Raw genomic sequence first — 54,258 nt, forward strand, 5'->3', positions numbered from 1 at the left:
GCTGGCCTGCCCATCTTCGCTAAGGGCGGCGCCGGTTTGGGTACGCTCGCCTCCCCGAGTGCCGGCTACCTGCTCGGCTTCCTGCCCTTCGCCGCTATTGCCGGTACCCTCGCCTACCTGTTCACCCGCAACACCCGTTCGATTGGTGCGACCTTCCTCATGGCTCTGGTCGCGAACTTCTGCGGTTTTGTGGTTCTGACCGCCTGCGGTATCGCCGGTATGATGGTGAACGCCCACATGACTTTTAACGCCGCATTCAGCGCGGCAATGGTATTCGTTCCCTGGGATCTGGTGAAGTCCACGATCGCGGTTCTGGTTGGTTTGTCGGTACGCCGCGCCTTCCCGTCCCTGGCTTCTGCCCAGCGTTAAAGGCACACGATGTGCCACACGAGAGGATAGCTATGTTTTTTCGCCGCTCCACGCGCCAGCCTGCACCGCAGCAGGTGCAGGGCGAGCAGGCGGTGAGCGCCTCTACCAGCATGCCCGCCCTTGAGCTTGAATCGGTGAGTGTTTTCACTGAGCTGCCCGAAGGCGGGCATCGCCGTATCCTCAAGGATGTGAGCCTGCGGTTCACGGCGAAGCGCACCGCGGTGCTGGGTCTGAACGGTAGCGGCAAGTCCACCCTACTGGGGCTTTTCAATGGGCTCACCCACCCGGATGAAGGTATTGTGCGCGTGAACGGTGTCGACACCCTGGAGGCGCCGCGCCGCGACTCGAAGGGTGCGGGTTCTCGCACTGGTGCGCAAGGCGCTTTTGAGGGTGTGGGCATGCTCTTCGCCCAGCCGGAGGCGCAGCTGATTATGCCCACCGTCGCCGAAGATATTGACCTGAGCCTGCGCCGTGCCGCCGCCGTTGAAGGTAGTGCCCTCAGCGGTGAGCAGCGCCGCGAACGGATTTGTGAACTGCTCCGCGAGCGCGGCCTCGAGCGTCTGGCGGACCAGAGCGTTTTCACCCTCTCGGGAGGCGAAAAGCAGCTGGTTGCCCTCACCAGCGTGCTGGCGGCGCGCCCGCAGATTCTTCTGCTCGATGAGCCGACCACCCTGCTGGATTTGCGCAATCGCGCGCGGCTGCTCAAGCACTTGGAGTCGCTGGATCAGATGCTGGTGCTCAGCACGCACGATCTGGATTTGGCGGCGTCCTGCGATGAAGCCGTCATTATTCACGATGGGCGCCTGCTCGCCCAGGGGGACGCGGCGCCGCTGGTTCAGCAGTACCGCACGTGGTGTGCCGAAGGATTCCCGAACGAGGGCGCCGATATCGAAGACGCAGGCGACAACGCGGATGCAGCAGGAGGCGCGCATGGGCGCTAACACGCCGCGCGTGAATCCTCGCCCCGCCGCCCAAGGCTCGGATTTCAACCCCGGTACTCTGCTGGTGGGTTTCTACCAGCCGTTGAACACGCCGGTGCATCGGGCGCCGCTGTGGTTCAAGAGCACGCTCTTCTTTGGGCTGTTTCTGCTGTTGGCGGTGACCGGTTGGCAGGTGGCGCTGGTGGCTTTGGTGGCGTCCACGTTCTGCGCGTTGTGGGCTGGTGTGCCGGCCTCCCAGCTGTGGCTGGTGGTTTGCACGCTGTCTCTGCTGCTACTGATTATGGTCGGCTATTACGTGTTGACGGGTCAGTACGCCTCCGGCGCGGATGCTATCGCGACCATGCTGACGGCTTTTTATGCGTCCCGCGCTCTGCTGGTGAGCACTCCCCTGCCGGTTCTGATTGATGGCTTTGTGAGGCTGTGTTCGCCGTTGCGTTTCGTGGGTCTTTCCCCCGAGCGTCTGGGTCTGCTGATTGCGTTAATGGTCCGGTCGATTCCGGCGCTCATGGACCGTTGGGGTGCGTTGCGCAGGGCGGCGGTGGCGCGTAACCTGCCCAAGCGCATGTATTGGCGGCTGCTGATTCCGTGGGTGGTGCAGGCGGTTGATTACGCGACGGCGACCGCTCGTGCTTTGCGCGCGCGACACGTGGACGAGCTGAAATAACGCAGATACGCGAGAGGGGCGGGGTGAACCGTGTAGGTTCATCACGCCCCTTCGCTTTAACTCGCCTAGCTAGGCTGGTTTAGGGTGTTTCAATGAGGAGCGCCGCCGGGAGCTGCTCCCACCACAGGTACCAGTCGTGCTGACCGTAGAGCGCCTCCACGAGCTTGTCGAAGCCGCGGTAGACACGCACCGGCATCGCCGAGGAAACCATCGTGTGCTCAACCGCTAGGATTTCGGCGTCGCGGCGGGTTGTGACCGGCACCGGCGTGTAGAACTCGATAAAGTCTGAGGCGATAACAGCCGGGTAGGCGTCATCGCGTTCAAACCAGTAGCGGGCAATGGACAGCATCGCCTCGGGGCTGGGGCTGGAATCCCACCCGCCAAAGGGCAGGTAGGCAAATACCCCGGATACATCCCGCAGCGGCAGGTCCATAATCAGCAGTTCCGCGGCACTGTCAATGTCGGTGGTTTTGACCTTCTCATTGATGATGCCGGCGGTCAGTTCGAAGGGGTACTCCGCTTTCAGGGGCGTACCAATATCGTCTTCGCCGAGTTCGCCGTTTTCCATGAGGCGGCGGTAGGTCTGCAGGTAGGTGCTCTCGTTCAGGTGCCGGAACGCCTCGTGCGCGGCAACTTCTACACCGACTTGATCCAGGTAACGATGTTGGTCGGTGATGAGGTCGTGTGCGTACCGCTTGACGGTGTCGGCGGTGATGTCCTGCACTGGGGTTGAGGTACGTAGGGAGACGTTATTCTCAATGGTTCCGAGCAGGGTCGGGTCGAGGGCAACCACGATGGGGGTTGTTCCCCGGTTCTTGCCCTCGTAGAGGTGTTCGAGGTATCGCCGGTTAAGTTCGGCTCGTGGGGCGCCGTGGCGGATTCGCTCGTGTGGGTAGGGATACAAAGCGACGAAGCGCTCGTAGAGCTCTGCCATGGTGTTCTCCGATGTTTGGTTGCCCCCAGTTTATCGCGTATTTTCGCGCAAAAATACGGGTTTTTGAAGGTTTTAGCAGGGCACGGAGGGCGAGCATTTTTTTCGTTTGATGAGTGTGTATCGGTGTGTGCTAAACACGCTTAAACTGCCTTTGTGTTGGGCGGTTTGCGCACCGATTTTCGCCAGAAAAAGACAGAAATTTTTTGCCACCATATGAGATTTTGGGCGAGTTACACCGGGCGGTGCAAAAGGGTTCGGAGGACACTTTCGTGGAGGTGGCGGGCGCCTCCTGAATGCCTGTTACCAACCGCAGATACACGGCAGAAAGGGCACCAAACCCACAAGTTCAGAAGGAAAAACGCCCTGTGTTCTTCTTCTACGCGTCATATTTGACGTATTAAGGGTGTTTTGGGCGAGTTCCGCCACCGCCGCCCCACAGCTGGCGTAGAGTGTTGGTACCAGCTACCGTTCCGTATCGGCTTAGCGCAACGTACCGGCACGGTCGCGGGTGCCGTCAACTCGCAGGAGTCTAAACCAACGGAGGTTCTCATGTCGAATAACTACTACAAAGAGATGGTTCGCCTGGCAGACAGCATCGCTGACAAGGCGCATGAGGGGCAGACTGATCGTAACGGCTGGCCCTACATCTCCCACCCTCGCCGTGTGGCTCTTGGGGCACGTAAGCTTGTGTCTGAAATGGCTGCCGCCACTCATCCCGATTCGTCTTTGGAGGAACTGAAGACTGAGGCTCAGATTGTGGCGTTGCTGCACGACACGGTGGAGGATACCGGCGTTTCCCTCGCATATCTGGCCCGTTACTTCTCGGCGCGTATTGTGGATGCGATTGATGCCTTGACCCGCCGCCCCGGCGAATCCTACGAGGCGTACCTGGGTAGGGTGCGTGTGAATGATTTGGCTCGCCTGGTGAAGCTTGCCGATGTCGCGGATAATACTGACCCGCGCCGTCTGGCTCTGCTGCCGGAGCCGACCCGCTCGACCCTGATGATCAAGTACGAATACTCGCTGAAGCTGCTGCACCTGGACGACTAGGTAGGCGCAAAACCCATAAGACACAAAATACCCGCCCGGTGCGGAAGGTATATACCTTCGGCACCGGGCGGGTACCTTATCTGCGAGTCAGGAGCTTAGATGTTGAAGCCCAGCGCGCGCATCATATCGCGGCCGTCCTCAGTAATACGCTCCGGACCCCACGGCGGCATCCAAACCCAGTTCACACGCCAAGAATCAACCAGGTTATCCAGGTTGCTCTGAACCTGCTCCTCAATAACCTCCTGCAGCGGGCAGGCTGCGGTGGTCAGAGTCAGGTCCAGAATGAGGGTTCCATCCTCATCCCAGCGCAGACCGTAGAGCAGACCGAGGTCAACAATATTGACGCCGAGCTCCGGGTCAATGACCTCCTTGAGGGCTTCCTCAATCTCTTCCTGAGGAACACGACCCTGCACAGTCTCAGTCATAGTCCTATCTTTCTGTCAGAATCCGGTAGGAGAAGAAGCTTACTTCTTACCCACGTAAGAAACGTAGCCCTCTTCTTCCAGGCGGTCAGCCAGCTCGGGGCCGCCCTGGTCAACCATCTTGCCGTCCACGAACACGTGCACGAACTGCGGCTTGATGTAGCGCAGGATGCGGGTGTAGTGGGTAATCAGCATGACGCCCATGTCGTTAGCCTCGTGCGCACGGTTCACGCCCTCAGACACGATCTTCAGTGCGTCAACGTCCAGACCGGAGTCGGTCTCGTCCAGGATGCCGAACTTGGGCTTGAGCAGCTCCAGCTGAAGGATCTCGTGGCGCTTCTTCTCACCACCGGAGAAGCCCTCGTTCACGTTACGTGCGATGAACGCGGGGTCAATCTCCAGGTTCTTCATGGCTTCCTTAACGTCCTTAGTCCAGGTACGCAGGGAGGGAGCCTTGCCGTCCACAGCGGTCTTAGCGGAACGCAGGAAGTTAGACATGGTCACACCGGGGATCTCAACCGGGTACTGCATAGCCAGGAACAGGCCTGCGCGTGCACGCTCGTCCACGCTCATCTCGGTGATGTCCTCACCATCGAGCAGGATCTGACCGGAATCAACCTGGTACTTGGGGTGGCCAGCAATGGTGGAAGCCAGAGTGGACTTACCGGAACCGTTCGGGCCCATGATTGCGTGAATCTCGCCCGAGTTGATGGTCAGGTTAACGCCCTTCAGGATGGGCTTGGTGGTTTCATCGTCGAGGATAACCGAGACGTGAAGGTCCTTGATTTCAAGAGTAGACATTGATTTCTCCTGGTAAAGCTTAGTTGTTGCTGAGGGCGAGCTCTGCCTCAAGGGCCTCGGTGAGCTGCTCTTCAAGTTCGGGAACACGAATCTGCTGAATGATCTCATTCAGGAAGCCGCGCACGACCAGACGGCGTGCCTCAGCCTCCGGAATACCGCGAGCCTGCAGGTACCACAGGTGCTGCTCATCGAGCTGGCCGGTAGTGGATGCGTGGCCGGCGCCCTCAATCAGGCCGGTCTCAATCTCCAGGTTCGGCACGGAGTCGGCGCGGGGGCCAACTTCCAGCAGCAGGTTACGGTTCAGCTCGTAGGTGTCGGTGCCTTCTGCATCCTTACCAATCAGAACGTCACCAACCCATACGGAGTGCGCACCCTTACCCTGCAGCGCGCCCTTGTAGGTCACGCGGGACTTGCAGTTGGGTACGGAGTGGTCCACGAACAGGCGGGACTCAATGTGCTGACCTGCGTCTACGAAGTACAGGCCGTACATTTCAGTCTCAGCGCCGGGAGCGGTGAACTTGGTGGAGGGGGTCACGCGCACCAGGTCGCCGCCGAGGGACACCACAACGTGCTTGAAGCGTGCGTTGCGGCCCAGCTTAGCGTAGTGTGCGGAAGCGTGGATTGCGTCGTCAGCCCACTGCTGCACGGAAACAACGTTCAGCTCAGCCTCGTCGTTCACCACGAACTCAACGTTCTGTGCCAGGATGGTGGAGCCGGTGTGGCGCAGAACCACGACAGCCTTCGAGAAGGGCTTAGCCTCAATCACGATGTGCTGTGCGGCAGCCTCGTTGCCGGTGCCGGTGATGTCGATTTCCACGTGCTCAGCCAGTTCAGCTTCGGCGGGGATGGTCACCACGGTTGCTTCGGTGAAGCTGGACCACGCGTTCGCTGCCACGCGGTCCTCGGGGATACCTGCGGAGCCGATGCGTGCATCCTCGCGGGAGACGGTCTCAACCTGAACCTGCTCGGGTGCAGTGATCTGCGGTGCCGGTGCGGTGCCGGTCAGCTTCTCCAGGTGCAGGCCACCCAGACGCTTCAGCGGGGTGAAGCGCCAGTCCTCTTCACGACCGGTCAGGGGCGCGAAGTCCTCCACATTGTAGGAGGTCTTACGCTCTGCACGGGATGCTTCGAGTACCTTCTGGACGTTGTTCGGGTTGGAGCCCTGGTGGTGTGCCTCGGTGGCACGGTACAGGGTGTCATCGTGGGCGAACTCGGTGGCGAGCTTCTCGCCCTCCTGGTCCATGCCGGGGATGATCGGGGAGTGGTAACCCAGGGTTTCTTCGTTGGTCGGCATTAGCCCACAGATCCTTCCATCTGAAGTTCGATCAGGCGGTTCAGTTCGAGTGCGTACTCCATCGGCAGCTCGCGGGCGATAGGCTCAACGAAGCCGCGGACGATCATCGCCATTGCTTCTTCTTCGCTCAGGCCGCGCTGCATCAGGTAGAACAGCTGGTCCTCGGAGACGCGGGAAACGGTCGCCTCGTGACCCATGGTCACATCGTCCTCGCGGACATCCACGTAGGGGTAGGTGTCGGAGCGGGAAATGGTGTCCACCAGCAGTGCGTCACAGACCACGGAGGACTTGGAGTGCTTAGCGCCCTCACGAACCTGAACCAGGCCGCGGTATGCGCTACGGCCGCCGTTACGTGCCACGGACTTGGACACAATGGTCGAGGAGGTGTTCGGTGCAATGTGAACCATCTTCGAGCCGGTGTCCTGGTGCTGACCCTCACCCGCGAATGCGATGGACAGGGTCTCACCCTTAGCGTGCTCGCCGACCATGTAAACAGCCGGGTACTTCTGGGTGACCTTCGAACCGATGTTGCCGTCCACCCATTCCATGGTGGCGCCCTCGTGCGCAACCGCACGCTTGGTCACCAGGTTGTAGACGTTGTTCGACCAGTTCTGGATGGTGGTGTAGCGAACGCGTGCGTTCTTCTTCAGCACAATCTCAACCACTGCGGAGTGCAGGGAGTCGGACTTGTAGATGGGGGCGGTGCAACCCTCAATGTAGTGAACGTAGGAGCCCTCGTCAGCGATGATCAGGGTGCGCTCGAACTGACCCATGTTCTCAGTGTTAATACGGAAGTACGCCTGCAGAGGAATCTCCACGTGAACTCCCGGGGGAACATACACGAAGGAGCCACCGGACCACACAGCGGTGTTCAGTGCGGAGAACTTGTTGTCACCAATCGGGATGATGGAGCCGAAGTATTCCTTGAACAGTTCGGGGTATTCGCGCAGACCGGTGTCGGTGTCGACGAAGATCACGCCCTGCTTCTCCAGGTCCTCACGGATCTGGTGGTACACAACCTCGGACTCGTACTGTGCAGCCACACCCGCGACGAGCGAGTTACGCTCCGCCTCGGGAATGCCCAGACGCTCGTAGGTGGTGCGGATGTCCTCGGGCAGTTCATCCCAAGAAGCCGCCTGACCCTCGGTCGAACGCACGAAGTACTTGATGTTGTCGAAGTCGATTTCGGAAAGATCCGCACCCCAGGTGGGCATGGGCTTACGCTCGAAGAACTTCAGCGCCTTCAGACGCATGTCCAGCATCCACTGGGGTTCGTTCTTCTTTGCAGAGATGTCGCGCACGACGTCCTCGTCCAGGCCGCGCTTTGCTACCTGGCCTGCTGCGTCGGAGTCTGCCCAACCGTACTCGTAGTTACCAATGCCCTCGAGTTCGGGGTTCATCTCCAGGATCTCTGAAATGACGGTGTCGTTGGCGTTCTGCCCAACTTTCTCAGTCATTACGGCCTTTCTTCGATGGTTATTACATTTCTCTCCGTCACCTGCCGGTTGCAGGCGCGGTAGTTTAGGGGCTGATGCCGCGCTCAACCACGACGCGTAGCGGTGCGTGGTGTGGGCGGGTTTCAGCGTGCGGGTCGCGCCCCTTACGGGTTCGTCAGGGGCGTGCCGCCGGGTACTGCTGTGAGCGTTACGCGGAAGGTTTCTCTGCGGATTCCTCGGCGTTCTTCTCGCTCTCGGCGGTGACGCGGTTCAGGGGCACGTGCGTGGTACACACGTGAGCGCCCGAAGCCATGGTCGAGAGCCTACGCACATCAACGCCGAGCAGGTCGGAAATAATCCCGGTTTCCTGTTCGCAGAACACCTGGAAGTCGCCGGCGAGGTCGCGTACCGGGCAGTGGCCCTGGCACAGTTGAATGCTCGCGAGAAAGTGTTCGGGAACAGTTCGTCCTGCAGGAGGCGCGGTGACCTGAGCTGTCGCCACGAAGCCGTCCTTGCTCATGGCTTCTGCGAGCGCCTGCGCTCGGGCTGCTACGTCGTCTCCGGCGGCTTCTACGACGGGTCGGTAGCGGGCTTCCATTTCTGCGGCGCGGGCGGAGGCGAAAGCTTCGAGGGCTTCCTGTCCGACCGTGTCGCGGAGCATTTGCAGGGCGTCGCGGGCGATGATGAGGTAGTCGTTGCCGAGGCGTTCGTGGCCCTGGGGGGCGATTACGTAGCGGCGGGCGGGTCGTCCGGCTCCGGCGCCGTGCTTTTTGATGGGCGCGACCTCGATCATGTTGTTGGATTCGAGGGCGTCGAGGTGGCGGCGTACCGCTGCGGGGGTGAGGCTGAGGAGCTCACCGAGGGTTGCTGCGGATACGGGGCCGTTGTTGAGAACTTCGCGGAGAACGCGGTCCCTCGTGCGTTCTTCTGCCTCGGCTTTGCGCTTGGATGTGCGTGCCGCGGAGGACTTTGTGCTGGAAGCACCAGTAGAGCCCGAGGCGGCGGTTCGGGTGCCGTTTCGGGTCTGCGCCTCGTTCGTTGAGGCGCGCTGAGAGGTCTTGTTCACGGAATACACAAATAAAGTATGTCCTAATTACTTTTTCTTTGGCTAGTTAGGTACCCCTACTTGATAACTTTTCAACCTGAAGGTGAACATTTGAGTCGTAACGGGTGTGCCTTAAACGTGAGTTAGGGCATAAGATGAAAGGTGCACACACGCTCATTCATCGAAAAAATCGAAAGTGACTGTCTATGGAGACCACCACCGCGGGCCAGCAGGACCACCCGGGGCGTGCATCCGCCGCACCAACGGCGCGCACTGAGCACCACACGGAGCCCAGCGCCTCCCCCACCGCACGACGACGCATCATCGCAGAAGAACCAGCGCTTAGCATTAAAGACCTCATCAAAGAGTTCAAGCCCTCACGCGCCTTCCGCACCAAATACCCCGAACGGCTCACCGCCAGCGGGCTCTACCGCGCCGTCAACAAGGTCAACCTGCGCGTCTTCCCCGGTGAAGTAGTCGTCCTGCTCGGTGCTAATGGCGCCGGCAAAACCACGACCCTCGCCTGCGCCCAGGGCCTGCTCAAGCCCACCCGCGGTACCGTGCGCCTCCTCGGCGAAAACCCGCTGCAGGCGGACCCGGAGCTACGCGCCAAGGTCGGCATTATGCTCCAGGATGGCGGCCTACCCAACGCTATGCATCCCATTCCGCTGCTCGAGCACATCTCGACCATGTACACCGACCCGTACCCGGTCGAAGAGCTCGCAGAACGCCTCGGCATTGACGCTTTTAACGGCACCACGATTCGCCGTCTCTCGGGTGGTCAGAAGCAGCGAGTCTCCCTTGCCGCCGCCCTCATCGGCCGCCCGGACGTGCTCTTCCTTGACGAGCCCTCCGCGGGCCTCGACCCTCAATCCCGCAACGTTGTCTTCGACATTATTCGTGAACAGCGTGAACTCGGAACCGCCATCGTGCTCACCACGCACCTGATTGACGACGCTCAGAAGCTCGCCGATTACGTCTACATCATTGAAAACGGCACCACGGTTCAGGAAGGCACCGTCTCCGAGCTCATTGCCAGCGACGGCACGAACCGCCTGCGCTACACCCTGGATGCGCCCACCCCCACCCGCGAGCAACTACTGCCCGCGCATCTGCGCGCCGGCGTGAAGCTCATCGAAAAGACGCCCTACACCCCGGCTTGCGACGGCGCGCCCTCCGTGCCCGGCGAGTACGAGCTGGTCGGTACGCTGCGCCCCGAGCACCTGGCGGCGTTCACCTCCGCTCTTGCCGAGCGTTACCTCATGCCCATTTCTCTGACCATGGAACCGAAGACTCTTGAGGATGTCTTCCTCGACATTTCAGGACGTGATATCCGATGAGCAACACCGCACGCAGCAACACCTCACGTGCCGACAACGAGCGAGCAGAACTTCAGGCGGAAGAGAACCGGGCGGAAGAACGCCAAATGGAAGAACGCGCCGTAAACACCCGCCCCAAGGTCTCTTCCATTGACGAAGATGAGGAGTACATTCCCCCGCGCGCAAACTACCCGCTCGTGCGCGTCATCGAGCAGGGCCGCTACGAGACCATGGCGATGCTCCGCAACGGCGAGCAGCTGATGCTGAACATTATTTTTCCCGTCATGGCGCTTATCGCCCTGCGTTTTACCGGCCTGATTGATGAGTACGCAAACTCGGTCGGCGTGTCCCGCATGGATGCGGCGGTCCCCGGCGTTCTGGCGCTCTGCGTGATTTCTACGGCGTTGTCCGGTCAGGGCATTGCCACCGGTTTTGATCGCCGCTACGGTGTGCTGCGATTCCTGGCGACCACTCCCCTGGGCCGCAACGGTCTGATTATGGGCAAGTGCATTGCGGTGCTGGTGGTCGTGGCGATTCAGTTCACGCTGGTTGCGGTGCTCGGCTACGGTCTGGGCTGGCGTCCGGACGCTATCGCCGTCTCGCGCTCCATCATCACGATGCTCATGGGTGCCGGCGCGTTTACGGCGCTGGGTCTGCTCATCGCCGGTACGGTGCGTGCAGAGGCGACCCTCGCCATCGTGAATATCGCCTGGGTGATTCTTGCCGGCGCCGGCGGCGTGGTGTTCCCGCTGAAGTCCTTCCCGGACTGGTACGCCGGGGTTGTGGCGTGGTCCCCCTCAGCGGCTCTGGGCGATGCGTTGCGCGGCAACTTCATTCAGCATCAGTGGCTCGCCGAACCGCACTGGGTAATCATCGTGTGGACCGTGGTCATTGGGTTTATTGCCTCGCGCAAGTTCAAGTGGTCTGACTAGTAGCAACCTGGCAGGTGGTAGCGCTTTTCGCGCATACAGCTAAAGCAACCGAAAGTTAAAAGGCGGGCGCCGGATATGTTTCCGACCATATCCGGCGCCCATTTATTTAACACAAACCTTTAGCCTCAACCACACACAGTGTGCACAGTCAGAGACTAAAAGATAGCACCCTTCTCCAGAACCTTATATCTCGCCACCACAGCAAGATAATCATCAGTTCCCACGCGGAGGAGGGGCTTCAATCACCGAGATGCAGACCGACCCAACCACTGTTTCGGTCCGCAACCTTCCTGCTCAACCTTAACATGAGCTTCACCACTTACACAAAAATTGTTACGTTACTGAACAATATTCAGCGCATAGCTCAGAAACACAGCTCAAACGTTCACCGTGAAATCCGCGGAGCCCGCGTTGTGCCGTCGCTTTTTCTCCATCTCAGCCGCGTATCACCCTGTGAATGTCTGCATTCACACACCGGATACTGCCGCCCAGTGAACTATCCTGTTAAAACGAAAGGGTCGAAACAACTCTCCGGACGCCCCGCACACAGCACCCCGTGTGCCCCGCACCTACCCTGGTACCTACCCCGTCACCTACCGGCGCGGGAATAAGCACCCCGGAAGGCACGTTACACCCGACGGACAGCGCGCTAGCACAAGCCTGCTGGCGCATCCACTCACGTTGTGAAAGGACACCCACGTGGCAGAGAACTTCCAGTGGACAGAAACCGACCAGCGCGCCGTAGATACCGCACGTATCCTCGCCGCTGACGCCGTAGAGAAGGTCGGATCCGGCCACCCCGGTACCGCAATGAGCCTGGCGCCGGTCGCCTACCTGCTCTTCCAGAAGGTCATGAACCAGGATCCCTCCGACGACCGCTGGGAAGGCCGTGACCGCTTCATCCTGTCCCCCGGCCACACCTCCCTCACCCTGTACACTCAGCTGTTCCTCGGTGGCTACGGCTTGGAAATGAAGGACCTGGAAGCCCTGCGCACCTGGGGTGCCCTCACCCCCGGCCACCCCGAATACAAGCACACCAAGGGTGTAGAAATCACCACCGGCCCGCTCGGCCAGGGCCTGGCATCCGCCGTTGGTTTCGCCTACGCACAGCGCCGTATGCGCGGCATGTTCGACCCCGAAGCAGCACCGGGCACCTCCCCCTTCGACCACCACGTCTACGTCATCGCCTCCGAAGGTGACGTGCAGGAAGGCGTCACCGCCGAGGCGTGCGCGCTCGCAGGTCACCAGGAGCTCGGCAATCTGATCGTCGTCTGGGACCGCAACCACATCTCCATTGAGGAAGACACCGACGTTGCCTTCACCGAGGACGTAGCAAAGCGCTACGAGTCCTACGGCTGGGATGTTCAGCGCGTGGACTGGACCCGCACCGGCGACTACGTTGAGGACGTCGCAGAACTGTACGCCGCTATTGAGCGTGCGAAGGCTGTCACCGACAAGCCCTCCTTCATTGAGCTACGCACCATCATCGGCTACCCTGCACCCACCAAGCAGAACACCGGCGCAGTGCACGGCTCCAAGCTCGGTGCTGAAGAGGTCGCCGCAACCAAGGAACTGCTCGGCTTCGACCCCGCCAAGAGCTTCTTCATCGAGGAGAACGTGCTGGCACACACCCGCCAGCTCGTTGAGCGCGGCGCTGCGGCACACAAGGCATGGGACGAGAAGTTCGAGGCATGGGCTAAGGCAAACCCCGAGCGCGCCGAACTGTACAAGCGCCTCGTCGCGGGCGAACTGCCCGCAGACTACAAGGCTGCTTTCCCCGTGTTCGAGGCTGGCACCTCCGTGGCAACCCGCGCGGCATCCGGCACCGTCATTAACGCTATTGCTGACACCTTCCCCGAACTGTGGGGCGGCTCCGCTGACCTCGCCGGCTCGAACCTGACCACCATCAAGGGTGCAGAGTCCTTCAACCCGGCATCGCGCACCACCGAAGACTGGACCGGCAACCCCTACGGCCGCGTTCTGCACTTCGGTATCCGTGAGCAGGCTGCCGCAGCCATCGTGAACGGTATTGTGCTCTCCTCCCCCACCCGTGCGTTCTCGGGCACCTTCTTCGTGTTCTCCGACTACCAGCGCCCGGCTGTCCGCCTCTCCGCACTGATGGGCGTTCCCGCGCTGTACGTGTGGACCCACGACTCCATCGGCGTGGGCGAGGACGGCCCCACCCACCAGCCGATCGAGCACCTCTCCTCGCTGCGCGCTATCCCCGGCTTCGACGTGGTTCGCCCCGCGGACGCAAACGAGACCGCCGTCGCATGGCGCACCATCCTGGAGAAGTCCGACCGCCCCGCAGGCCTCGTGCTCTCCCGCCAGAACCTGCCCGTCTGGGCTCGTGAAGACGTGCACGCGGACGCTGAGGGTGAGAAGTTCGCTTCCGCTGAGGGCACCGCACGCGGCGGCTACATCATGGCTGACACCGAGGGCACCCCGGACGTCATCCTGATCGCTACCGGCTCCGAGGTTGAGCTCGCCGTTCAGGCTCGCGCAACCCTCGCAGAGCAGGGCATCGCGGCTCGCGTGGTCTCCATGCCGTCGCGCGAGTGGTTCGCTGAGCAGGACGCAGAGTACCGCGAGTCGGTCCTGCCCTCCTCGGTTGCAGCCCGCGTCTCCGTCGAGGCTGGCCTGGCAATGAGCTGGTACGACCTGCTCGGCACCGCCGGCCGCGCCGTGTCCATCGAGCACTTCGGTGCATCCGCCGATGCGAAGACCCTGTACCGCGAATTCGGTGTGACCGCGGAGGCTGTCGTGGCTGCCGCTAAGGAATCCATCGACGCCGCTAAGTAAGCAGTAACAACGCCGCGGTAACTGCCGCGCACACTGCGCCCCCTCCTGTGCGGGCTCCTCTGTACGGACGCCTCTGTACGGGTGGGGTGCAGGCGCAACGGGTAGGCTCCGGCTGACCACTCAGCCGGAGCCTACCGCCGCCCAGAAGATTTCACTGATATCTCAATTTTCAATTTCGATATTTCAATCTCGACAAAGAATCGAAGGTTTTCACATGTCTGAGTCCACTCAGAAGCTTTCCGACGCCGGCGTCTCCATCTGGCTTGACGACCTCTCCCGCGAGCGTCTGACCAGCGGCAACCTCGCCGAACTCATCAAGACCCACAACGTTGTCGGCGTGACCACCAACCCCACCATCTTCGCTGGTGCGCTCTCCAAGGGTGCCGCATACGCCGAGCAGATGCGTGAGCTTGCTGTCGCCGGTGCAAGCGTTGAAGAGGCAGTGTTCGCCGCAACCTGCGACGACGTGCGCAACGCCTGCGACGTATTCGCACCCGTCTACAAGGCATCCAACGGTTTTGACGGCCGCGTCTCCATCGAGGTTGACCCCCGCCTGGCACGCGACGCCGAAGGCACCGCCAAGATGGCACGTGAACTCTACGAGCGCGTGGGCCGCGAAAATGTCATGATCAAGATCCCCGCAACCCAGGAAGGTCTGCGCCCCATCGCAGAAACCCTGGCAGCTGGCATCAGCGTGAACGTGACCCTGATCTTCTCCCTGACCCGCTACCGCGAGGTCATCAACGCCTACATGCTCGGCCTGGAGCAGGCACTGGAGAACGGCAAGGACCTGTCCACCATCCACTCGGTCGCATCCTTCTTCGTCTCCCGCGTAGACACCGAAATCGATGCACGCCTCGAAGCTGCCGGTGGCGACGCTGTACAGCTCAAGGGCAAGGCAGGCCTGGCAAACGCACGCCTCGCCTACGAGGTATTCGAGGAAATGTTCTCCTCCGAGCGTTGGGCACGTCTGCAGGCACACGGCGCGAACGTACAGCGCCCACTGTGGGCATCCACCGGCGTGAAGGACCCCGCACTGCCCGACACCCTGTACGTGACCGGCCTGGTTGCACCCAACACCGTGAACACCATGCCTGAGGCAACCCTGAACGCTGTTGCCGACCACGGAGAGGTCACCGGCAACACCATCGTTCCGAACTACTCCGAGTCCAACGAGGTTCTGGACGCTATCTCCGCTCACGTCTCCTACCCGGAGGTCGTGGAGAAGCTCGAGGTTGAGGGCCTGTCCAAGTTCGACGTCTCCTGGGAAGAGCTGCTGCAGACCGTCCGCGAGGCACTCGAGCAGGCCAAGTAGCCGCTAGTAGCCGCCGAACTATAGCGCGGCACTAACCGCTGTCGGTGTGCACCGCCCGATGCGCACCGCGGCACCGCGCCCTAATCCGCCGAGATTTTCGTCAGGGTTCCCGCCCGAGCTTCACCACTCAGGCCACCCCGGGGAATCTCGGCGGGTTAGGTGCCCCTCATATCATTCCGTCAAAAACCGGTACAATACAGGGACACACCTTCCAGAATGCGGCATCGCCTCCGCGCGACAAGGTACGAACCGCGCGCCGCACGAACCAACCAAGGCAATCAAAGGAATATATTGTGACTATCGGTCATGAAGCGAACCCCCTCAGGGACACTCGCGACCGCCGCATTACCCGCATTGCGGGGCCGTCCGCGCTCGTCTTCTTTGGCGTAACCGGTGACCTGGCCCGCAAGAAGCTGCTTCCGGCAGTGTATGACCTCATGAACCGCGGTTTGCTCCCGCCGAGCTTCGGCCTTGTCGGCTTCGGCCGCCGCCCCTGGAGCGATGACGACTTCCGCTCCTACGTGCGTGAATCTGTTGAGGCAAACGCCCGCACCCCCTTCCGCGAGGACGTATGGAACCAGTTCCAGCAGGGCATGCGATTCGTTGAAGGTGCCTTCAACGACGACGCAGCCTTCGAAAAGCTCAAGAACACCCTCGCTGAACTCGACGAGCGTGGCGCTCACGGCAACCACGCCTTCTACCTGTCGATTCCCCCGAAGGCATTCGAGCAGGTCCTCACCAAGCTCGCCGAACACGACCTCGCATCGCGCGATAACGACACCGTCAACCCTGTCGACGGTTGGCGCCGCGTGGTCATTGAGAAGCCCTTCGGCCACAACCTTGAGAGCGCACGCGAGCTGAACTCCATCGTGGAGGCAGTCTTCCCGCCCGACGCCGTGTTCCGCATCGACCACTACCTAGGCAAGGAAACCGTTCAGAACATCCTGGCGATGCGTTTCTCCAACCAGATGTTCGAGCCCCTCTGGAACTCCCACTACGTGGATCACGTCCAGATCACCATGGCTGAAGACATCGGCATCGGCTCCCGCGCAGGCTACTACGACGGCGTGGGAGCGGCCCGCGACGTCATCCAGAACCACCTGCTGCAGCTGCTCGCCCTCACCGCTATGGAAGAGCCCCTCAGCCTCGACGCTAAGCACCTGCGCGCCGAGAAGGCGAAGGTCCTCGAAGCAGTCCGCATCGACGACCTGCCGAACTCCTTCGCGCTCGGTCAGTACGCCGCAGGCTACCAGGGTGGCGAACACGTCAACGGCTTCTTCGACGAGAACGACATCCCCGCAGACTCCCGCACCGAAACCTTCGCAGCGCTGAAGGTTTCCATCGCAAACCGCCGCTGGGAAGGCACCCCCTTCTACCTGCGCGCCGGCAAGCGCCTGGGCCGCCGAGTCACCGAAATCGCCGTGGTCTTCAAGAAGTCCTCCGACCGTCTCTTCGGCGAACGTGAAAACCCGCAGGTCGGTCAGAACGCCATCGTCATCCGCGTGCAGCCCGACGAAGGCATGACCATCCGATTCTCCGCGAAGGTGCCCGGCACCCAGATGGAAATCCGTGACGTCAACATGGACTTCGGCTACGGTCACTCCTTCACCGAAGAGTCCCCCGAAGCCTATGAGCGTCTCATCCTGGACGTTCTGCTCGGCGAGCCGCCGCTGTTCCCCCGCCACGAAGAAGTTGAGCTCTCCTGGAAGATCCTCGACCCCTTCGAAGAGTACTGGGAAGAAAACCGCATTAAGCCTGAACCCTACGAGTCCGGTTCGTGGGGTCCGCGTTCAGCACACGAGATGCTTGAGCGTGACAACCGCGCTTGGAGGCGCCCGTGATCTCGCACCTGCATAACACCACCGTTTCCGCTATCAACAAGGAACTGAGCCACCTGACTGCCGCCAACGGTAGCCTCAGCAGCGGACGAGTTCTCACCCTCGTTGTTCTCGCGGAAAAGGGCCACTCCCGCGAAGCAATGCGCGCCGCAATTCGTGCCTCCCACGAACACCCGAGCCGCATTATTGTGCACATCTCTCACGACCCGCTCGACCCCGACCAGCTGGATGCAGAAATCCACCTCGGCGGCGACACCGGCGCATCCGAGATGATTGTTCTGCGCGGCTGGGGTAGCGCATCCCGCCCGACCGAAGCACTGATCTCCGGTCTGCTGCTGCCGGACTCCCCGATTGTGGTCTGGTGGCCGCACTCGGTACCCGAGAACCCGGCACAGCACTCCATCGGTCGTATCGCGCAGCGTCGCATTACCGACTCTGCACGCGCCGACGACCCGAAGGAAGCGCTGCGTAAGCTCACCGACGTATTCCGTGCAGGCGACACCGACCTGGCATGGACGCGCCTCACCCTGTGGCGCACCCAGCTGGCAGCGCTCATGGAGCAGATGCCTTCCTCCCCCGTGCGCCGCGTGGTTGTGTGGGGTTCGAGCAAGTCCCCGTCCGTGGTGCTGCTCGGTACGTGGCTCGGCTGGAAGCTTGAAGCACCCGTGCACCTCGCCACCATTGGCGCGGCAAACCGCGGCCTGTACCGCGTCAGCATTGAGCGTGAAGACGGTTCCGTGACGATGTTCCGCCCCGGTATTTCCGTGGCGACCATCTCCACCCCGTACGCGCCCGATCAGCAGATTGCGCTGCCGGTGCGTACCCTCGCCGAGTGCATCTCAGAGGAGTTGCGCCGCCTGGACCCGGACGACACCTACGGTGACGTGCTGAAGCAGGCGCTGCGCACCGTAACCCTCGTGGACGATACCTGCCAGCCCGAAGATATGCTGGACCTCGAAGAATACCCGGAGGTTTTCGATGCCTAAGATTCAGAACATGGGCGCATCCACCCCCGTCCTGGTGGCGCACCCGACCCGCGAAGCTCTCGCAGCGGACGCGGTGACCCGCATCCTCGACATCATTGAGCACGTGCTCTCTGAGCGCACTATCGCCCACATTTCGCTGACCGGCGGCACCATGGGTATCGCCACCCTGAAGGCGTGGGCTGAGAACGAGCGCGTGAAGGATATTGACTGGTCGCGCGTGCACTTCTGGTTCTCCGATGAGCGTTACGTGCCCGAGCGTAGCCCCGAACGTAATGACGGTCAGGCTATTGAGGCGCTGCTCGCTCCCCTGCTGTCGCACGGCCTGGTCGTGGGCAATGTGCACCGCATGGGCCCATCCGATATTTTCACCGGCCTTGAGGCTGCCGCCGAGCACTACGCTTTTGAGATGCGCGACTACGCCGGTTCCGCACCGGCTGTGAGCGTGCAGATGCCCGAGGGCGCAACCGAACTGCCGCTGGCTGGCGGTCACGGTGGCGGCGCAGGTCACGAGCACGGCGGTTCCGGCGGCTGTGGTTGCGGTGGCGGTGGTTGCGGTTCTTCCGCACCCGAGCAGTCCATCGAAGAGACTACCCTGGACGAATTTGACGCTGAGGCGGCTGAGGCTTCCGAATCCGCCGGTGGTTGCGGATGCGGCGGCGGAGGCTGCGGTGGTGGCGGCCAGTGGCCCGCCCCGGTCTTTGACATCACCCTGCTGGGCATGGGCCCGGACGGCCACATTGCGTCCCTGTTCCCGGGCCGTAAGCAGGTTCTGCTGGGTACCGGTCTGCCGGAGGATCCGGTTGAGGGCGGTAAGGCTGTGACCGTGATGGTTTCTGATTCGCCGAAGCCTCCGGCTGAGCGTGTGTCGGTGACCCTGCCGATCGTCAATAATTCGCGTCATATTTTCTTCCTCATCACCGGTGAGGATAAGCAGGATGCGACCAGCCGCCTGCTGGCTGGCGCGAAGCTGGACGCTGAGGACCTGAACGCGGAGCTGCTGCTGGAAACCCCGGCGGTGGGTGCGCGCGGTAAGAAGCAGACCCTGATTTTTGCTACTGAGGAGTCGCTGGCTCCTGAGAACCGCCCGTAAGGTTCTGGTTCTGAACTGCATGAGATAAAGGGTGGGGCCCCGGATAGTTGCTATCCGGGGCTCCACCCTTTTGCTATGCCGCGCTACCGCTGACTCTGCGGTTCGTACTCCTCCGAAGATTCATCCGCCTCGAAGCCCACGTACAGTGCCGCCAGCGACGGAACCGTCGCCTCCAGCACCTCCTGCGCCTCCTCAGCGGTCGGGGCGAGCTTCGCACCGGTCAGGTGCAGGTACTCGCGCACCGTCATGGGCCGCGCCCAGTCGAAGTGCTCACGCACAGCGGTGATATTCGCGCCGGACTGCAGCACGTTAATGCCGCGGGCAAGACCAATATCCGTCACCTTCACGATGGCGTCAGTCTCATCGGGAATGTCGTACGGGTCGCGGTTCTGCAGGTCCACGATGAACGGCAGCACGCCGCGGCTCTCAGCGCGCAGGGCGAACTTAGTGTGCACCTGGCTCACCTCATGCACCTCACCCACACCCACAGCGGGCACCGCCATGAAGCCCGCCTGCAGGTCATTCACCGCATCCAGGGTACTTGTCTGCCCGAAGCCGGAGTACAGCTGCACCACCGGCACGAGGTAGCACACCTCCGCCTTGAGCGCCTTGCGCGCCTCAATGTCGATGTACTCCCAGGCGCCGCCGGTACCGTCCGTAATGTCACCGGAGTGGTGCGCGTAAATGGCGCCCTGGCTGTTCTTCGCGGTCTGCGACCAATAGCTGATCTTGTCCATGTAGTTGCCTTCGGCGTCGAACATCATCAGCGACAGGTCAATGTCCACGCCCTCATCCCAGAAGCAGAAGAGGCGAATCACGCCGGTGGGCGGCAGGTGCACCGTGGAGGTGTTGTAGCGGCCCATGCCGTCCAGGGAGGGGCGGGCGCTGCGGGTGTTCAACGGCATGACCATATCGCCCACCTGCTCGGGCAGGTAGATGCTGGTCTCGGCAAGGCGACCGGACAGACCAATCTCAGCCAGGCGCTCCAGCAGGTCCAACACGACCGGGCTGTACTCGCGCGCCGGAATCATGGTGGCGATACCGGTCTTGGACAGGTTCATGCGCTGCGGCGCGGCAGGCTGAGCCTTCTGAGCGGACGCCGCGCGGCGCTCCTCACGCTGGCTCGTAGAGGGGTCGGAACCGACCGGGATAGAACGCATCGGGTTCTCCGGGCCGGAATTATCGCCAAAGAACGACCCCAGCGGGTTCGGGATGCCCGCGTTCTGCATAATGTTCTGAACCCTCGCGACGCCCTCCGGGTTGCGGCGCGCGTAGTCAGCGAGCTCCTGCTCCTCCTGCACCGCCACCGGGTTGGCGGGGCGTTCCTTCGGAGGGTTCGCGAGCGCGTTGCGCTGCAGGGTCACCAGGTTGCGGATCTGCACCAGGATGGGTGCGGACACGCGCGGCGCCACGGCGGCGAACGCGTCAAAGATGACCTGCTGGCCGGGGCTCGGTGCGGTGTCGATGCCGTAGCGCGGCGCCTCAAAAGCGGTCAGGGCGCGCACCAGCTGGCGCGCAAACACGCCGGGGCGGGTGGAGAGCAGACGTGCCACGTTCTGCGCATCCCGGGTGGCGTAAGCGCGGTCCACCAGCGACTCGAAGCTGTACACCTCACCGCGGTACAGGTCGTCAGCCCAGCGGCTCAGCGCGGTCAGCGACGGGTAGTCGCCGGGGTGAATCGCCTTGACGAGGCGCTTATACATTTCAGCGGCGGGCGCGCTGTCGTAGCGGGCACCGACCGGGTCAGCCTCAATGATGCGGTTGAGCAGGTGCGCGATGCGGGTGCGTTCGTTGCGACGCAGCTTCAGGCGCGGCGCGGTGCTCAGGCTCAGGTCGCCCACCGTGCCGTTGAAACGCAGACGCGAGTAGGCGGCGGCGAGGGCGAGCGCCTCCTTCATGGTGCGCAGGCGCTCAGCGTCTTCGGGGTGCAGGCATGCGGCAATGAACACACGGTTCTCGCGGCTGGAGTTCTCCGATCGGGCAGCCGGCAGCGCATCATGCTGGGCGAGGAAACGGCGCAGCGCCACGAGGTCGCGCTGGTCGGTCTGGTTGTACGCCTGCTGCTGACCGAGCAGCTGCTGGTAGAGGGCACCCGCCATAATCAGGGCGTTCTGCACACCGCTGACCATCTGCAGGTGGCGGCGATTGCGTTCCATACCGATGAGGTTGGTGCGGCTCAGCGGCTGCTGCCACTCGTAGGGCACGTAGTTCTCGGGCAGGCCACCAACGATGCGCTCCGTGCCGTCCGGGTTGTAGTACGGGTTGGAGAGGTAGTGCATGATCTGCTCGGTGTAGCGCTGCTCCTCGGTGAGCGTCAGGGCGCGCAGATCAAAGTCGCGGCGGAACACGCGGCCGGGGCGGTACCCGTACTCGTAGGACCAGATGGTCAAGAACAGGGCAAATTCGTTGGTGCTGACCTTCAGCGCCTGGGCGAGAGATTCCTCGCTGAGGGTCAGGCCGCAATTGCTCAGGGCGGATACTCGCCCCAGGTCGGTGTCGAATACGCCGGCCTGGTGCCGCTCGTTAATGCTCGAGTAGTTCGAACGGTAGTAGGGGCCGTACAGGTCGGTGAAGACGTACACGCCGTAGCGGCGCATCAGGATGAGGCGCACGAGGGGGCTAAGGCCTTCGGGCGCTTCGCCGTGAAGGTATGCGGACTCGTTGAGGTAGGGTGATTCCTGCAGGTAGGGGGATGCGTCGTAGGGAGTGGTCACGGGTCGTCCTTTCCGTTGGTCTCACCCGACTGTCACCGTCGGTGGTGTGTTTATGTTCTTATCGTAGCGTCGTGGGCGCGGGCTGTCGTTGCGTTTGGTCATCGGTGACCTGCAGGGTGCGTATTCGCGAGGCAACAGGCGGTTACGTCATTCCGTTCGGGGCTCGCCAGTCATCTGCGCCCCGTCATCGCGGTGGGAACGGCGGTTAAAAGAAAAATGGCGGGAAGCGAAGAATCCGACAAATATAAGAAAAAGATATTTCAGAAAGTAGGACTCTTCATGATCCGCCATTACCTATAGAGTACTCCCGCCCCGCGACGGCGGTCAAGCCGTTTCGTCACCGAAGCATGCTTGGGGTTTTCCACCCGCCGGTGAGGCTCTAGCTAAGGGGCAAGTGGCCTCACCAGCAGGTAGGTTTTTCAGGCTAGGACTCGCCCAATAGTGCGAGCGCGGCCTCTCGGGCGGCAAGCGCCTCCTCGGTCACACGCGGGGCCACCGCAGCCAGGGCGCGCAGGCTTTTCGCCAGCACCGTGGAGCCCTTCATCTTTGGTTCCAGTTCGGCGGGAATCTCAACCGGCGTGCCGTACAGTTCGGCAAGCTCCAGCGCAAGCTTCACAATGGGAGCGCCCTGCCTCACCTGTGGAACTAACGGAAGAATCTGGCGCACCGTCTGGAAGACAGACCACCCCGCCAAAGGGCTCAGCGAAGCGGCATCGTTCAACGTCTGTACCAGACGATTCACCCCAAACCAGCCGTGTTCCAGAAGGTACTCAAGTTCACTGGCGAAAAGGTGCGCATCCCAGTTGCCGCGGTCTATGAGGGTTGCAATCGTCTCCGCCGTCAATGCGCGACGCTCCGGGGCATGCACCACAGAAGCCCACGCCAGGAAGTTATACGACGGCATGCCCAGAGCACGCTCCGCCGCACCGAGCGCCTGCAGAACCTCCTCAAAACCGTGGAGACGAGAGAACTGATACACGCTCAGCAGCGGCTTATACTGCGCCGCCAGAAGGTCCGGGTTGTGGCGCATCGCCCAGGCGTACCAGCCACATACCAGGGCAACAGACGGCACCTCGGCATGTTCCAGGGAACGCCCCGGATACTCCGCACAGGCACCAGCCACCGTGTATGCCGCCGCCGTGAACGTGCTCCGCTCCGTGGCTAGCTCCTCCCCCGGCACCTGCCACAGCTCATAGGTGGAATCATTCACCTCATACTCGCCGTGCAGAACCTTCGGAAACGCCTCACGGTACGACTTGAAACGAATCACCGTGCGCTCAAAAGAACGCTCCACCGCAGGCAGCGGCTCAGCCAGCAGAGGCGCAAAGCCCTGCCCAGCCGCACCCTCACTGCTATAGGGCTGATCCCCGAACGCAACACGAAGCTGCTCGTGGAATAGCGCCGTGGGCGAACGGTACGCCCAATATTCACTACCCTTGCGCGGGTACCCCCTGAAATGAAAATCAGCACCCTGAAAACGGCCCGTGTGCTCGGCAAGTGCCGTCTGCGGGTCAGGGTCTGCGGCGTGTACATGCTGGACCAGCAGCCGGTAGGCGAGGTAGCGCAATTGGTCGCAAACGTCATGCCAGGTACGGCTCAGGTAGCGGCGCAGATGCTTCTGAAAAGCGGGACTGAGCTCAATGATTCGCCCCTCCTGATGCGCCCGATGCAGGTAGCTCAGCAGCGCCGGGATGCGGCGGACAGACTGCTCCCTCTCGTTGAGGTGGTAGAGGGCGAACAGCAGCTCTTCACAGTCTCGGTCGTCGCGAATAGCATCCCGGGTAGCTTCGGAGGCGCGCCCAGCCTGCGGTGTTGCTTTGAGGGCGTTATTCAGCTCAGAGGCTGAGAGTCCAAGGGCAGGGACATCCGGGATCTGCACGCTATGGGGCGGCTGATCTGAGGCGGGCTGAATCGAACTGAGTTGAATCGAACTAGGCTGAATCGAGCCGGGTTGGCTGGACACAGTGCCAGGGCACAGCTTCTGGGCGCGGTCCTTGAGCTCCAGAGGAAGAACCTCCACAGCATCCTGCACGTATGCAGACACCTCCCCGGCACGTTCCGGCACCGCCCGGACACTCAACTCAAGCACCTTCAAACCGGCAGTCATCAGCTTCTTCTCACGCCGGAACAGCAACTGCGCGACGGCAGGTAGAGCCTCCGCCACCAGGGTTTGAAGCTCACCAGCAGTCAGCGGTAGCAAACCGGCAGGGGCAGAACCGCCAGACGGCGCGCAGACCTGCAGAACACTCTGCAGCATCTGCGCACCCACAGCAGCCGTGGTCGCCACCGGCGAAGCCAACAACGCCGGAATCAGCGCACCGTGCCGAGCATAGGATTGCGCCTGGCCCACCAAAGCCTGCTTACGTTCAGCACCGCGCAGCCCCTTCGGAACCGCCGTCAGAGCCTCAAAGGCACGTGAGAAAACGCGGGCGTTCTGCGGCGCATAATCACGCAGCAACGCATGAACACATTCCTCCTCAATCCGGGCGCGATACTGCGGAAAACGCTCCGCCAAATACACCAGCAAATCATGACCGCAGATGGTCAGCTGAGCATCATAAATAAACCAGATCGCAAAACCATTCGAGGGCATGGCGCCCTCCACGGTAAACAGCGCCCAGATTTTTTCCCAGTGTTCCGGATGCTCCCTCAAGAATTCGGCAATCGCCTCATCATCCATAGAACGCATGGAACGACCCGGCACAATACGCCACAGGAACTCCTGCAGGTATTCGGCGCTCCACGCAGGCGCCGCAGGATGCACGCTTTCAGGCACAGTATTAGGCACCGTTCTCACCCAGCAGGGCGAGCGCGGCTTCGCGGGCGGCAAGCGCCTCCTCAGTCACGCGCGGGGTCACCGCAGCCAGGGCGCGCAGGCTCTTCGCCAGCACGGTAGAGCCCTTCATTTTCGGCTCCAGCTCGGCGGGAATCTCAACCGGTGTGCCGTACAGTTCGGCAAGCTCCACCGCCAGGCGCACATAGTCGCCGCCCTTCGTCAGTTCACCAACCATCGGCAGCAGCAGGCGCAGAACCTGCAGCACACGCCAACCCGCCAGAACACCGATACCCGACACCTCACGCAGGGTCGCCACCAGGCGGTTCGCAAGGACCATCCCGTCCTCCAGAGCCCACTTCAGGGTCTCTGCGAAGGTGGATGCATCCAGCAGGCCCGCCTCAAAGAGTGCCGCAATGGCCTCTGCCGCCGCCAGACGGTACTCAGGGTTCTTCGCGCTCGCCACATAACCGAGCAGGGTGCAGGTCGGGGCGCCCACCTGCACGGTGGACTCCCTCAACGCACGCATGAGCACGGGGACGGGGGTTACGGTCTTCTCCTCAATGCACTGCGAAGCGGCGAACAGGAAGTATGCAGAGAGCAGGTCCGGGTTGTTCTGAAGCAGCCAGGAGGACCACTCGGTGAGTGCCGGGAGGAAGTCACCCAGCCAGCTGTCAACCCTGTCGAGATTCAGCAGATATACGAAGGGAATAAACACCGTGTTAAGAGCCTCGTAGGCGATGGACTCCTCGGGGCTCATACCGGCGGTTGCACGGCTCAGCGCCTCGCGCGCCTCATCTGCGGTATCCACGATGTCGCCCTTGACCTGCCACATGGGCTGGTACTTCACGAATTCCTCAACGTTAAAGTTTTCGAAGCCTGCCTCGCGGAGATGACCCGACCTGCTGGCCTCCTGGTATTCCCAGACCCGTTCATTGTCGAGACCACGGTTGAAGCCGCTCCAGGGCATATCCATGCCAGAAACAGTGCGATAAGTCCAGTCGCTGTAGGTCAGCTGACGGGCGGGTAGCGGGGCGCTCAGCAGACGCACCGTGCGTCCTTCCGTGTGGTACTCTCCCCCGGCGGCGACGGCACGCATCTGCTCACGGAAGATCTCATAGAGGTCGCGGTATCCCTTCAACGGCTTGTAGTCAGCATTCCAGAGATGGTGTTTATTCTGAATAGTCAGACGTATCATCTCTTCCTTGCTCAGGAGCGCGTTACTCGGGCGGGCTCGTGCAACCATCTCACTACGGTCGGAATACTGCAGGAGCGGCGTCAGCTCGGGTAGCTCCCACGACTCGTATCCCGCGGCCTCGGCGTTAGCCTCCAACACGGCGCACAGCGCAGGCATGTACGCGACGTTGTTGTAGTAATATTCGCTGGCAATCTTACGCAGGGTACGAAGCTGCTGCTGTTCCACCGGTGCAAGCTGAGCGGTCGCGGCAAAGCAGTAAAGGCGCGCCAGGTTCTCTCCCCGGGTGCTGGGAGATTCGTCCCCGGTAATTCGACCCGAGGTGGTGTTCGATTCCTCAGTAATGAGGGTGCAGAACTCATTCAAGTCCGCGATGGACGCGACGGGTTCTCGGTGCTCAACGCCGGGTAGCAGCACCGGCGGCACCTCTACGGAGGCGCCCGCCGCCTCCGCCTCTTCCGCCTGGGGTAGGCGGTCTTCGGGCAGGCAGGCTTCCGCGGCACCGCGCAGTTCCAGGGGCAGCACCTCGTAAGCTTCGAGGACGCGGTCAGCAACATAGTTGGCGAGCGCCACCTGCTCGGCGGTTTGCGTCTTCTTGCGCTTGGCTTTGCTCAAACCAGCGTATTGGGTGGCGATGAGCTTGAGCAGGCGCAGGGCGCCGCGCTGAATCTTCTTTTCGGTGCGGTAGAGGTTCGCGCCGAGTGCGTCGATGAGCTGTTCCAGGTCGATCTGTTCGAGGGGCTGCAGGTCGGGTGCCTTCTGCAGGGCGGCGGGTGCGCAGGCTTTGAGGACGTTCTGCAGCATGGCCTGGGCGAATCCGAGGGAGGCGCTGGGCTCTGCGGTGAGAACAGCCATGAGCTGCCCGAGGCGAGCCCGGTTTTCTGCGTCGGTGGGCTGCAAGTCGGTGTAGACGGAGTGGAACGCTGCCGAGTTGAAGGCGCTGAAATCGCTGGTCAGGCCGCGCAGCAGGGCGTCCAGAATCTCGTCGCGAATGTCGAAGTATTCGCCCATGAGGCGGCAGAGTTCCGCGCTTTCGCCCATGTAGTTGCCGTAGCCTTTGAAGAGCACCCCTTCGGTGCGGAAGACCGCCCAGAATTCCTGGTCGAGCAGGGTCATGTCGCGGGTGAAGAAGGTCTTGAGCTGGGCATGGTTGCTGGTGCTTCCCTTCTTCACGCAGGGCAGGGCCTCGTGCAGGAAAAGAACCAGGTATTCGGGAGCATCGCAGCTCAGGTTACGGGCGCGAAGTAGCGTGTAGCAGGTTTCCCAAATCTTCTTCGAACGAGCCCATGAGTTGGGTAGCCCCTCAATGAAACGCAGAATCCACTCGTCGGGGCGTTCCGTGGCGCCGAGCAGGAACGCGTCAATCAGCTGCTGGTCCGGGCTCCCACGCCAGAGCAGGGTGCGCATGGCGCGGCCGGCGGAGCGGTGGTATTCCCAGGGGTCGCCGTCGGGGGTGCGCACGAGCGCCCCGGCAACATAGGCGGCGAGCGGGGTGCGGTTAATGTGGTCGCTACCGATCACGCTCCTGGGGGTGAGGGTTCGGGCGAGGGATGCGCGCTCCTCCTCGGTGGCGCCGGTGATGACGGCGTGGTATTCCTGCACGTCAGTTGATTCTGCCGCCATGAGGGCTTTGAGGGCGGCGCGGCGCTCTTCAAGGGTGCGCTCCCCTGCGTTATGCGGCTGGTCGGTATCAGTCATCGGTACCTGCTTTCGGAGTTGATGGTGAATGGTTGTGAAGAGTTGAACGGAAACGTTGAACGGGTGCGGGCGGGGCGGTTAGCCTTGCACCTGCTTGAGGATATTCCGGGCGTACCGCGCCTTCTGCGAAGAACCGGTCAGCGTACCCAACCAGGCACGCAGCGGCTCATCCACGAGCTCCGCACGGGTGGCGGGGTCGAGAGTCGCCAACGCCTGGCTGAAAGCGCCCAGCAGCTTACCGAGCGAGTTCGCCCCGGTATCCAGCTGCGGTATGAGGCGCACGAAGAAGCGCACCGCCCGGCGTGCATCCAGCTGGGCGAAGTCGGTGAGGGCGAGCGCCCAACGGTTCAGCATCGCCAGCGGCACAAAGTTCACGAACCCTGCGGTGGCGTCCTCAAGGCTGAGCTGGTCGTCCAGCACACGGTGCATGATTTCCACGGCAAGGGAACGAATCTCAACGCGCTGCTCCGAGAAGCCCGCGGCAAACACGAAGGCGCATGCGGGACCCCACGCGCCGGGGTGCGCCGCCAGGGCCAGGTAGAGTTCGCGGTCAAAGGCGGAGTGGTCCAAGATGTACCAGTTGCTGCCGGCGCAATAGTACGCCAACGGTTCTGCCCGCGAGGGGTAGAGCAGGGCGTACTGTCCTTCTTCGGCGTGGTGGGCGGTGGCGAGGCCGCGGAAAGCGTTCAGCTCGGGGGTGGAAGCGCCGTGCGCCACCCCGTTCAGCTGAAGGCCCCAGCTGGTTTCCCGCTGGGATACCGTGATGGATTCCAGGTATGGATTGATGCGCCCGGTGGCGAGGGTGCCGTCGAGGGTGGAGCGGAGCACACGAATCTGGGTAGGAGCAGAGCGCGGAGCGTCCTGCCCAGCGTTCTTCACGTATTGCTCTTCGAGGCTTTCAAGCAGGGTCAGCGCCTCAGCGCGGCGGCTCTGTGCGTCCTGCCGCTGCTCGTCGGTAGCGTACGGAGGCAACACCTCCGGCACACGCACACGCAACAGTGCCGCCGTGAAATCCTGGCGCAGGATGGGGGCTCCATCAGCCAGGTTCTTGGCGTACCGGCGCACCAGGGTATCCGGATGCACCCACCCGCCGAACAGTTCAGGGGTGGCGAGCGGCGTGTAGCTCTGCCTGCTCTGTAGCACGCCGAGGGCGTCCTTGAATCCGGTGCTGAAGAACGCGGCGTGGCGGGAGTACATGTAGTGCAGGTTCGGCACCGTGCCGGGGTCTTCCTTCGGGGTCATTTCCGACGCCTTCGGGCGCTCACGCAGCTTCCCGGCGGCGGCAAGAACCGTCATGTGCGCGCGCATGTCGAACCACTCCAGACCCCAGTGGTTCAGCTTTTTCAGGCAGATGGGAACAAGCTGTTCGAGCAGTTTGGGGCTCTGCGCGGTGCCGTCGGCGCTGAGCAGGTAGGCGGTGAGCAGTTCCAGCTCCAGCTCGCATCCGGCGTGCGTTTCGGGCTGGTCTGCTTCGTTGAGCGTGTCGGGGGTGGCGCAGGGCGCGACCTGATGGTGCAGGAGCGCACGGGCACGTTCTTGCACGTCAGATGCGGTAACGGGGCGCACGGGGGTGTCCCAGTACCGGTGGATTACGGCGCGGGAGGCGGCGAGCGCCTCCGCGGCGGCGGCCTCAATGTCAGCAGTTTTAGTGAGGGCGGTGTCTTCCGTACCGCTCCCCCGGCTATTCTCCGGGCTGTACCCATCTTCGAGCAGCGGCGAGCCCTCTTCCTGAATCTGCGCCACAACCAGCGGATCGAGCTGGGAACGGTAGTCGCGGTAGAGTTCGCGGGCACGCTCGGCAAGCACGATAGTCTCGGCGTTCGCATCGTCTGCGACACCCGCCTGAACCCATTCTTCGAGGTGTTTGAGGGCGGCAGCCTGCACCTGCGCGTGGGTGTGGCTGAGCGCCATGACTACAGCGTCTTCGCAGGCGGCAGCGTCTAGGGTGCCCTCCCGGTACAGTGCTTGGAGCATGGTCAGGATTTTGAGTGCGTTTGCTTTGGTTCCGGCGCATACGGCGGGTGCCGCGTAGGCGAATGCGGTAGCATCCAGCACCTGCGGGTTTGTGCTCCAGAGGCGGTGAATATGCTGCACGCCAAGGGTTACGCTCGGGCCGATGGGCGAGGAGAAAAGCGTCAGAAATTCGCTCTGACGTGCCGCGATTTCTTCTGCGGTAAGTTTGAGTCCGGTGACCAGGCGTGAGAACCAGCCGACCCGGTACGCCGGGAAGTCGCTCATGAGGGAGCTCAGGAGCGCGTCAATGAGGCGGTCACGGCTAATCAGCCCGGTTTCGGTGGCTTCGATGAGGGCGCAGGACCAGCCGGGGTTGTTGTCCTTCTGTCCAGGCTTGTAGGAGTCGCGCTGAGTGAGGGATACGTCCCTGTTACCTTCGATGGCGAGCATACCCCAGATGAGTTCTTCGCGGAGCTGTTCGTCCTCGCGCAGCAGCGGGAGGATCAGCTCGCGGTCGCAGTTGATGAGGGCGGTGTAGTATTCCTCGTTGTGTTCGAGGCGCGCCCCGCCGTAGAGCTCAGCTAGGCGCATGGCAACGCCTCCGGTGAACCAGCCGAACTCTGCGTAGGCTTTAACGCGGTCCTGCGTGACGGTTCCGGGCGTGTTTTTACCGAGCTGGGAGCCGTATGGGGTGGTGGTGATGTCGAAGTACTGCCAGCGGCGGTAAATCTGTTCGAGGGTACCGCCGACCGCCAGGATGTTGGCGAGGTTACGGTTGAAGTGCATGATGTCGCTCCAGGTTTTCTGCTGCCTGGTGAGCGGGTAAATGACTTCGCCGGGGAGCGGCTCGGTGATGACACCTTCGGGGAAGGTGTGCGTTTCGGGGCGTTTGCTCATGGTGGTCTTTCGGGAAGAGGCTGAGGCGAGCTTTTGGGGCGTCGTCTTTTAGTGCGGTGCGTGGTGTGTCTAGCCGGCGGCGTGTTTGCGGTAGAGAATGCTGACCGCCAGCGCGTGCTTGCAGGGGCCGCGGGTGCCTCGGTACTTCAACCACCAGGGGCAGGAGCAGAGGTACCCCTCCACGGCGTACGGGTCGGCGGGCAGCACCACGGTGTACGTATTTGCGCCGCTGCGCACACTGTACTCGCCGGTGCCGTGCTCCCCCGCCCCGACCCGCTCAATAGCGCCGGAGTCGGCAAGCTTTTTCGCGCCGACCAGGCGCGGGTGCATGGCGGTCAGCGCCTCCGGATGCACGGGCAGCGGGCGGTGGAAATACTCGCCAGCATGCGCGTCAAAACCAACCTGGCCAGAGGAAGCCAGCAGGGCGAGGGCATCGCGGGTTGCCGCCTCATCCAGGCCTGCGCGGGCAGACATGACGGGCACGTCAATGCGCGGCTCGAAGGAAAGCAACACACTGAGCATGTCAGCGTTCTGGGCGGTGTTCGGGTTAGACAGCGCCTGCAGCACGGATCCCTCACCGGAGAACCCGCGTGACTTTTCGGGGCTCAGACCAATGCTCAGGCGCGCGCCGGGCAGGTGCGCCACCCACACGCTGGGCACGGGCGCGTTACCGGCGGTCACGGGCTCACTGTATGCGTCCAGGCGCTGAATGTGGCGGATGAGCGGTTCAAGCACGCGCAGACGCTCGGGGCCCGCCACGCATACGGATCCGGCGGTGGCGCGGGTGGCGAGGCGCAGGGAACGCACGGCACGGGTTGCCCACAGGACCGCCTTGGTGCTGGAGTTACGCGGCAGGGAGTGGATGAAGGTTCGGGCGGCGGCAGCGTCCAGGCTGTGCACGGGGCTCATGCGGGATGAGAGCATCTGCGTTTCTGCAAAGCCCTTGAGCCAGCGAATCGGCAGCGGCACTTTTTCTTCCATGACGGAGCCGTCAAGGGTGGTGGTGAGCAGCCCGTCGTCGCCAACGTTCAGGTGGATGGGCTCCCCCGCCCGCAGGGAGGCGAGCGCGGCGCGCAGGGGCGGGTTGACGTCTACGTTGGTGACACCTACGGCGCTGTGGCTGGCGTCGAGTGCGCTGGAGTCAACGTCAAGGCGCGCGTACACTCCGCAGCAGGCGCTGAACGATTCGAAGCGTAGGCCTTCGGCGGTGCTGGTGACGACGGGGTCTGCGGCGCGTAGGGCTCCGGCGAGGGAGCTGGGCGGCACGTAGAAGCGGGTGCGGGCGACCCTGGCGACGACCAGTAGTGCGGTGGCGTAGACGTCCGCTCGTTCGAGGAACCCGGAGAAGAAGTACGGGTGGGAGGCGGCACCTTCGGGGGTGCTGCCGCCGCTGGTGGCGAGGCTGAGCGCGCGGGAGTCGGCACCGTCGATGAGGGCTGACGGTGCGGTGTACGTGTAGTCGAGGGTGTAGGCGCTCATGGCTTCTTTGCCTTTCGTATGTGGTGTATACGTCCTATCATGCCGGAAAGATTCGCGCCCCGCTACCGCTTTCGTCATTGCCGTTTGGTGCATAAAAAATCCCCGGCATTCTCGGTTGAGAAATGCCGGGGAGAGGCTCTTGTCGCTCACCCTCAATGGGGTGGGCGTGTGCCCTGTCTAGAAGGCTCTAATAAGGCTCTGGCTAGACGACAATCTGGCCGTTGAAGCGCATTGCCAGGCCGTACAGGACCACTGCGATAACCCAGATAACGATCACGGTGACGGTCAGGCGGATCAGGTTCTTTGATGCCATACCGGAGGAGTTCAGGGAGTTGGTCATACCGCCGCCGAACATGTCGGAGAGGCCGCCGCCCTGACCGCGGTTGAGCAGCACAAGCATCACTGCGATCACGCTGGTGATGGCGATGATGACCATGAGTACGTTCATGATGACGTCCATGGGGACCTTCCTTCGTTGTCTTCTGGTGGGGTGCCTGGGCTGCGGGGCGCAGACAGACGGTTTTAACTATACGCTACGGCCGCCGTCCGGTCACGTTGAGGCGGCTTTTTACGCGGCGCGGTTGCTGCGGCGCTGGTATTCGCTGGGGGTCAGCTGCAGGGCTGCGGGGCGGTCGGTGAGTACACGCTGGGCGGTGAGTTCGTCGCCTTCGGTGTCGTAGGCGCGCACGTACCCGCCGTCGATGAGGTAGTAAGTGAACTGCTGCGCGGCAGCCCAGTAGGCGCCTCCTTCAGCGTAGAAGCCCTGGTCTACCCAGTCGCGCAGGGTGAGGGTGACGGGGATTTCCGGTGAGGAGGTGCGGCTGTAGAGCTGGTCGAGGAATGCTTCTCGGCGGCTCTCGAAGTACTGGTATTCGGGCGAGGGTTCCTGGTATTCTGCGCCGCCCGCGTAGCCGATGTTGCCGCCGTCATTGCCGGGTAGGCGCGGGGCACTCACTTTGCGGTTGCGCAGGTAGCTGTAGAGAATCATGCCGACGAGGGCTGCGATGACCAGGGAAAAACCAAAGCTGAACATGCCGTTAAGTGTACGGGGCGAACCGCGGGGTTGGCGTATTCTGGGTGGGTTTTGCGGTTAGGGGCGAACGCGCCCGGCTCTTCTCCCCCGCCTCTTACGTCTGACTCCTACTCCCGGCTCTTACCCCCGGCTCTTATACCCACCGCTATCTCCGGTGGCGGTTAAATGGTTCAGCGCCCGGTCGGGTGGGTACCCGCCGGGCGCTGTAACGCTATGAGACGCTGTGGTGCGTCGGGGTTTTATGCGTCGAAGCGTGCGATTGCTGCGAATTCGTCAGCCTGCAGGGATGCGCCGCCGACGAGCACGCCGTCCACGTCTTCCTTGCCCATGATGGAGGGTGCGGAGGAGGACTTGACGGAGCCGCCGTAGAGAACGCGGACCTTCTCTGCAACGTCTGCGGAGTAGAGCTTAGCGATTTCTGCGCGGATTGCTGCGGACATTTCCTGTGCGTCGTCTGCGGTTGCGACCTTGCCGGTGCCGATTGCCCAGACGGGCTCGTATGCGATGACGAGGGTTTCTGCCTGCTCTGCGGTCAGACCTGCGATGGAGCCGCGCAGCTGCTCGAGGGTGTACTCGACGTGGGTGCCTGCTTCGCGGATTTCGAGGGGCTCACCGACGCAGAGGACGGGGGTCAGGCCGTGCTTGTATGCTGCCTGGACCTTTGCTGCGCACAGCTCGTCGCTTTCGTGGTGGTAGGTGCGGCGCTCGGAGTGGCCGACGAGCACGAAGGTTGCGCCGAGCTTGGAGAGGAATGCGCCGGAGATTTCGCCGGTGTATGCGCCGGAGTCGTGGACGGAGAGGTCCTGGCCGCCGTAGAGGATGTCCAGCTTGTCGCCTTCGACGAGGGTCTGCACGGAGCGGATGTCGGTGAAGGGCGGGAAGACGGCTACTTCGGTTGCGGAGAAGTTGAAGTTTGCGTCGTCGAGGGTCCATGCGAGCTTCTGGACGAGGGTGACTGCCTCTGCGTGGTTGAGGTTCATCTTCCAGTTGCCTGCGATGAGGGGCTTACGCGACATAGTTCGCTCCTTAGCTTTCCCGCGCGGTATGCCGGGCGGGGTTGTTGTTCGGAATTTTCCTTTTCTATTTTAGAGGGTTGGCGGCATATTTTCACTGGTTCGGCGCGGTTTTATGCTGTGCCTTGACTATTCTCACCCCGCGTTCATTGGTTTCTTTCGACCCTTGCCATTTTGCGGGTTCTGTAGACATTTAAACGGATGCAGGGGAAGCCTCATATCGACTTCCCCTGCGGATGCACTTCCTCGGTTTTCTGAAAGCTACAGCTGCCCGAATCCTTGCGGGTAGATCGGCTCGTAGGTGTTGCGGTTGCTGTAGCCGTCGCGGTCAACGACAATCACCCACTGCCCGCGCAGATGCTCCACAGCCAACGAGAAACGCCCCAGGTACCTCAAATATTTGTGAATATCCTGCTTCTCCCCCGTCTCCTGAACATAAAACGCGAGGTTCGTAGCCTTATTCGTGTACAGGGTGCTCACCAGGATATTTCGGCTCGTATTTTTAGCCTTTTCACCCGCAACAAGATCATCAACAACGTTGGCGCTCAGCACATTCTTGTCAGCCGAAATAACCCACCCGCGCTTCTCCCTGTACAGGCGAAGAATCTCGGGGTGTAGCACTTTTTCCGGGTCCGCGACCTTAGAAAGAGGCTCCGTATCGCCCGTGTGGTAGAAGTAATTCATCGACGCGAAGTAGTACGCCAAGAACGCGTACAGGCCGGCGCGGTCGTAGTTATCCATTCCGGGCTGCTGAATAGGGTACGGCACGTTCTGCGCCGTCTGCGCCTCGGTGGCAGGAATGAAGCGGCCCTTACGCTCAAACGCCGTATAGACGAGCGGCCCGGAAGAGGTCCCCAAGCTACGGAGCTCATCGTACTTCTCCGTGGGTTCCAGGCGCACAAATTCCTGGTCACGCTTCTTATCGGCCTGGGACTCCGAACCCGTCCCGTTGAGCAGTTTAGCGCCCCAGCCAAAAGCCACCGCGACGAGGGCGGCACCAGCGAACACGCCAGCCCGTATAAACTTGGCGCGAGTGATCACAGACCTCATGAGCGCTCGTTGCTCGTTATATCCAGGTCGGTTATATCCGGGTCCGCCAAAGTTATTCGTCATGCTTCTCTCCCCTCCCCTAGCTCAGGCTATTTTCTGGAATGAATTGGACGGGCCTCCACTCATTCGTGAATTGTGTGCGTAGAGTCCCGTGTATTGCGCCGTCACGGATGAGGCCGCGCGTATCAAAATCGGTGATGGGGTACACCTGGTTCGTGTCTTTGCGGTACACCCGAACTTCGGGAAGGATATCGAACCGCACGTTCCATTCCACAATTTTTAGCGTCTCGTCGATGAGGCGCGGCTGCCCTTCCAGCAGGTTCATGGTCAGAATCTGGGGGTTAGGGGTAATGACCCAGCCTTTACCTTCTTCGTAGAGGTCCTGAATGGCGGGGAAGAACATTTCTTCGCTGATATTGTCAATCTTCAGAACTGCCGGTTCCGAGGCGAGAATCATGTAGTTTTGGCAGGCGTAGTAGTAGCCCAGGTAGGGGCGCAGGTTCCTCGCCGCATAGTGCCTCGGCCTGTACCTCACGCCCGGGGCGGGTGCCGAGTAGGCGGGGTGGTCCCGGTTTGCGGGTGTGTAGGGCCCAATCACGCCATCGGCAACGTACGGGTATGTTCCGGTGTAGTCTTTTTCGTCAAAAAGCGCTTGAGTGTCTATGGGCATTCTTTCCCTCCTTGGATTCCATGTTCATGAGCTACTGAGTACACGAGCTGCTGAGTTTGCGAGCTGCCGAGGTGGTTCTGGGCTACTCGCGGGTAGCTGGGCTCCACGGCTGGGCGTCTTCGCCCGCCTGTATTTGCTTGTCTGTATTTGCTTGTTTGTAGAGGTGCGTGCGCTCCCTGCTTCATTCCCCCCACGGTAACCGCAAGGATACCGCCCGGTGAGCGGCGGGAACCTCTACAATTCCAGTCTAGTAAAGCCACCTCTGTCCCTCCCGGATACAGGCCGCACATATAGGGAATCCACAGCATATAGCCAGGAAACAGCCCCCTGCCCGCGCAGGACTATCCGGGCATGAGCGGGCATGCAGAAACCCCCGCCGGAACGGTACCGAAGTACCGCCCCGACGGGGGTTCCCTACACTAAAACCGTGTACTAAATCTGTGCACCCAGATTAGGCGCCCAGTGCCTCCAGGCCGGGCAGGGTCTTACCCTCAATGTACTCGAGGGAAGCGCCACCACCGGTGGAGATGTGGCCGAACTGCTCATCCTTGAAGCCCAGGTTACGGACTGCAGATGCGGAGTCGCCACCACCAATGATGGAGAACGCGTCAGAGTCGACGATAGCCTGTGCCACCGCGCGGGTACCCTCAGCGAAGGGAGCAATCTCGAACACGCCAACGGGGCCGTTCCAGAAGATGGTCTTTGCACCCTTGATCTTCTCAGCGAAAATCTCAGCGGTCTTGGGGCCAATGTCCAGGCCCTCAGCCTCTGCACCCAGCTTGCCGCCGGTCAGGTCCTCAATCGGGCGAATCTCGGTGTTAGCGTCAGCGGAGAATGCGTCAGACCAGACAACATCCACTGCGGTGATGATCTCGGTGCCCTTCTCCGGAGCTTCCTTCAGGTAACGCAGAACGTTGTCGACCTGGTCCTTCTCCAGCAGCGACTGGCCAACCTCGTAGCCCTGTGCGTATGCGAAGGTGTAGCCCATACCGCCACCAATGAGGATGGTGTCAGCCTTACCAATCAGGTTGTCAATCACGGCGAGCTTATCGGAAACCTTAGCGCCACCCATGACCACAACGAAGGGACGCTCGGGGTCGTTCAGGGTCTTAGCCAGAACGTCAACTTCCTTCTTCACCAGGTCACCCAGGTATGCGGGCAGGCGCTTAGCAACGTCGTAGACAGAAGCGTGCTTGCGGTGAACTGCACCGAATGCGTCGTTCACGTATGCGCCGTTCTCGCCGGTCAGTGCGACCAGCTCGTCAGCGAATTCGCCGCGCTCTGCGTCGTCCTTGGAGGTCTCGCGTGCATCGTAGCGGACGTTCTCAACAACCAGAACTTCGCCGTCAGCCAGAGCTGCTGCCTTAGCCTTTGCGTCCTCGCCTACCAGGTCGGTTGCAACCTTCACGGGCACGGATGCCAGCTCAGCCAAGCGTGCAGCTGCCGGTGCGATGGAGTACTGGGGGTCGACCTTGCCCTTGGGGCGGCCCAGGTGTGCGGTCACGATAACGCGTGCGCCAGCCTTGGCAAGCTTCTCAATGACGGGCAGGGATGCGCGGACGCGGCCGTCGTCGGTGACAACGCCGTCCTTCAGGGGTACGTTCAGGTCGGAACGAACGAGAACGTAGCGGCCTGCGACGCCTTCTTCGAGCAGTTCGGACAGTGCCTTAGCCATAGGAATTCCTCCTGGATAGGTGGGTTTATATACCGTTTCCATCATACCGAACATTAGGGTGATTGACAGCCTAAAAAATAGCTTTTATATGGTGTTTTTCCGCAGAATATAGCGGATATTCGCACTCCATAAAACCTATTTTCTTACGGTATTTTTGACCCAAAAGAGCGACGGAAAATAGTATGTTTATACGTTTTTAAGAGGTTTATTCAAGACCCTTACAAAAGAGTCTTGGTACAGCAAACCCCGACTCCCCCGCTTGATGCGGTGGTGCCGGGGTTCACTATGCGTTAGTTACGCGGGGTGACGCTTACACTCGGTGAGCGTCGTAAGCCTATTGGGGCTTAGAGGGATGCCACAACCTTGTTGGTGAACATCACGAGGCGTGCAACGTAGCCGTACTCGTTGTCGTACCAAGCGATAACCTTCACCTGGTCGCCGATGACCTTGGTCAGCGGTGCGTCGAAGACGGTGGAGATGGGCTCACCCTCGATGTCCTTGGACACGATGGGATCCTCGTTGTACTTGATGATGCCCTTCATGGGGCCCTCAGCTGCTGCCTTGACTGCTGCGTTGACTTCCTCAACGGTGACCTCGCGCTCAGCGGTGAAGGTCAGGTCGGTGATGGAGCCGGTGATGGTGGGAACGCGGACTGCGAAGCCGTCCAGCTTACCCTTCAGCTCGGGCAGAACCAGGCCAACAGCTGCTGCTGCACCGGTGGAGGTGGGGACCATGTTCACAGCTGCTGCGCGTGCACGGCGCAGGTCGCGGTGGGGAGCATCCTGCAGACGCTGGTCAGCGGTGTATGCGTGGATGGTGGTCATCAGACCCTGCTTGATGCCGAATGCGTCGTTCAGGACCTTAGCCATCGGAGCGAGGCAGTTGGTGGTGCAGGATGCGTTGGAGACGATGTGGTGGTTAGCTGCATCGTACTGGTCGTCGTTCACGCCCATGACGAAGGTGCCGTCGATGTTCTTACCGGGAGCGGAGAGGATAACCTTCTTAGCGCCAGCCTCGATGTGTGCCTTTGCCTTGCTACCTTCGGTGAAGAAACCGGTGGACTCGAGGACTACGTCAACGCCCAGGTCCTTCCAGGGGAGGTTCTGGGGGTCGCGCTCAGCGAGGATCTTGATTTCCTTGCCGTCAACAACCAGTGCGCCTTCCTTGACCTCGACCTCTGCGTTGAAGCGACCCATGATGGAGTCGTACTTGAGCAGGTGTGCCAGGGTCTCAACATCGGTGAGGTCGTTGATCGCGACGATCTCGAAGCCGACGCCCTCGGTCTGAGCTGCGCGGAAGAAGGTGCGGCCGATGCGGCCGAAGCCGTTGATTGCTACGCGTACAGTCACTGGAGTATCTCCTTGTCAGTGCGTTGGTGGCGGTGTACAAATCCGATGCCTTGTGGGCTCTGGTTTAGTCGGATTCGTCCGTGCTCTATGTTGCCCGGTGCGTTCCGCCGTTGTTGGTAACAATCCTACCCTAGTTTGTGTGTGTTTTGGTGTGTTCTATCGAGAAATTTTTGTGAGTTGCGCCATAAAAACCGGCAAAAACCCGTTGTTTTCTGTTGGTTTGCGTTGTGTTCACCCTTAGAAAATGTTGCGATACGGTCACGGCAACATAAACACACATGAAACGCACATTTGCTAAAAACCGCGCCGTATCAAGGCAAAATGTGAGGGTAAAAAATACCCTTTCACTTGCGAATGGCTTTCAAAGAGGCCCCGTGAACTCACGGGCAGTGCAAATTCTCACGCGAAAACAGACGACCCCAACGTAAGACACACCACAGCCTTAAAACGGGTTAAAAACTCCCCCGGGGCACAGTTTTCGTGTCGTGTTTCGTGTCGCCCGCGGCGCGGGGACATGTTACACGGGACGAACTTTGAGCACACCGAACAGGCGGCTAGTACAAGGATCCTAATAAACAACCAGCCTAATAAACGACCAGCGCCACAGCACCCAAACCCGAATGAGCCGACAGCACCGGCGGTAGCGCGCTCACCAAAAACTCTGGCGCCGAAGAAGCGGCGGCATCATGAACTAGGGAGCTCTCCCCCAGCATCTGCTGAACCTGCTCACACAGCTGCACCGCCTGCGCCGCATTGCCCACATGATGCACCGCAACCACCTCACCGCGCGGGGATGCGGCAAGCGAATAACTAGCGGGGTCGGCGGCGACAGAGCCCCCTGAAGCAGAGCTGAGTGCCGCCGCATGCCGATGCTCACGGCAGGTCTGCACGGTCACCTCCACCAGGCGCTCCAGAGCGCGCGCCGCAGTGCGGGGGCGCTCCACATACGCCAGCTTGCCCTCGGTAATCGTGCCAATCGGCTTAATCTGGAACATCTGACCCACCATCGCCAACGCCGGGGAAACACGGCCACCGCGGCGCAAGGCATCCAGGGTCGGGATATAGAAGTAGAGCGTGGACTGCTCACAAATAGACTGAATGTAGTCCACCAGCTGCGCGGGGGTTGGATACGCAGGGCTCAGGTCCTCAACACTCGCGCCGGCGGATGCAGAGTTCAGCACCTCCAAGGCACGCACCACCGCATGACCGTAGGCACCCGCGACCGTGCGGCTATCCACCACGCTCACGCCCGTAGAACCCAGGCGACTCAGGCGGGCGCCGGTGCGTGCCGCCTCCACCGTGCCCGAGAGCTCGCCGGACAGGTGCACCGACACCACATGCGTAAAACCTCGCGACGCCAGCTCGTCATACACATCAGCAAACACACCCGGCGCGGGCCCGGAAGTGCTCACCGTCTGACCCATCACGTGCGCGAGCATAATCGCCTCGTCCACCTCAGCGACGGTCAAATCCTGCAGCTGACGATCCGGCTCACCGGGCGTGCGAATGGTCACCGGCATCGGAACCATCACGAAATTGCCGCGAGCGCTCAGGCGTTGCACGAGCTCCGGGTCGAGGGCGGCGGCGCTATCGGTCACCACGGCAATGCGGTTCTCTGCTTTGTTTTCTCGCTCCATATTCCGACCCTTCTTCCGGTTCGTCAGTGCTTCATTCGACGACGAACCCTCTCCTAGCGTTCCCTGAACATTATGGCACTCATCACTAGTGCAGTACAGCAAAGCCCCGCCGCGCCTCCGGGTTCGTTCCGTTGAACGAACCGAAGCCACAGCGGGGCTTGCACTTTATCTAAGAAGCTTAGATCACGATGTTCACGAGCTTAGGCGCACGCACAATCACCTTGCGGATCTCGGCGTCACCAATCGAACGCTGAACAGCGGCATCAGCCAGAGCCAGTTCCTGAAGCTCCTGCTCGGAAATATCCTTCGCAACCTCCAGGCGAGCCTTGACCTTGCCCTTAATCTGCACGATAGCGGTGACGGTGCCATCCACCAGCAGAGCCGGATCAACCTCGGGGAAGCCCGCGGTCAGAACCGGGGTGTCGTGACCGAGAGCGTGCCACATGTCCTCAGCGGTGTAGGGTGCGTACAGCGACAGCAGAATCGCGATGGTCTCAGCAGCCTTACGGACAGCCGGGTCAGCCGCACCAGCACCGGAGTCAATAGCCTTACGGGTAGCGTTCACAAGCTCCATGGTCTTAGCGACAACCACGTTGAACTTGCCGTTATCCAGCAGGCCCTGAACCTCGTGCACGGTGCGAGCAATCAGCTTCTGCAACTCCAGGTCACCGGCGGTTGCGTCAACACCGGGTTCGCTGGTGATGTCCTGAGCCACACGCCATGCGCGAGCCAGGAACTTCTGCGAACCAGCCGGGGAAACATCCGCCCAGTCCACGTCATCCTCGGGCGGGGACGCGAAAATCATGGTGGTACGGATAGCGTCCACACCGAACTTATCGAGCTGCTCGCCCAGGTTCACGCCGTTACCCAACGACTTGGACATTGCCTTGCCACCGTTGAGCACCTGACCCTGGTTCATGAGCGCCTTGAACGGCTCATCGTGCTTGATCAGGCCCAGGTCGCGAACAACCTTGGTGAAGAAGCGTGCGTACAGCAGGTGCAGAATAGCGTGCTCCACACCGCCAACGTACATATCGACGGCACCCCACTCGCTCATAGCCTGCGGGTCGAAAGGAGCCTTGTCGTAGTTCGGGGAAACGTAACGCAGGAAGTACCAGGAGGAATCCACGAAGGTGTCCATGGTGTCCGAGTCGCGACGAGCCTGCTTGCCACACTTCGGGCAGGGCACAATCGCCCAGTCATCGGCAGCGGCAAGAGGCGACTGGCCCTTAGGAGCCAGCTGCTCACCGCGCAGGTTATCGGGCAGCAGCACCGGCAGCTGATCCTCGGGGACCAGAACCTCGCCACAATCCTCACAGTGAATCACCGGAATGGGGGTACCCCAGAAACGCTGACGGGACAGCAGCCAGTCACGCAGACGGTAAATGACCTTGCCCTCACCGGTGCCGGCAGCCTCAACCAGCTCAATAGCCTTAGCAATTGCCTCAGTCTTCGGCAGGCCGGTCAGCTCACCGGAGTTGATGAGCACGCCGTCACCAGCTGCAGCAACACCGCTGGTTGCAGGATCCTCAGCGCCCTCAACGTCCAGAACCTTCACGATGGGCAGGTCGAACTTCAGGGCGAACTCGAGGTCGCGCTGGTCGTGCGCGGGCACAGCCATAATCGCGCCGGTACCGTAGTCAGCGAGCACGTAGTCAGAAGCCCAGACGGGCAGCTTCGCGCCGGTCAGCGGGTTGATTGCGTAGCGGCCGGTGAACACGCCGGTCTTCTCGCGGTCGGAGGACTGGCGGTCAATATCGCTCAGTGCCTTAATGTCTTCGCGGTACTGCTCCAGGGCAGCCTTGTGCTCGGGTGCCACAATCTGCTCGGCGAATGCCGCATCCGCAGCAACCACGATGAAGGTCGCACCATACAGGGTGTCCGGGCGGGTGGTGAACACGGTGAAGGACTCGGCAGCCTGGTCCTCGGTCGCCTCAATCTCGAAGCGAACCTCAGCACCCTCAGAACGACCAATCCAGTTGCGCTGCATGAGCAGCACGCGGTCGGGCCACTTGCCCTCCAGCTGCTCCATGTCGTCCAGCAGCTGCTGTGCGTAATCAGTGATCTTGAAGTACCACTGGTTCAGGGACTTCTTAGTCACGGTAGTACCACAACGCTCACACGCACCGTTGACAACCTGCTCGTTCGCGAGCACGGTCTGGTCCTTGGGGCACCAGTTGACCATGGAGTCCTTGCGGTACGCCAGGCCCTTCTTGTAGAACTGCTCGAACAGCCACTGAGTCCACTTGTAGTACTCGGGGTCCGAAGTGTGCAAGCGGCGGCTCCAGTCAACAGCAATAGCGTAACGCTTGAAGGACTCAGCCTGAGTCTCAATGTTCTTGTACGTCCACTCCTTGGGGTGAGTGTCGTTCTTAATGGCTGCGTTCTCAGCGGGCAGGCCGAAGGAGTCCCAGCCAATCGGGTGCAGAACATCGTAGCCGCACTGCTTGAAGTAGCGGGCGTTCATGTCACCAATAGCGAATGCCTCCGCGTGACCCATGTGAAGGTCACCGGAGGGGTACGGGAACATATCCAGCACATACTTGCGGCCCTTGGGGGCGTCACCGGTGGGCTGGAAAACCTTCGTTTCGTCCCAGTAGGGGCGCCACTTGGCTTCCATAGCGCGGAAGTCGTACGCATTTTCGTTGCGTTCGGTCTCTACCTGAGCAGACACAGCGATTCCTTAAATAAAGACAGGTTGATAAAAACTTAACCCTCCAAGTGTAACGCGAAACCCGCACCGCGCCAGAGTTGAGGCCGCCTCGACTACCAAATGGACGGCACCACCCGCCCAGCTGACGATGCGCCAGAGAAGTTTCAGAGCCCTTTCAGGCTTCTCCCCTAGAATTAAGAACGGGACTTAGCCGTCCCAGTACCCAACCCGCGAAAGGTACCCATGACCTCCACCGTTACCCCGGACTCCCCCAACACCTCAGTTCTTGAGGGCGTGCCCGGCCCGCTCATTCCCGGCACCCGCCACGACGCCCTCATTGGTGACGGCGCGCAGGCGGTCATGACCCGCTACTGGCAGTACGGCAAAGGCATGAACGCTGGGCTCTTCCCCGAAGGCTCCTACCCCGTGCTACTCGTGCACGGCTTCCGTGGCGACCACCACGGCCTGGAAATCATCGCGAACTACCTGCTGAAGCTCATCCCGAACGTCAGCATCATCAGCCCCGACCTGCCCGGCTTTGGCCGCTCCGCAGACCTGCCCGAAAACACCCTGGGCGAGGACAGCATCGACGCGTACGTGGCGTGGCTGAACGACTTCGTGGAGCACACGAACCCCGCACGGGAGGATGCACAGCGCCTGCCGCTGCACGTGGTCGGCCACTCCTTCGGCTCCATCGTCACCAGCGCCTTCGCCGCCGCACACCCGAACTCGCTCGCGCTGCTTTCGCTCATCAACCCCATTAGCGAGCCCGCCCTTGAAGGTAGCCAGCGCGTCGCCTCGCGTCTTGCTTCCCTCTACTACCGCGCCGGCGCGGCACTGCCCGAAAAAATCGGCTACCCACTGCTGCGCTCGCAGCTGATTACCCGCGCCTCCAGCGAAGTCATGATGCGCACCAAAGACAAGGCAATGCGCCGCTTCATCAACGGCCAGCACGCCGCCTACTTCGGCTCCTTCGGCTCCCGCCGCGGAGTGCTCAGCGCCTACGAAGCGTCCATTACGCACACCGCCGCCGAATACGCCGCCGCCATCCGGGTGCCGGTGCAGATGCTCGTCGCCGAAGACGACGACCTGGGCACCCCCGAAACGGCTCGCGCCATGTATGCGACGCTGACTTCCCGCAACTTGCCTGATTCTGCGACCGGCGCCCGCGAGCGCCTGGACATGATCCCCGAAGTCGGGCACCTCATCCACTACGAAACCCCTCGCCTCGCGGCGGAACTCATCGCCGATTTCGCCGCCGACCACTAAGGGAACGAACAGAAGGAACCAACATGAAACTCATGGTTGACGCCCGATACACCCGTATCGGCTTCCACGACGGCATCAGCCGCTACACCGCATCCCTACTGGACGCGCTCAAAACCCTCATCGACGCCGGTGACGAAGCCGCCGCCGACCTCGACCTCACCATGATCATTAGCGACGAACGTCAGCTGGACATGCTACCCGACCTGCCGCACGTGAAGATCTGCTCGCCCACCGGCCCGCTCGAACCGACCGCCTCGCTGCAGCTGAACAAGTACGCGCCGGACGTGGTGTTCTCCCCCATGCAGACCATCGGCTCCACCGGACGCAAGTTCAAGCTGATTCTCACCTTGCACGACCTGATTTACTACTCGCACCCGACCCCGCCTGGGTTCCTGCCCGCACCAGTGCGCGTGGGCTGGCGACTCTTCCACAAGACCTACACCCCGCAGCGTTTCCTGCTCAATCACGGCGACGCGGTGGTGACGGTTTCTGAGTCGACCGCCTCGCTGATTCGTGAGCACGAGCTGACCACCAAGCCGCTGTTCGTGGTGCCCAACGCCCCGCAACCCGGCAGCGTGGTCTCCCGCCAGACCGCGCTGGAACGCGCCACCACCCGCGAGGAGCAGCCCGTCAAGCACCTGGTGTACATGGGTTCGTTCATGCCGTACAAGAACGTGGAAACCCTGCTGCTGGCGATGCGCTCGCTGCCGGATTACCGCCTGCACCTGCTGTCGAAGATGCCGCCTCAGCGTCTGGTGCAGCTCACCGATGAGCGCCTCATCGGTGAGAACGTGGAGGTGCACAACGGCGTGAGCGATGAGGAGTACCAGCAGCTGCTCCGCCAGGCGCATGCTCTGGTGACTGCCTCCCGCGAGGAGGGTTACGGCCTGCCCGTGGTTGAGGCGCAGGCTGCCGGATGCCCCGCGGTGATTAGTGACATCCCGATTTTCCGTGAGATTGCGCCGCACGCCGTGTTCGCTCCGGTTGACGGTGCCCCGGAGGCGCACGCCGCCGACTGGGTCAAGGCTATCCGCTCCCTGGAGGACCCCGCCGTTCGCGAGCGCGTGATTATTGACGGCCTGTCGGATGTGCGCCGCTACTCATGGCGCGACTCGGCGCTCAAACTGCTGGAGGTCGTGCGCGGGCTCTAAAGCGCAGACTCTAAAGCGTGCGCAGTATATACAGCGCAGCGCTAAATTACGGCGCTGGGTACAGAAATGCCGCCGCACTCCCCCGAAACTCGGGAGGGTGCGGCGGCATTCTCGTATTCAATTCGTGCGCACCGGGTGGCGTATGCGGCGCACAGTGGCGGTATGCAAGGGCGGCTTGCCGCAACGATGTACAGTGGCGGCTCGCTACACACTTCCTCCGCGCCGACGCAGGGAACCCGCCCTCGCAGAGCTCGGGCACCCTGAGGGCGCATCCGGAAGGCGTAGCCTCACCGCGTCACACCGGAGCAGGAACCCTTAGACCGCAGCAAAACTACCGGTACGAGCCGCTTCCTTCGCAGCCAGCTCATCCGCGTGACCGTACGCGTAGAAAATCTTCGCGTCATCCAGCTCAGCAAAACGAGCCAGGTAGCGGCACACCGCGCCACGCTGAGCCTTCGTCATCGAGGACAGCAGAACAGCATCCGGGTGAGTAATGCCGTTATCGCGGCTCGGCGCCGAATTGCCGAACTCGGGCTCGTAATCAGAGGTGATATTGGTAAAGCTCATCGGTGAGCACCTTTCCTTAGGGCGTTTCTTAGTGGAGCGCCGCAACAATGCAGACGCCACCGGAGGTAACACCGCGAAAAGAACCTACGGAAATCACCGGAAGTCTCTTCGCAGTAGTGGTTGTGATACCTCTAAACTACCCAAGAGCTAACCGATGTTCAAGAACCATCGGGGAACTCCCCCATAGTGGACGCGTCCCCGGTTGTCAGGAAGAAATCAGGGGCATCATAGCGGTATATGACCACCAAGTTCCCAACCGAACTAAAAACCGAACTAAAAACCGAGCTAAAAACCCGCCCGGAAGCCAGCCCGAAAAGTAGAAATGCTGCCGCACTCACAAAGAGTGCAGCAGCATTTCTAAAAACTAATGATGCGGCTACGCCATAGTTGCGTAGAGACCGCGCTCGGCATCCTTACGGGCCAGCTCATAAGCGTGACCGTACGCGTAGAAAATCTTTGCGTCATCCAGCTCAGCGAAGCGCGCCAAGTAGCGGTAAACAGCTCCTCGCTCTGCGCTGGTCATATCGGAAAGCAACACGGGGTCCGGGTGCATGACGCCGTAATTGTGTACAGAAGCAGACCCGCCGCATGCAGGTTCGTATGCGGGGGTAATCATAGTCTGAGTCACCAGTATTCATCTTTCGTTGGTGCGCACGGTTGTGAAGCGTGCGCGAAGTTGAGTGATAGATACCGCCAATACCACCTCGACAAGCGCCGAAATAGTATCCGCAGTGCTGAATACTTTACCGTGAATACGGTGGCTACACCAAATAGAACCGCCCAAACCCCAGCAAATTTTAGGTGCACACGAATGCATAAAAATACTGAAAGTGACCTTCCGACGGCACCGCTAAAGCACCCTATACTACAGCGCTCTCGCCTGCTTTACTCTCACGTTTTTTCTCCGACACAGGACTATCATCCCCAGCATCCTCAGCATCCTCATCCTCACCGTCAAGACCCAGAAGAGTCGTCACCATCGGCAGAGGATTGAACTCACTGAGCCGACCCGTGCGGTCCACCTTGCGCATCATGAATGCACGCTGCAAACGCCGCTGAGTCCACGGCGAAAGCACCATCACCAGTAGCGCCTCCACCACAAAAATTCCGACCAGAATCCACAGCAGCAGATCCGAAGAACCCGCCTGCTCACGCAGCTGCTGAGCCCCCGCCGCCAAACGGTCGAAGCTCTCCGAATGCAGGTGCGAAGCATCAAGCCACGTCAACGCCGATGCACCCGCCGGCGACGCCACATTCAGCAGCACCGACAGCATCAGCAGAAGCACCGCATACAGCCCGTAATGCGTGGTGCGCATCAGCTTCTTCACCCGCGCAAAACCACGGTTCAGCTCCGCGCCAATATCGGTGAAAGCCTCCGCCTTCTGCGCCTGCTCCCCCGCCGGCATCATGTGCGGCACCAGGCGGTGCGAAAGCATCAACGGCACCGGCGAGCACGCGTCAAAATACTGCATGTGACTATTCACCGACGGGCCCGGCAGAGTCACAAAGCTGACGTCCACACCGACAGGCTGGGTAATATTCGACCTGCCGATACTGTCACCACGAGCGGAAATCTCGCACCGGTCAGCCACATCAAGGCCCTGCAGCATCGGCGCGTAGACGCGCACATACAGGTGGCAGGCGCTACGCACCGACATCATGAGCGCCAGAATCAGCACGCACCACACCACCACCGAGGCGGGCGTTAGCTCAGGGACAGCACCTTCAACACGCGACTGAGCCAGCAGTAGCATGAACACCGCGTACAGCATGAAAACGCCGTGCACGAAGAGCAGCGGAATCAGCCACTTCACGTAGGCGCGCGTGCCGTACGGGTTCACCAGGCGCACATCCGCCGGGGTGTTTGCGGAGGTAGTTGCAGAGATTTTTGAGGAGGCGGTTGCCTTGCGGACAATACGCACCCGCCCCTTCAAAGTGCCCGGCACGCTCGCCACCAGCGGCACCACGCTCAACGTCAGCGGAACCAGCATCGCATGATGCAGTAGCGAACGGTACGGGCTAAACAGCAGGGTAACCTCCGCCAACCAGGAGAACGCCGCGACCGCGCTCACCCACAGCAGCATTGCGCGGTTACGGTAGCCGCCCGCAGCGTCCAGGGGCGCAGGAATGTCGTTGCGGTCACTAGCGATAATGCTAATCGGAACCACACCGCTACCCAGGCCGTAGAAGAAACGAATCGGCTTCTTACCCGCCGCCGCACGACGACGTAGCAGCTCATACCCCAGGTAGCCGCCCTGCGAATGAGCAATAATACCCACCGCATCGCTACGGGAACTCAAATCGTCCAGCTGACGATCCAGACGCGCATAAATACGCTCCAAATCGCGCGAGTCCGGGCTGGTCGCCGTCTGAATCAGCTGCGTAGGAATAGCCTTCACCAGCGCCCACAGCTCACGGGCACGACGAGCCAAAACCCAGCCCACAATACACAGGCCGAGCACTGCCGCAAGACCTGTAAACGCACCCTGCGGAGTGCCCAGCGACGCCACAAAAGCATCACGGAACGTCATCACAGCCATCGCCGCCAGCACCAGCCACAGCGCCACGTTCACGAATCGAGCCGTAGAACGCAGTAGGTGCCCGGCACGCTCACGCCAGGTTACGCCGGGGCGCTCATAGTAGAAGCAGAACATCAAAAACAGCGGCAAAACCGTCGCCAACCAGGGCAAATGTTCCTTCAATGGGCGGTAATGTCTGGGTCGCCAGAAACCCTCCTGAAAGAGGAGGCTACGGCGAGTGACCGTGCGAACCGGGCGCGGCTTCGGCTGAGGCAGGCGCGGAAGCTCAAGATTAGGCAGCTCGATGTTCGAGAAATCGATGTTCGGGAGCTCTACCTTGGGAAGCTCAATTTTCGGCAGATCAATCTTAGGGAGCTCCACTTTAGGCAGTTCCACCTTGGGTAACTCCACTTTGGGCAGCTCCACCTTCGGAAGTTCAACTTTCGACAGACTGATTCTTGTAGATTCTTTGGCTTCGGAGGCTTCGGCGGGTTCTTCCTGCGCGGAGCTCTCTTCAGCCTCCGGGCTTTCCTCAACCGGGTCGGCAGGGTACTCCGTGCGCTCAATCGTCAACGAATACGTCAACTCGCTATGGTGGCTCAGCGGGCTCACCTCAGCGGCAGGCGGGAGGGTATCGCCGTCAGGAATCACCTCAACACGAACCCGCGCAGAAGCCTCCGCAGCGGGGTTCCCTTCCGAGAGCGCGACAGAATCAGTGTTCAGCGCCAACAGGGTCTGCACACTATGCGCCACCGGCTTGCCAAAATACGCGAGCGTCTCACCGTGATTCTGGTAGCCGATACCGTGAACCAGCAGCACCGCCGCATCATGATGCTGACCCTTGCGGTGCAGGGCACTCTTCGGATGCGCAGAAGCATACTCAGCCAGCCGCCGCTGCTCACCATCAGGCAGCGCACTACCCTTCAGCAGATGAGGCACCTTCGACACGCCTCTCACCTCCTCTGCGCACAACGCGCCCGCAAACCCGCGTGCCAATGCCCAACCCGGGACAAACCTGCCCCTCACTAGAACACTACAGCACGACTAGAAAATTACAGCACGTCCAGGCCGTCACAACGAATCTGCACCGGCCGCTCCCCCACGTTCTTCTTCAACGCCGAAATCGTTGCACGCGTAGCACGCAACTCACGGGTCACCTGCTGGGCAATGCCATACGAGAAGAACATCAGGGTACGCCAATCGCCTTGCACCGGCGCCTCCTCAGAATCCTCAACAAGAGACTCCGACCAGGCAAAATACCCCTGATCCAGAGGAACCGGACCCACAATACGCAGCTGCTCACGCACGCGCTCATCCAGCGCAGAAGAGCCCAAGAACTCCTCCATGAAGGCGCGAACATCCGCCTCCGCACCGGTCACCGCAGCCGTACGAACCGCCGGAGGCAGACCCGTCTGAGCGCGCTCCTCCAGCTCCTGGCGAGCAAACCACGCCGGATCCCAACGCACCAGCGCCTGCTCCACCGGCGACGGCGAAGCAGTCGTCACCACCGTACCCTCAAGCGCCGCCGGGCGAACCAGCGCCGCCGCGTTCAACCAGCGACGCAACGCCGCCTCCGGGGCACGCAACGAATCAAAACGAAGCATCTTATCGGCATCCAACAACAGCGCCGCCGCATAGCCGCCAAAAGCCACCGGCTCAGCACCCGGAGTCGCCACCACCAACGCAGGCTCAGGACCAACCGAAGCCCGCACATGGTCACCCGCCGAAGAAATCACCGGAACATTCGGGAACGCACGACCCAGCTCCTCAGCCGTACGAGTCGCACCCGCCGCCGAATAACGCCAATGCGTAAAACCACACTCAGAACAACGCCACTGCTGCGCCAAATGGCCGCACCACGAACACGACGGAACCGACGAACCCGAAGCCACCGACAGGGGCCCGCTACACTCGCCACAACGCGCCGGCATGCGGCAACGCTCACACGAAAACGACGGAATATAGCCGCTACGCGCCACCTGCACCAACACAGGACCACGCGCCAACGCCCGACGAGCATGCTCAAACGCCAGATGCGGAATACGCGCCATCGCCGCCAACGGGTCACGCGCCAACTCAAACTCCGAACCCGTCGAAAAAATACGCGGCGAATACTCACGCACCAGCGCACGCGGTGCACGCACATGAGACGCCCAGCGGGTACGCACCAGACGCGCCGCCTCACTACTCATGCTGAACCCGGCAAACAGCACCGCAGTATTCTCAGCCGAAGCACGCAGAAGCAACACATCACGGGCATGACAATAGGGGGCGCGCTGCTCCACCAGCGAGGAATCGCCATCATCCCAGCACACCACCAGACCCAAGTTCGCCACCGGCGCATACGCGGCAGCGCGGGTGCCAATCACCACCGGAACCCGACCCAAACGTGCCTTCACAAACCCGTGATAGCGAGTATGCGGAGTCGAATCAGAACTCAAACGCACAAACGAATCAGCGGGCAGACGCTCGGCGAGCGCCGCCTCCAGAAGATCCAGATTCTTAGCGGTCGGAACCACCGCAATAGCGCCGCGACCACTCGTAGCAGCCGCCGCGAGCGCGGTCGCGAGAACATCCGCCCACGTGTGCTCCAGGTGGCCGGGAAGAACCGTCATCACAGCGCGGGTTGCAGCACCGGCGGCAACATCCTCAATGAACTCCGCACCGTTCTCGTAATCGGAGAAGACGGAGGCGGCATCCGGCGCGTCCGGGTTCAGCGCCGGCGGGTCCAGTACGAAGGGTGCGGGTGCGCCGGGGATGGCAAGCCAAGCGTACGGGTCGGTATGAGCGGAGGTAGCGGAGGCGGCAGAAGACTCGGGTTCCGTATGCTCAGAAGCAGCGCTCTCGGAGTCGTTCTCGGAGGCATCCTCCGCACTATTTTCGGGGGCATTGACCCGAGCAGGCTCGCCCAAATACGCCGACTCGTATCCCGGCAACAGAGGCGCGTACTTCTTATCCAGGGCGGCAATACGCGGCGGCACCGCCAGGCGCAACACGTTCGCCACCGTGGAGGCGTAACGGTCAGCAAGCGCCTCAGCAAGCGCAAAAATTTCGGGCGCAACAGAGGGCACCCGCGACAGCACCGACTTGAGCGGCAGCAGCGAGGTGCGCGTCCAATCGGTCGTGGCGGCGCGCTCCTCAATGTAACCGGTCAGCTCGTGACCGTTGAACAGCACGCGCACGCGAGCGCCTGGCACCGCATCCTCACTCAGCTCAGCGGGCACACGGTAATCAAAGGTGCGGTCCACCTGCGGCAGAGTGCTATCCACACGCACACGCGCCACAGGGTTCGGCACACCGCTCGCCTCCAGCTCGGCGGCAACATTCACCGGCTCCGGGGTAGCCGGGATCAGGGCATCACGAAGAGCAGGAAATCCCTGCAACAGGTCAAGCTGTTGCAGGGATTCCTGCTGAGCACCCAACGGTGCCGAAGAGTTCGATTCAGAACCGCTCTGAGTCACCCGAATCAGCGTGCTCCTCTACCCTGACAGATATTAGGAAGAGGACACTGCCGAACGCAGTGCATCCACGCGGTTCAGGCGCTCCCAGGTGAATTCCGGCTCGGTGCGACCGAAGTGGCCGTGAGCTGCGGTCTTCTTGTAGATCGGGCGGCGCAGATCCAGTTCGTTAATGATTGCCAGCGGGCGCAGGTCGAAGACCTCACGCACAGCCTTCTCAATCTTGATCGGGTCGACCTTCTCGGTGCCGAAGGTTTCAACGTACAGACCGACCGGCGCTGCCTGGCCGATAGCGTACGCAACCTGAACCTCGGCGCGGTCGGCAAGACCGGCACCCACAATGTTCTTCGCAACCCAACGCATTGCGTACGCTGCGGAACGGTCCACCTTCGACGGGTCCTTACCGGAGAACGCGCCACCACCGTGACGAGCCGAACCACCGTAGGTGTCCACAATGATCTTGCGGCCGGTCAGGCCCGCGTCACCCACGGGGCCACCCTGAACGAAGCGGCCAGCGGGGTTCACAATGAACTTGGCGTTGGAGGAATCCAGCTCGACGCTGCCCAGAACCGGTGCGATAACGTGCTTCTCAATGTCTGCACGCAGGTCAGCCAGGTCGTAGCTTGCGGTGTGCTGGCTCGAAACAACGACGGTGTCCACAGAGACAGGCACGTTGTTCGAATCGTAGCCGAGGGTCACCTGAGTCTTGCCGTCGGGGCGCAGCTCAGTCAGCAGGCCGTCCTTACGGACCTTGGTCAGACGCTCAGAGAGGCGGTGCGCCAGCCAAATCGGGGCGGGCATCAGCACGTTCGTCTCGTTCGAAGCGTAACCGAACATGATGCCCTGGTCGCCCGCACCCTGGCGGTCGTACTCGTCAGCAGCGATGCCCTGACGAACCTCAAGGGACTCGTACACGCCGGCGTTAATGTCCGGGGACTGCTCGCCGATGGACACGGACACGCCGCAGAACTCACCGTCAAAGCCGCGAGTAGAGGAATCGTAGCCGATACCCAGAATGGTCTCGCGCACGATGGAGGGGATTTCGACGTAGCTGGAGGTGGTCACCTCACCGGCAACGTGCACCTGCCCGGTGGTTACCATGGTCTCCACAGCAACGTTCGCTGCGGGATCCTGGGCGATGATGCCGTCAAGGATGGCGTCAGAAATCTGGTCACAAATCTTATCGGGGTGGCCTTCAGTCACCGACTCGCTGGTGAATAGGCGCAGATGGTTATTACTCACGGTTTCCACTCTACTGGTTGAGGGCGCGCGAAGATAGCGCGCTCGTAATGATGACGGTTTCCTTCAATTATGACACGTTTGTTAAGCGCTATTACGAGGCGGGGTGCTACGTTCATACCCCGGGCGGGATTTCACGCGGCGCCACCAGATGCTTAGGTCAGCGCCGCTTAGGTCAGCGCCGCCAGAATCTTCTGAGCCAACGCCGGACCAATACCCGGCACCTCCGTCAGCTCCTCGGCGCTCGCCTGCCTAATCTGAGCCACCGACCCGAAATGCTTAATCAGCGCGGCGCGCTTCACCTCGCCCAGACCGGGCACCTCATCCAGGGCGGAGGCGACCATCGCCTTACCGCGCTTAGACCGATGAAAAGTAATGGCGAAACGGTGCGCCTCATCGCGGATGCGCTGCACCAAGTACAGCGCCTGCGAGGTGCGCGGCAGCACGACCGGGTAGTCGTCGTCCGGCAGCCACAGTTCCTCCAGGCGCTTAGCGATGCCGGCAACGTACACATCCGTAATGCCCAGGTCGCTCAGCGCGGCGGAGGCGGCAGCCACCTGAGGCGGGCCGCCGTCCACGAGCACGAGGTTCGGCGGGTAGGCGAACTTTGCAGGCTCGGGCGTGGAGGCGTCAATCTCGCCGGAGTGCACGGGCGCGGCGTCGCGTTCCGCCTGCTGTGCCAGGTGCCTCTTGAAGCGGCGGGTGATGACGTCGTACATGCTGGCGGTATCGTCGCGCGCGGCGTCGCCGGTAATGCTGTAGGTGCGATAGGCGTTCTTCGCGGGCATGCCGTCCTCAAAGACGACCATGGAGGCGACCACGTTCGTGCCCTGCACATGCGAGATGTCGTAGCACTCGATGCGCAGCAGCGGGTCGGGTAGTTCCAGCGCCTCCTGCAGCTCCACGAGGGAGGCGCTGCGGGTGGTCAAATCACCGGCACGGCGACTCTTGTGCAGGGTCAGCGACTGGCGCGCATTCTCGGCAACCGTCTTCATGAGTTCTGCCTTGTCGCCGCGCTGCGGGACGCT

At 61.6% G+C, this 54,258-nt stretch carries 39 protein-coding genes; 13 read left to right on the forward strand and 26 right to left on the reverse strand.

Annotated elements, in window-relative coordinates; translation table 11 throughout:
• The 3 genes from RWZ58_RS06910 to RWZ58_RS06920 all read left to right on the forward strand — a co-directional run.
• A partial coding sequence (locus RWZ58_RS06910; RefSeq protein ID WP_314658129.1) for a biotin transporter BioY occupies positions 1-369 on the forward strand: 369 nt, incomplete at its 5' end.
• Between the two features lie 32 nt (positions 370-401).
• A complete protein-coding gene (locus tag RWZ58_RS06915; protein ID WP_314658130.1) occupies positions 402-1,310 on the forward strand; it encodes an ABC transporter ATP-binding protein in 909 nt (302 codons plus the stop codon).
• Positions 1,300-1,974, forward strand: a complete 675-nt coding sequence (locus RWZ58_RS06920) for an energy-coupling factor transporter transmembrane protein EcfT (RefSeq protein ID WP_314658131.1) — start codon at positions 1,300-1,302, stop codon at positions 1,972-1,974. Before RWZ58_RS06915 ends, RWZ58_RS06920 begins: the two co-directional genes overlap by 11 nt.
• 79 nt (positions 1,975-2,053) lie before the next feature.
• Here RWZ58_RS06920 and RWZ58_RS06925 read toward each other — a convergent pair whose 3' ends face one another.
• Positions 2,054-2,908 (reverse strand): DUF4253 domain-containing protein, encoded by an 855-nt coding sequence (locus RWZ58_RS06925; protein WP_070616336.1) that lies wholly within the window; start codon positions 2,906-2,908, stop codon positions 2,054-2,056.
• Positions 2,909-3,457: 549 nt separating this feature from the next.
• Between RWZ58_RS06925 and RWZ58_RS06930 the strand changes: the two genes are divergently transcribed.
• Positions 3,458-3,958, forward strand: a complete 501-nt coding sequence (locus tag RWZ58_RS06930) for an HD domain-containing protein (RefSeq protein ID WP_005509108.1) — start codon at positions 3,458-3,460, stop codon at positions 3,956-3,958.
• A 95-nt stretch (positions 3,959-4,053) separates the two neighbouring features.
• Here the strand turns inward: RWZ58_RS06930 and RWZ58_RS06935 are convergent, their stop codons facing one another.
• The 5 genes from RWZ58_RS06935 to RWZ58_RS06955 form a co-directional block, all read right to left on the reverse strand.
• The gene (locus RWZ58_RS06935; protein WP_005506103.1) at positions 4,054-4,383 is read right to left on the reverse strand and encodes a metal-sulfur cluster assembly factor; all 330 of its coding nucleotides are present in this window, start codon (positions 4,381-4,383) and stop codon (positions 4,054-4,056) included.
• 39 nt (positions 4,384-4,422) lie between these two features.
• Entirely contained in the window at positions 4,423-5,181 is a 759-nt protein-coding gene (sufC, locus tag RWZ58_RS06940; protein WP_049356992.1) for a Fe-S cluster assembly ATPase SufC, read from the reverse strand.
• Between the two features lie 19 nt (positions 5,182-5,200).
• Positions 5,201-6,475, reverse strand: a complete 1,275-nt coding sequence (gene sufD / locus RWZ58_RS06945) for a Fe-S cluster assembly protein SufD (protein ID WP_303981778.1) — start codon at positions 6,473-6,475, stop codon at positions 5,201-5,203.
• Positions 6,475-7,932 carry a Fe-S cluster assembly protein SufB gene (sufB, locus tag RWZ58_RS06950; protein WP_070830766.1) on the reverse strand — a complete coding sequence of 486 codons (1,458 nt, stop codon included), beginning with the start codon at positions 7,930-7,932 and terminating at the stop codon, positions 6,475-6,477. Before sufB ends, sufD begins: the two co-directional genes overlap by 1 nt.
• 187 nt (positions 7,933-8,119) lie before the next feature.
• Positions 8,120-8,986, reverse strand: a complete 867-nt coding sequence (locus tag RWZ58_RS06955; RefSeq protein WP_070830764.1) for a metalloregulator ArsR/SmtB family transcription factor — start codon at positions 8,984-8,986, stop codon at positions 8,120-8,122.
• A 176-nt stretch (positions 8,987-9,162) separates the two neighbouring features.
• Here RWZ58_RS06955 and RWZ58_RS06960 point away from each other — a divergent pair, with 176 nt between their 5' ends.
• The 7 genes from RWZ58_RS06960 (at position 9,163) to RWZ58_RS06990 (ending at position 19,238) form a co-directional block, all read left to right on the forward strand.
• On the forward strand, positions 9,163-10,296 hold the full coding sequence (locus RWZ58_RS06960; protein ID WP_314658132.1) for an ABC transporter ATP-binding protein: 1,134 nt from the start codon (positions 9,163-9,165) through the stop codon (positions 10,294-10,296).
• A complete protein-coding gene (locus RWZ58_RS06965) occupies positions 10,293-11,207 on the forward strand; it encodes an ABC transporter permease (RefSeq protein WP_314658133.1) in 915 nt (304 codons plus the stop codon). Before RWZ58_RS06960 ends, RWZ58_RS06965 begins: the two co-directional genes overlap by 4 nt.
• A gap of 699 nt (positions 11,208-11,906) precedes the next feature.
• The gene (gene tkt, locus RWZ58_RS06970) at positions 11,907-14,009 is read left to right on the forward strand and encodes a transketolase (RefSeq protein ID WP_314658134.1); all 2,103 of its coding nucleotides are present in this window, start codon (positions 11,907-11,909) and stop codon (positions 14,007-14,009) included.
• A gap of 214 nt (positions 14,010-14,223) precedes the next feature.
• Positions 14,224-15,324, forward strand: a complete 1,101-nt coding sequence (tal, locus tag RWZ58_RS06975; protein ID WP_296545335.1) for a transaldolase — start codon at positions 14,224-14,226, stop codon at positions 15,322-15,324.
• Positions 15,325-15,617: 293 nt separating this feature from the next.
• Positions 15,618-17,165, forward strand: coding sequence for a glucose-6-phosphate dehydrogenase (gene zwf / locus RWZ58_RS06980; RefSeq protein ID WP_303949989.1), 1,548 nt, complete (start codon positions 15,618-15,620; stop codon positions 17,163-17,165).
• Positions 17,162-18,148 (forward strand): glucose-6-phosphate dehydrogenase assembly protein OpcA, encoded by a 987-nt coding sequence (locus RWZ58_RS06985; protein WP_070643240.1) that lies wholly within the window; start codon positions 17,162-17,164, stop codon positions 18,146-18,148. The genes zwf and RWZ58_RS06985 overlap by 4 nt, the downstream gene beginning before the upstream one ends.
• Entirely contained in the window at positions 18,141-19,238 is a 1,098-nt protein-coding gene (locus RWZ58_RS06990) for a 6-phosphogluconolactonase (RefSeq protein WP_314658135.1), read from the forward strand. Before RWZ58_RS06985 ends, RWZ58_RS06990 begins: the two co-directional genes overlap by 8 nt.
• Positions 19,239-19,321: 83 nt before the next feature.
• Here RWZ58_RS06990 and RWZ58_RS06995 read toward each other — a convergent pair whose 3' ends face one another.
• The 14 genes from RWZ58_RS06995 to leuS all read right to left on the reverse strand — a co-directional run bounded on the left by RWZ58_RS06995 (position 19,322) and on the right by leuS (position 43,054).
• A complete protein-coding gene (locus RWZ58_RS06995) occupies positions 19,322-21,952 on the reverse strand; it encodes a hypothetical protein (RefSeq protein WP_314658136.1) in 2,631 nt (876 codons plus the stop codon).
• A 424-nt stretch (positions 21,953-22,376) separates the two neighbouring features.
• Positions 22,377-24,728 (reverse strand): DUF6493 family protein, encoded by a 2,352-nt coding sequence (locus RWZ58_RS07000; protein ID WP_314658137.1) that lies wholly within the window; start codon positions 24,726-24,728, stop codon positions 22,377-22,379.
• Positions 24,729-24,732: 4 nt separating this feature from the next.
• A complete protein-coding gene (locus RWZ58_RS07005; protein WP_314658138.1) occupies positions 24,733-27,618 on the reverse strand; it encodes an endonuclease in 2,886 nt (961 codons plus the stop codon).
• 78 nt (positions 27,619-27,696) lie between these two features.
• The gene (locus tag RWZ58_RS07010) at positions 27,697-30,468 is read right to left on the reverse strand and encodes a DUF6493 family protein (RefSeq protein WP_314658139.1); all 2,772 of its coding nucleotides are present in this window, start codon (positions 30,466-30,468) and stop codon (positions 27,697-27,699) included.
• A 69-nt stretch (positions 30,469-30,537) separates the two neighbouring features.
• Complete coding sequence (locus tag RWZ58_RS07015) at positions 30,538-31,947, reverse strand: SWIM zinc finger family protein (RefSeq protein WP_314658140.1); 1,410 nt, start codon at positions 31,945-31,947, stop codon at positions 30,538-30,540.
• A gap of 202 nt (positions 31,948-32,149) precedes the next feature.
• Positions 32,150-32,407, reverse strand: a complete 258-nt coding sequence (secG, locus tag RWZ58_RS07020) for a preprotein translocase subunit SecG (protein ID WP_005506130.1) — start codon at positions 32,405-32,407, stop codon at positions 32,150-32,152.
• Positions 32,408-32,515: 108 nt separating this feature from the next.
• Positions 32,516-32,980, reverse strand: a complete 465-nt coding sequence (locus RWZ58_RS07025) for a hypothetical protein (protein WP_044143857.1) — start codon at positions 32,978-32,980, stop codon at positions 32,516-32,518.
• Between the two features lie 239 nt (positions 32,981-33,219).
• Positions 33,220-33,996, reverse strand: coding sequence for a triose-phosphate isomerase (tpiA, locus tag RWZ58_RS07030; protein ID WP_005509126.1), 777 nt, complete (start codon positions 33,994-33,996; stop codon positions 33,220-33,222).
• A 258-nt stretch (positions 33,997-34,254) separates the two neighbouring features.
• Entirely contained in the window at positions 34,255-35,043 is a 789-nt protein-coding gene (locus RWZ58_RS07035; protein WP_314658141.1) for a DUF6318 family protein, read from the reverse strand.
• A gap of 79 nt (positions 35,044-35,122) precedes the next feature.
• On the reverse strand, positions 35,123-35,713 hold the full coding sequence (locus RWZ58_RS07040; RefSeq protein WP_314658142.1) for a DUF6318 family protein: 591 nt from the start codon (positions 35,711-35,713) through the stop codon (positions 35,123-35,125).
• Positions 35,714-36,164: 451 nt separating this feature from the next.
• The gene (locus RWZ58_RS07045) at positions 36,165-37,388 is read right to left on the reverse strand and encodes a phosphoglycerate kinase (RefSeq protein WP_314658143.1); all 1,224 of its coding nucleotides are present in this window, start codon (positions 37,386-37,388) and stop codon (positions 36,165-36,167) included.
• A gap of 344 nt (positions 37,389-37,732) precedes the next feature.
• A complete protein-coding gene (gene gap / locus RWZ58_RS07050) occupies positions 37,733-38,737 on the reverse strand; it encodes a type I glyceraldehyde-3-phosphate dehydrogenase (RefSeq protein WP_005506148.1) in 1,005 nt (334 codons plus the stop codon).
• A gap of 584 nt (positions 38,738-39,321) precedes the next feature.
• Positions 39,322-40,374 carry a DegV family protein gene (locus tag RWZ58_RS07055; RefSeq protein ID WP_314658144.1) on the reverse strand — a complete coding sequence of 351 codons (1,053 nt, stop codon included), beginning with the start codon at positions 40,372-40,374 and terminating at the stop codon, positions 39,322-39,324.
• A gap of 178 nt (positions 40,375-40,552) precedes the next feature.
• Positions 40,553-43,054 carry a leucine--tRNA ligase gene (gene leuS / locus RWZ58_RS07060; RefSeq protein WP_399549610.1) on the reverse strand — a complete coding sequence of 834 codons (2,502 nt, stop codon included), beginning with the start codon at positions 43,052-43,054 and terminating at the stop codon, positions 40,553-40,555.
• Between the two features lie 216 nt (positions 43,055-43,270).
• On the opposite strand from leuS, the gene RWZ58_RS07065 reads away from it, so the two are divergent.
• Entirely contained in the window at positions 43,271-44,296 is a 1,026-nt protein-coding gene (locus RWZ58_RS07065; RefSeq protein WP_314658146.1) for an alpha/beta hydrolase, read from the forward strand.
• Positions 44,297-44,319: 23 nt separating this feature from the next.
• Entirely contained in the window at positions 44,320-45,447 is a 1,128-nt protein-coding gene (locus tag RWZ58_RS07070; protein ID WP_314658147.1) for a glycosyltransferase family 1 protein, read from the forward strand.
• A 315-nt stretch (positions 45,448-45,762) separates the two neighbouring features.
• On the opposite strand, the gene RWZ58_RS07075 is transcribed toward RWZ58_RS07070, so the two are convergent.
• The 6 genes from RWZ58_RS07075 to RWZ58_RS07100 form a co-directional block, all read right to left on the reverse strand.
• Positions 45,763-46,014: a DNA mismatch repair protein gene (locus tag RWZ58_RS07075; protein WP_314658148.1), complete on the reverse strand. Its 252-nt coding sequence runs from the start codon at positions 46,012-46,014 to the stop codon at positions 45,763-45,765.
• Between the two features lie 376 nt (positions 46,015-46,390).
• A complete protein-coding gene (locus RWZ58_RS07080; protein ID WP_044143859.1) occupies positions 46,391-46,642 on the reverse strand; it encodes a hypothetical protein in 252 nt (83 codons plus the stop codon).
• Between the two features lie 232 nt (positions 46,643-46,874).
• The gene (locus tag RWZ58_RS07085) at positions 46,875-49,481 is read right to left on the reverse strand and encodes an aconitase (protein ID WP_314658149.1); all 2,607 of its coding nucleotides are present in this window, start codon (positions 49,479-49,481) and stop codon (positions 46,875-46,877) included.
• A gap of 104 nt (positions 49,482-49,585) precedes the next feature.
• The gene (locus tag RWZ58_RS07090; protein WP_314658150.1) at positions 49,586-51,994 is read right to left on the reverse strand and encodes a primosomal protein N'; all 2,409 of its coding nucleotides are present in this window, start codon (positions 51,992-51,994) and stop codon (positions 49,586-49,588) included.
• Positions 51,995-52,027: 33 nt separating this feature from the next.
• Positions 52,028-53,233, reverse strand: a complete 1,206-nt coding sequence (gene metK / locus RWZ58_RS07095; protein ID WP_005506182.1) for a methionine adenosyltransferase — start codon at positions 53,231-53,233, stop codon at positions 52,028-52,030.
• Positions 53,234-53,400: 167 nt separating this feature from the next.
• Positions 53,401-54,258 (reverse strand): helix-hairpin-helix domain-containing protein (locus RWZ58_RS07100; RefSeq protein WP_314658151.1); only part of this gene is annotated, 858 nt, incomplete at its 5' end.

Origin of the sequence: uncultured Rothia sp. (assembly GCF_963544205.1) — a bacterium.
Lineage (GTDB): Bacteria > Actinomycetota > Actinomycetes > Actinomycetales > Micrococcaceae > Rothia.

Excerpts from the sequence above, each read along its gene's own strand:
- tpiA (WP_005509126.1), bottom strand. The coding sequence starts at position 33,996 with ATGTCGCGTAAGCCCCTCATCGCAGGCAACTGGAAGATGAACCTCAAC.
- RWZ58_RS06960 (WP_314658132.1), top strand. The coding sequence starts at position 9,163 with ATGGAGACCACCACCGCGGGCCAGCAGGACCACCCGGGGCGTGCATCC.
- RWZ58_RS07075 (WP_314658148.1), bottom strand. The coding sequence starts at position 46,014 with ATGAGCTTTACCAATATCACCTCTGATTACGAGCCCGAGTTCGGCAAT.
- tal (WP_296545335.1), top strand. The coding sequence starts at position 14,224 with ATGTCTGAGTCCACTCAGAAGCTTTCCGACGCCGGCGTCTCCATCTGG.
- RWZ58_RS07040 (WP_314658142.1), bottom strand. The coding sequence starts at position 35,713 with ATGCCCATAGACACTCAAGCGCTTTTTGACGAAAAAGACTACACCGGA.
- RWZ58_RS07055 (WP_314658144.1), bottom strand. The coding sequence starts at position 40,374 with ATGGAGCGAGAAAACAAAGCAGAGAACCGCATTGCCGTGGTGACCGAT.
- RWZ58_RS06920 (WP_314658131.1), top strand. The coding sequence starts at position 1,300 with ATGGGCGCTAACACGCCGCGCGTGAATCCTCGCCCCGCCGCCCAAGGC.
- RWZ58_RS07045 (WP_314658143.1), bottom strand. The coding sequence starts at position 37,388 with ATGGCTAAGGCACTGTCCGAACTGCTCGAAGAAGGCGTCGCAGGCCGC.
- RWZ58_RS07005 (WP_314658138.1), bottom strand. The coding sequence starts at position 27,618 with ATGACTGATACCGACCAGCCGCATAACGCAGGGGAGCGCACCCTTGAA.
- RWZ58_RS07035 (WP_314658141.1), bottom strand. The coding sequence starts at position 35,043 with ATGAGGTCTGTGATCACTCGCGCCAAGTTTATACGGGCTGGCGTGTTC.
- RWZ58_RS07065 (WP_314658146.1), top strand. The coding sequence starts at position 43,271 with ATGACCTCCACCGTTACCCCGGACTCCCCCAACACCTCAGTTCTTGAG.
- RWZ58_RS06935 (WP_005506103.1), bottom strand. The coding sequence starts at position 4,383 with ATGACTGAGACTGTGCAGGGTCGTGTTCCTCAGGAAGAGATTGAGGAA.
- RWZ58_RS06990 (WP_314658135.1), top strand. The coding sequence starts at position 18,141 with ATGCCTAAGATTCAGAACATGGGCGCATCCACCCCCGTCCTGGTGGCG.
- sufC (WP_049356992.1), bottom strand. The coding sequence starts at position 5,181 with ATGTCTACTCTTGAAATCAAGGACCTTCACGTCTCGGTTATCCTCGAC.
- RWZ58_RS07025 (WP_044143857.1), bottom strand. The coding sequence starts at position 32,980 with ATGTTCAGCTTTGGTTTTTCCCTGGTCATCGCAGCCCTCGTCGGCATG.
- sufD (WP_303981778.1), bottom strand. The coding sequence starts at position 6,475 with ATGCCGACCAACGAAGAAACCCTGGGTTACCACTCCCCGATCATCCCC.
- RWZ58_RS06930 (WP_005509108.1), top strand. The coding sequence starts at position 3,458 with ATGTCGAATAACTACTACAAAGAGATGGTTCGCCTGGCAGACAGCATC.
- RWZ58_RS06965 (WP_314658133.1), top strand. The coding sequence starts at position 10,293 with ATGAGCAACACCGCACGCAGCAACACCTCACGTGCCGACAACGAGCGA.
- RWZ58_RS07070 (WP_314658147.1), top strand. The coding sequence starts at position 44,320 with ATGAAACTCATGGTTGACGCCCGATACACCCGTATCGGCTTCCACGAC.
- RWZ58_RS07010 (WP_314658139.1), bottom strand. The coding sequence starts at position 30,468 with ATGAGCAAACGCCCCGAAACGCACACCTTCCCCGAAGGTGTCATCACC.
- secG (WP_005506130.1), bottom strand. The coding sequence starts at position 32,407 with ATGGACGTCATCATGAACGTACTCATGGTCATCATCGCCATCACCAGC.
- sufB (WP_070830766.1), bottom strand. The coding sequence starts at position 7,932 with ATGACTGAGAAAGTTGGGCAGAACGCCAACGACACCGTCATTTCAGAG.
- RWZ58_RS07015 (WP_314658140.1), bottom strand. The coding sequence starts at position 31,947 with ATGAGCGCCTACACCCTCGACTACACGTACACCGCACCGTCAGCCCTC.
- RWZ58_RS06925 (WP_070616336.1), bottom strand. The coding sequence starts at position 2,908 with ATGGCAGAGCTCTACGAGCGCTTCGTCGCTTTGTATCCCTACCCACAC.
- RWZ58_RS06915 (WP_314658130.1), top strand. The coding sequence starts at position 402 with ATGTTTTTTCGCCGCTCCACGCGCCAGCCTGCACCGCAGCAGGTGCAG.